Annotated in this window: 50 protein-coding genes (1 of these 50 cut by a window edge); 20 read left to right on the forward strand and 30 right to left on the reverse strand. The window is 63.5% G+C overall.

Translation table 11 applies throughout. The features are described from left to right. The 3 genes from glmU to O9X62_RS05365 all read left to right on the forward strand — a co-directional run. A protein-coding gene (gene glmU, locus O9X62_RS05355; protein WP_269531732.1) for a bifunctional UDP-N-acetylglucosamine diphosphorylase/glucosamine-1-phosphate N-acetyltransferase GlmU crosses the window boundary here: on the forward strand, positions 1-944 show its 3' portion. The gene continues 430 nt to the left of window position 1, outside the view; the window shows 944 of its 1,374 coding nt (coding positions 431-1,374); its start codon lies beyond the left edge, outside the window; its stop codon occupies positions 942-944. A gap of 108 nt (positions 945-1,052) precedes the next feature. Then, positions 1,053-2,876 (forward strand): glutamine--fructose-6-phosphate transaminase (isomerizing), encoded by a 1,824-nt coding sequence (gene glmS, locus O9X62_RS05360; RefSeq protein WP_269531733.1) that lies wholly within the window; start codon positions 1,053-1,055, stop codon positions 2,874-2,876. An 87-nt stretch (positions 2,877-2,963) separates the two neighbouring features. Beyond that, positions 2,964-3,146, forward strand: coding sequence for a hypothetical protein (locus tag O9X62_RS05365; RefSeq protein ID WP_269531734.1), 183 nt, complete (start codon positions 2,964-2,966; stop codon positions 3,144-3,146). A 60-nt stretch (positions 3,147-3,206) separates the two neighbouring features. On the opposite strand, the gene O9X62_RS05370 is transcribed toward O9X62_RS05365, so the two are convergent. Continuing rightward, complete coding sequence (locus O9X62_RS05370; RefSeq protein ID WP_269531735.1) at positions 3,207-6,059, reverse strand: TonB-dependent siderophore receptor; 2,853 nt, start codon at positions 6,057-6,059, stop codon at positions 3,207-3,209. A 534-nt stretch (positions 6,060-6,593) separates the two neighbouring features. On the opposite strand from O9X62_RS05370, the gene O9X62_RS05375 reads away from it, so the two are divergent. Genes O9X62_RS05375 through O9X62_RS05385 form a run of 3 tightly spaced genes read left to right on the forward strand, consistent with a single transcriptional unit; the run spans position 6,594 to position 9,000 of the window. Next, a complete protein-coding gene (locus O9X62_RS05375) occupies positions 6,594-7,526 on the forward strand; it encodes an N-acetylmuramoyl-L-alanine amidase (protein ID WP_269531736.1) in 933 nt (310 codons plus the stop codon). A gap of 17 nt (positions 7,527-7,543) precedes the next feature. After that, complete coding sequence (locus tag O9X62_RS05380) at positions 7,544-8,482, forward strand: N-acetylglucosamine kinase (RefSeq protein WP_269531737.1); 939 nt, start codon at positions 7,544-7,546, stop codon at positions 8,480-8,482. 41 nt (positions 8,483-8,523) lie between these two features. Next, the gene (locus O9X62_RS05385; protein ID WP_269531738.1) at positions 8,524-9,000 is read left to right on the forward strand and encodes an MOSC domain-containing protein; all 477 of its coding nucleotides are present in this window, start codon (positions 8,524-8,526) and stop codon (positions 8,998-9,000) included. 52 nt (positions 9,001-9,052) lie between these two features. On the opposite strand, the gene O9X62_RS05390 is transcribed toward O9X62_RS05385, so the two are convergent. From O9X62_RS05390 to metE, 4 genes are all read right to left on the reverse strand, one after another. Next, the gene (locus O9X62_RS05390; RefSeq protein WP_269531739.1) at positions 9,053-9,466 is read right to left on the reverse strand and encodes a CoA-binding protein; all 414 of its coding nucleotides are present in this window, start codon (positions 9,464-9,466) and stop codon (positions 9,053-9,055) included. A gap of 42 nt (positions 9,467-9,508) precedes the next feature. After that, positions 9,509-10,039, reverse strand: coding sequence for a phosphatase PAP2 family protein (locus tag O9X62_RS05395; RefSeq protein ID WP_269531740.1), 531 nt, complete (start codon positions 10,037-10,039; stop codon positions 9,509-9,511). A 2-nt stretch (positions 10,040-10,041) separates the two neighbouring features. Further along, the gene (locus O9X62_RS05400) at positions 10,042-11,214 is read right to left on the reverse strand and encodes a glycosyltransferase family 1 protein (RefSeq protein WP_269531741.1); all 1,173 of its coding nucleotides are present in this window, start codon (positions 11,212-11,214) and stop codon (positions 10,042-10,044) included. Between the two features lie 132 nt (positions 11,215-11,346). Next, complete coding sequence (gene metE, locus O9X62_RS05405; protein ID WP_269531742.1) at positions 11,347-13,674, reverse strand: 5-methyltetrahydropteroyltriglutamate--homocysteine S-methyltransferase; 2,328 nt, start codon at positions 13,672-13,674, stop codon at positions 11,347-11,349. A 107-nt stretch (positions 13,675-13,781) separates the two neighbouring features. Between metE and O9X62_RS05410 the strand changes: the two genes are divergently transcribed. The 4 genes from O9X62_RS05410 (at position 13,782) to O9X62_RS05425 (ending at position 16,898) form a co-directional block, all read left to right on the forward strand. Beyond that, the gene (locus tag O9X62_RS05410) at positions 13,782-14,702 is read left to right on the forward strand and encodes a LysR family transcriptional regulator (RefSeq protein ID WP_269531743.1); all 921 of its coding nucleotides are present in this window, start codon (positions 13,782-13,784) and stop codon (positions 14,700-14,702) included. Between the two features lie 132 nt (positions 14,703-14,834). After that, complete coding sequence (locus O9X62_RS05415; protein ID WP_269531744.1) at positions 14,835-15,332, forward strand: DUF4442 domain-containing protein; 498 nt, start codon at positions 14,835-14,837, stop codon at positions 15,330-15,332. 1 nt (position 15,333) lies between these two features. Continuing rightward, entirely contained in the window at positions 15,334-16,083 is a 750-nt protein-coding gene (locus O9X62_RS05420; RefSeq protein ID WP_269531745.1) for an ABC transporter substrate-binding protein, read from the forward strand. Next, complete coding sequence (locus O9X62_RS05425) at positions 16,080-16,898, forward strand: crotonase/enoyl-CoA hydratase family protein (protein WP_269531746.1); 819 nt, start codon at positions 16,080-16,082, stop codon at positions 16,896-16,898. The genes O9X62_RS05420 and O9X62_RS05425 overlap by 4 nt, the downstream gene beginning before the upstream one ends. 19 nt (positions 16,899-16,917) lie before the next feature. Here O9X62_RS05425 and O9X62_RS05430 read toward each other — a convergent pair whose 3' ends face one another. The 7 genes from O9X62_RS05430 to rsmA all read right to left on the reverse strand — a co-directional run bounded on the left by O9X62_RS05430 (position 16,918) and on the right by rsmA (position 22,343). Beyond that, positions 16,918-17,808 carry an alpha/beta hydrolase gene (locus O9X62_RS05430; RefSeq protein ID WP_269531747.1) on the reverse strand — a complete coding sequence of 297 codons (891 nt, stop codon included), beginning with the start codon at positions 17,806-17,808 and terminating at the stop codon, positions 16,918-16,920. 73 nt (positions 17,809-17,881) lie between these two features. Next, positions 17,882-18,610 (reverse strand): amino acid ABC transporter ATP-binding protein, encoded by a 729-nt coding sequence (locus O9X62_RS05435; RefSeq protein WP_269531748.1) that lies wholly within the window; start codon positions 18,608-18,610, stop codon positions 17,882-17,884. A gap of 86 nt (positions 18,611-18,696) precedes the next feature. Beyond that, on the reverse strand, positions 18,697-18,870 hold the full coding sequence (locus O9X62_RS05440) for a hypothetical protein (RefSeq protein WP_269531749.1): 174 nt from the start codon (positions 18,868-18,870) through the stop codon (positions 18,697-18,699). A gap of 26 nt (positions 18,871-18,896) precedes the next feature. Further along, on the reverse strand, positions 18,897-19,562 hold the full coding sequence (locus O9X62_RS05445) for an amino acid ABC transporter permease (protein WP_269531750.1): 666 nt from the start codon (positions 19,560-19,562) through the stop codon (positions 18,897-18,899). Further along, positions 19,559-20,308 carry an amino acid ABC transporter permease gene (locus tag O9X62_RS05450; RefSeq protein WP_269531751.1) on the reverse strand — a complete coding sequence of 250 codons (750 nt, stop codon included), beginning with the start codon at positions 20,306-20,308 and terminating at the stop codon, positions 19,559-19,561. Before O9X62_RS05450 ends, O9X62_RS05445 begins: the two co-directional genes overlap by 4 nt. A 56-nt stretch (positions 20,309-20,364) precedes the next feature. After that, positions 20,365-21,255, reverse strand: coding sequence for a transporter substrate-binding domain-containing protein (locus O9X62_RS05455; protein WP_269531752.1), 891 nt, complete (start codon positions 21,253-21,255; stop codon positions 20,365-20,367). Positions 21,256-21,560: 305 nt separating this feature from the next. Then, complete coding sequence (rsmA, locus tag O9X62_RS05460; protein ID WP_269531753.1) at positions 21,561-22,343, reverse strand: 16S rRNA (adenine(1518)-N(6)/adenine(1519)-N(6))-dimethyltransferase RsmA; 783 nt, start codon at positions 22,341-22,343, stop codon at positions 21,561-21,563. A gap of 126 nt (positions 22,344-22,469) precedes the next feature. Here rsmA and O9X62_RS05465 point away from each other — a divergent pair, with 126 nt between their 5' ends. Next, the gene (locus O9X62_RS05465) at positions 22,470-23,936 is read left to right on the forward strand and encodes a diguanylate cyclase (RefSeq protein ID WP_269531754.1); all 1,467 of its coding nucleotides are present in this window, start codon (positions 22,470-22,472) and stop codon (positions 23,934-23,936) included. Here the strand turns inward: O9X62_RS05465 and pdxA are convergent. Genes pdxA through O9X62_RS05485 form a run of 4 tightly spaced genes read right to left on the reverse strand, consistent with a single transcriptional unit; the run spans position 23,915 to position 28,691 of the window. After that, on the reverse strand, positions 23,915-24,937 hold the full coding sequence (gene pdxA / locus O9X62_RS05470; protein ID WP_269531755.1) for a 4-hydroxythreonine-4-phosphate dehydrogenase PdxA: 1,023 nt from the start codon (positions 24,935-24,937) through the stop codon (positions 23,915-23,917). The genes O9X62_RS05465 and pdxA overlap by 22 nt on opposite strands. Beyond that, positions 24,934-25,278: an antibiotic biosynthesis monooxygenase gene (locus tag O9X62_RS05475; RefSeq protein WP_269531756.1), complete on the reverse strand. Its 345-nt coding sequence runs from the start codon at positions 25,276-25,278 to the stop codon at positions 24,934-24,936. Before O9X62_RS05475 ends, pdxA begins: the two co-directional genes overlap by 4 nt. Positions 25,279-25,281: 3 nt before the next feature. Continuing rightward, a complete protein-coding gene (locus tag O9X62_RS05480; protein WP_269531757.1) occupies positions 25,282-26,574 on the reverse strand; it encodes a peptidylprolyl isomerase in 1,293 nt (430 codons plus the stop codon). Further along, complete coding sequence (locus tag O9X62_RS05485; RefSeq protein ID WP_269531758.1) at positions 26,571-28,691, reverse strand: LPS-assembly protein LptD; 2,121 nt, start codon at positions 28,689-28,691, stop codon at positions 26,571-26,573. Before O9X62_RS05485 ends, O9X62_RS05480 begins: the two co-directional genes overlap by 4 nt. A 67-nt stretch (positions 28,692-28,758) precedes the next feature. On the opposite strand from O9X62_RS05485, the gene O9X62_RS05490 reads away from it, so the two are divergent. The 4 genes from O9X62_RS05490 (at position 28,759) to murU (ending at position 32,662) form a co-directional block, all read left to right on the forward strand. Then, entirely contained in the window at positions 28,759-29,769 is a 1,011-nt protein-coding gene (locus O9X62_RS05490) for an aminoglycoside phosphotransferase family protein (protein ID WP_269531759.1), read from the forward strand. A 228-nt stretch (positions 29,770-29,997) separates the two neighbouring features. Next, positions 29,998-30,858 (forward strand): DMT family transporter, encoded by an 861-nt coding sequence (locus O9X62_RS05495; protein WP_269531760.1) that lies wholly within the window; start codon positions 29,998-30,000, stop codon positions 30,856-30,858. Positions 30,859-30,947: 89 nt separating this feature from the next. Further along, on the forward strand, positions 30,948-31,994 hold the full coding sequence (gene ltaE / locus O9X62_RS05500; RefSeq protein WP_269531761.1) for a low-specificity L-threonine aldolase: 1,047 nt from the start codon (positions 30,948-30,950) through the stop codon (positions 31,992-31,994). Continuing rightward, on the forward strand, positions 31,991-32,662 hold the full coding sequence (murU, locus tag O9X62_RS05505) for an N-acetylmuramate alpha-1-phosphate uridylyltransferase MurU (RefSeq protein ID WP_269531762.1): 672 nt from the start codon (positions 31,991-31,993) through the stop codon (positions 32,660-32,662). The genes ltaE and murU overlap by 4 nt, the downstream gene beginning before the upstream one ends. Here murU and O9X62_RS05510 read toward each other — a convergent pair. The 7 genes from O9X62_RS05510 to O9X62_RS05540 form a co-directional block, all read right to left on the reverse strand. Continuing rightward, the gene (locus O9X62_RS05510) at positions 32,659-33,885 is read right to left on the reverse strand and encodes a nitrate/nitrite transporter (RefSeq protein WP_269531763.1); all 1,227 of its coding nucleotides are present in this window, start codon (positions 33,883-33,885) and stop codon (positions 32,659-32,661) included. The two genes, murU and O9X62_RS05510, sit on opposite strands and share 4 nt — an antisense overlap. A gap of 127 nt (positions 33,886-34,012) precedes the next feature. Beyond that, complete coding sequence (locus O9X62_RS05515) at positions 34,013-36,874, reverse strand: EAL domain-containing protein (protein ID WP_269531764.1); 2,862 nt, start codon at positions 36,872-36,874, stop codon at positions 34,013-34,015. Between the two features lie 10 nt (positions 36,875-36,884). Then, a complete protein-coding gene (locus O9X62_RS05520) occupies positions 36,885-37,700 on the reverse strand; it encodes a phosphate/phosphite/phosphonate ABC transporter substrate-binding protein (RefSeq protein WP_269531765.1) in 816 nt (271 codons plus the stop codon). 64 nt (positions 37,701-37,764) lie between these two features. Next, positions 37,765-39,084, reverse strand: a complete 1,320-nt coding sequence (argA, locus tag O9X62_RS05525; RefSeq protein WP_269531766.1) for an amino-acid N-acetyltransferase — start codon at positions 39,082-39,084, stop codon at positions 37,765-37,767. Positions 39,085-39,172: 88 nt separating this feature from the next. Continuing rightward, positions 39,173-41,515, reverse strand: coding sequence for an EAL domain-containing protein (locus tag O9X62_RS05530; protein WP_269531767.1), 2,343 nt, complete (start codon positions 41,513-41,515; stop codon positions 39,173-39,175). Between the two features lie 2 nt (positions 41,516-41,517). Beyond that, positions 41,518-42,132: a methylamine utilization protein gene (locus O9X62_RS05535; RefSeq protein ID WP_269531768.1), complete on the reverse strand. Its 615-nt coding sequence runs from the start codon at positions 42,130-42,132 to the stop codon at positions 41,518-41,520. Beyond that, on the reverse strand, positions 42,129-42,557 hold the full coding sequence (locus tag O9X62_RS05540; RefSeq protein WP_269531769.1) for a group 1 truncated hemoglobin: 429 nt from the start codon (positions 42,555-42,557) through the stop codon (positions 42,129-42,131). The genes O9X62_RS05535 and O9X62_RS05540 overlap by 4 nt, the downstream gene beginning before the upstream one ends. A gap of 81 nt (positions 42,558-42,638) precedes the next feature. Between O9X62_RS05540 and O9X62_RS05545 the strand changes: the two genes are divergently transcribed. Continuing rightward, a complete protein-coding gene (locus O9X62_RS05545; protein ID WP_269531770.1) occupies positions 42,639-43,484 on the forward strand; it encodes a DUF3034 family protein in 846 nt (281 codons plus the stop codon). A gap of 19 nt (positions 43,485-43,503) precedes the next feature. Here the strand turns inward: O9X62_RS05545 and O9X62_RS05550 are convergent, their stop codons facing one another. Continuing rightward, positions 43,504-43,659 carry a hypothetical protein gene (locus O9X62_RS05550; RefSeq protein ID WP_269531771.1) on the reverse strand — a complete coding sequence of 52 codons (156 nt, stop codon included), beginning with the start codon at positions 43,657-43,659 and terminating at the stop codon, positions 43,504-43,506. Positions 43,660-43,808: 149 nt separating this feature from the next. Between O9X62_RS05550 and creB the strand changes: the two genes are divergently transcribed. The 4 genes from creB (at position 43,809) to O9X62_RS05570 (ending at position 47,763) form a co-directional block, all read left to right on the forward strand. After that, on the forward strand, positions 43,809-44,498 hold the full coding sequence (gene creB, locus O9X62_RS05555; protein WP_269531772.1) for a two-component system response regulator CreB: 690 nt from the start codon (positions 43,809-43,811) through the stop codon (positions 44,496-44,498). Further along, on the forward strand, positions 44,495-45,922 hold the full coding sequence (creC, locus tag O9X62_RS05560; protein ID WP_269531773.1) for a two-component system sensor histidine kinase CreC: 1,428 nt from the start codon (positions 44,495-44,497) through the stop codon (positions 45,920-45,922). Before creB ends, creC begins: the two co-directional genes overlap by 4 nt. 63 nt (positions 45,923-45,985) lie before the next feature. Beyond that, entirely contained in the window at positions 45,986-47,308 is a 1,323-nt protein-coding gene (gene creD, locus O9X62_RS05565) for a cell envelope integrity protein CreD (protein WP_269531774.1), read from the forward strand. 2 nt (positions 47,309-47,310) lie between these two features. After that, positions 47,311-47,763 (forward strand): hypothetical protein, encoded by a 453-nt coding sequence (locus O9X62_RS05570; protein ID WP_269531775.1) that lies wholly within the window; start codon positions 47,311-47,313, stop codon positions 47,761-47,763. Between the two features lie 18 nt (positions 47,764-47,781). Here the strand turns inward: O9X62_RS05570 and O9X62_RS05575 are convergent, their stop codons facing one another. From O9X62_RS05575 to O9X62_RS05600, 6 genes are all read right to left on the reverse strand, one after another. Then, entirely contained in the window at positions 47,782-47,970 is a 189-nt protein-coding gene (locus O9X62_RS05575) for a hypothetical protein (protein WP_269531776.1), read from the reverse strand. A 193-nt stretch (positions 47,971-48,163) separates the two neighbouring features. Then, a complete protein-coding gene (locus O9X62_RS05580; RefSeq protein ID WP_269531777.1) occupies positions 48,164-49,435 on the reverse strand; it encodes an STAS domain-containing protein in 1,272 nt (423 codons plus the stop codon). A gap of 114 nt (positions 49,436-49,549) precedes the next feature. Beyond that, positions 49,550-51,634 (reverse strand): penicillin-binding protein 1C, encoded by a 2,085-nt coding sequence (pbpC, locus tag O9X62_RS05585; protein ID WP_269531778.1) that lies wholly within the window; start codon positions 51,632-51,634, stop codon positions 49,550-49,552. 5 nt (positions 51,635-51,639) lie between these two features. Next, on the reverse strand, positions 51,640-51,963 hold the full coding sequence (locus O9X62_RS05590; protein ID WP_269531779.1) for a rhodanese-like domain-containing protein: 324 nt from the start codon (positions 51,961-51,963) through the stop codon (positions 51,640-51,642). Positions 51,964-51,988: 25 nt separating this feature from the next. Then, positions 51,989-54,586: a diguanylate cyclase gene (locus O9X62_RS05595; protein ID WP_269531780.1), complete on the reverse strand. Its 2,598-nt coding sequence runs from the start codon at positions 54,584-54,586 to the stop codon at positions 51,989-51,991. Between the two features lie 162 nt (positions 54,587-54,748). Next, the gene (locus O9X62_RS05600; RefSeq protein ID WP_269531781.1) at positions 54,749-56,716 is read right to left on the reverse strand and encodes a U32 family peptidase; all 1,968 of its coding nucleotides are present in this window, start codon (positions 56,714-56,716) and stop codon (positions 54,749-54,751) included. Between the last annotated feature and the right edge of the window lie 35 nt (positions 56,717-56,751).

The raw sequence follows: 56,751 nt of genomic DNA on the forward strand, positions 1-56,751 counted from the left end.
CAGGGCGGATTGTCCGCATCGTCGAGCAGAAGGATGCCAGCGATGCCGAGCGGCAGATTCAGGAAATCAATACCGGCTTCATTGCCGCGCCGATGGCACGTCTGCGGGACTGGTTGCCAAGGCTCAAGAACGCCAATGCCCAAGGCGAGTACTACCTGACCGATGTCATCGCGATGGCTGTGGCCGATGGCGTGAGTGTGGCGGGCGTTCTCGCTGCCGATCCCTGGGAGCCGGCGGGGGTAAATGACAAGCGGCAACTGGCCGAGCTGGAGCGTGTATACCAGCGCCAGCAAGCCGACCGACTGTTGGCGGCCGGGGTCACACTGATAGATCCGGCACGCTTTGATCTGCGTGGCACCGTTCAGCATGGCCAGGATCTGGAAATCGATGTCAACGTGATTCTCGAAGGCGACAACCACTTTGGCCATGGTGTCCGGATCGGCCCCAACTGTTATCTGCGTAATGTGCGACTGGGTGATGGTGTCGTCATCAAGGCGAATACCGTGATTGAAGACAGCGTGATTGGTGCCGGTTCGGATCTGGGCCCCTTTGCCCGCGTGCGGCCGGATTCCGTGCTCGGTGAGCGCGTGCATATCGGCAATTTTGTTGAACTCAAGAAGGCGCGCCTGGGCAATGGCGCCAAGGCGGGTCATCTGGCCTATTTGGGCGATGCGGTGATCGGCGAGCGCGTGAATGTGTCGGCGGGGGTGATCACCTGTAACTATGACGGCGCCAACAAATTCGTGACGACCATCGGGGACGATGCCTTCATCGGCTCGGATAGCCAGCTCGTGGCACCGGTTACGATTGCCCCGCGCGCTTATGTGGCCGCCGGTTCAACGATTACCAAGGATGCACCAGCGGATGCGTTGACGATTTGCCGGGCGCGCGATCAGCGCAGTGTCACAGGCTGGAAGCGACCAACCAAGCCCAAGGCGGACTAGTTTATGCAAATAACATTTTTTGTCGGTAAAAAATAATGACGTAAACATACACCCATCATGCGCACTCCTGATTAGACTTGAGCAATACCAGTATTAACGGAGCAGATCATGTGCGGCATTGTGGGTGCGATTGCAAGACGGGATGTTGTCGGTCATCTGATTGATGGCCTCAAGCGGCTGGAATATCGGGGGTACGACTCCTCCGGGATTGCCGTGGTCAACGAGGATATCCGCCGGGTACGGCGCGTGGGCCGGGTGGCGGAAATGGAAGCCGCGGCGCAGCAAGACGGTATCAGCGGCGTGCTGGGCATTGGCCACACGCGCTGGGCAACCCATGGCGGCGTGACCGAGCCCAATGCCCATCCCCATGTGTCGGGCGGTGTCGCCGTGGTCCACAACGGCATCATCGAGAACCATGAACCCCAGCGTCAGCGGCTGCAAGCGCTAGGGTATGTGTTCGAGTCGCAGACCGATACCGAGGTGATCGCCCATCTGGTCGAACATTATCTGCAGGAGACCGGCGAGCTGTTTGCCGCGGTACGCCGTGCCGTTGCCGATCTGCACGGAGCCTACGCGATCGGCGTGGTGTCTCTGGCGCAGCCTGATCTGCTGGTGTGCGCCCGCATGGGTTGCCCCTTGTTGATTGGCTTGGGGGAGGGAGAGCATTTCATTGCCTCCGACGTCTCGGCCGTCTTGTCCGCAACGCGCCGGGTAATGTTCCTCGAAGAGGGCGATGTGGCCGCCCTTCGTTGCGATTCACTCACGGTGCTTGATGCGCAGGGTCAACCGGCTGCGCGCGCGATCCATATATCCGATGTCTCGCTCGCGTCGCTGGAACTGGGCCCCTACAGCCACTTCATGCAGAAGGAAATTCACGAGCAGCCCAAAGCACTCGCCGACACGATCGAGCAGGTGCTTGAGCAGGGTTTCAGCCCCGCGCTGTTTGGTGATGTCGACGGGACACAACTGGCCGGGGTGACCGGTGTGCAGATCATCGCCTGCGGTACCAGCTTCTATGCCGGTTCGGTCGCCAAGTACTGGATCGAAAGCATTGCCAAGCTGCCCTGCGCGGTGGAGATTGCCAGCGAGTACCGCTACCGCGATGTGGCGGCGGACCCGAATCACTTGATCGTGACGATCTCGCAATCGGGCGAGACGCTGGATACGATGGAGGCGCTCAAATACGCCAAGTCACTGGGTCATCAACACACGCTCGCCATCTGCAATGTGCGCGAATCGGCCATCCCACGCGCCAGCAGCATGGTGTTCTACACGCGTGCAGGCGCAGAGATCGGCGTGGCGTCGACCAAGGCCTTCACGACCCAACTCGCTGCGCTATTCACCCTGGCTGCCACGCTGGCCAAGCTCAAGCACAGGCTCGATGCAAATCACGAGGCTGCGTGCCTGGATGCGCTGCGGCAGCTGCCGGGCAGCGTGCAGCATGCGCTCAATCTGGAGCCGCAGATCCGGCCGTGGGCGGAGCGCTTTGCCAGCAAGCAGCACGCTTTGTACCTCGGCCGCGGCGTGCATTATCCGATTGCGATGGAAGGCGCGCTCAAGCTCAAGGAGATCACCTACATCCACGCAGAAGCCTATGCAGCTGGCGAGCTCAAGCATGGCCCCTTGGCCTTGGTTGATGAGGATATGCCGGTTGTTGTCATCGCACCCAACGACACCTTGCTGGAAAAAGTGAAGTCGAACATGCAGGAAGTGCGTGCGCGCGGCGGCGAGCTGTTCGTGTTTGCCGATCTCGACAGCCACTTCGGCGAATCCGATGGCATCCATGTGATCCGCACCCCACGCCATGTGGGCATGCTGAGCCCGGTGGTCCATGCCATTCCGGTGCAGATGCTGGCCTACCATGCAGCGCTGGCACGCGGGACCGATGTGGACAAGCCACGTAACCTGGCCAAGAGCGTCACGGTCGAATAGCTTAGGGCTACGCCTGTCGTTGGTCGGCATAGGCCAAAGGGATACGGAAAGCCGTGGCAGAATGGCGCCTCCATTGAGGAGCTACCCATGAAGATCCGTATCCCATTACCCAAACCACGCAACTCGGTCGCACCGGCAGCCAGCGCCCGCGTAGGTGGTGCGCATGGAAAACCGGCCAAGGCCAAGCGGCGGGATGCCAAGCAGGCGCTACAAGTCGCCATCAAGCAAGGGCGGGAAGTTTTTCCCGCCCTTGCTGTTTGTGGGGTCTGAACGGACTGGGTGCAATGAAAAAGGCCCCACCGGGGTGGGGCCTCAAGAAGGGCTACAGGCTTACTTGAAGTCGTAGCGAAGCGAGACCGAGTAGGTGCGGCCGCGTGGGTCGGCTACACGTGGGTCCCAGCCGGCACCGATGACGCCGTCCACATTGTGCCAGGTGAACTCGGGTTGACGATCGAACACATTGAGCACGGTTCCCGTAATCGTCATGCCCTTGATGCCTGTGTACGAAGTGACCAGGTTTGCCGTGGTGTGGGACGAAATGTCGCGCTTGGTTGGCGATACGAGCGTATAGCTGCTGCGATCTTCATCCTCGTAACCATCACGGTAGTTGACCGACACCGTGCTGTTCCAGGGACCCGAGCGGTAGCCGGTGCTGGCGGTCAGGCGCAAGGGCAGATACAGGTTGGTATTGGTCCACTTGCCTACGTACTCCACCATGGGCGCGGTTTTCAGCAGTTGCTCCTTATGGCTGAGCATCTTGGTGCCCGACACCGACGTGCTGACGCGCCCGCCAAAGGCATTCATCGCGTGCTGAACGCCAAAGTCGATACCCTTCGTCTCGCTGGACGCTGCGTTGATCCAGCCGGCTTGAACGTACTGCACCACGCCGCTGGCATCACGCACGAAGTTGCCGCGGAACAGATCGTAGTTCTGGATCATGTTGGTGACACTGAGCTGGCGGATACGGTCTTCGAGCTTGACTTGCCAGTAATCGGCGAAGATTTGCAGATCACGCGCCGGCGACAGCACGAAACCGGCCGTGGCTTGCTTGGACAGCTCCGGTGTCAGTGTGGGGTTACCGCCCTGGCGATAGGGAAGACCGGCGCGGTTACACTGGGTGGCATCCTTGGGATTGTTGATATCGGCGCACAGCTCAGGGTCACGATAGGCACCCGTCAAGTTCAGCTCAGTGGAGCCCAGTTTGACTTGCTGCGGTGTGGGCGCGCGGAAGCCCGTGTTCGCCGATGCGCGGATGAGCACTTCCGGTGTGGGGGTGAACTTGAAGCCGATCTTGGGATTGGTGGTGCCGCCGATGGACTGGTACTCGTCATGGCGTGCCTGCAAGGTCACTTCGAGCGTCTGGCTCGGGCGCACTACCAATTCACCGTAAACGGCGCCGATGTCGCGGCTCAGCTTGGGCGAAGAGGCGTTACCGGCACAACCCATGACCGAGTTCGACAGTGCCGCGTTGGCGGTGCTGAACGAGGACACGCAGTTGTAGGCAGTGACACCGGAGAACTCATAGGTCTCCTGGCGCAGGTTGAGGCCGACGGCAAAGTCAAACTCGGCGCCAAAGAACGTGCCCAGATTGCCGGACAGGGTGGCATCGGCTTGCTTGACGCTGGTCTTGCCGCCAGACAGGCGACCCCTGACCTGCATGTCCTCGATCGCTGCTTGCACGGCAGCACTTTGCGTTTCGCCCGGATTCAGGAACGGGTTGTACTGGCCCGAGGAGAGCAGGGTGATCAGCTTCTTGGTGTCGGCATAACCTTGCTTGAGTTGGGTCGACGCCTCCGCCGAGCCTGCACCCACGCCGATCGAGTAATCATAGGCGCCGATCGTGCCGTCCAGCGTGGCTTGTACCCGCAGGTTCTCGGAGATGTTGGTATTCCGGCGGAACCCCCAGTCCATCATGTTCAGGCGATAGGCTATGGGCTTGGTCGGGTCGAACTGGGTGGCACCGACGAGCGCGCGCATATCGAGATAATGCGGGCTGCTCGGTTGGAGATGCGTGACAGCGTTGCTGGTGGTGGAGAACTGGAACGGTGCGTACTCGCCATCCACCTCAGTGCGCGAGCCAACGACTTCGATCGAGGCGGTATGGTCACCCAACTGCATCGTGCCCTTGATCAGGCCGTTGGCGGCCTGTTTCGGTGCGGCCAGCATGTAGGTACGGCCATAATCGCGCGTGCAGCGATATTGTGAGTTGGCCTTGGTGTAGCCGAAGTTGTCCCAGATGGTTGTGTTGGGTGCCAGGGGAACCTGGTACGGCAGTTCTTCGCAACGACCCTGAATGGCCAGCAGATTCAGGTTGGTATAACGCGTCGGATCGGTGGCGCCTACGACTGTGCCATCATCCGCGGTACCCGCTCCGTTCGGGTTGAGCGCCGTTCCCGCCGACATGATGATGTTCGCATGATAGGAACTCGTCGAATCCGGGGTCAGGTAGCGATGGGGTTGGTAGCCTGTTGCCCATTCGCGATCGATGCCACGCAGGATCTTGTTGTCGTCCAGTGTCAGGCTGCCCATCAGGTTGAAGCCATCATTGGCCAGGTTGCCCACGCCACCCGTGACCGATACGCGGCTCTGTTGTCCGCCACCCGATGCTTCCGGGGAGCTGTAGCTACCTCTCAGGGCAAGACCTTCATAACTCTTGCGTGTGATGAAGTTGATCACGCCACCTATGGCATCGGTACCGTAAATGGCCGATGCGCCATCCTTGAGCGTTTCAACGCGCTCAATGGCGTCCATGGGGATGGCGTTGAGATCGACAGAGCCGCCGCTGGTGCCATGCGTGGAGACACGTCGACCATTGAGCAGTACCAAGGTACCGGTCGGGCCGAGGCCGCGCAGGTTGGCGTTGGCTGCACCGCCGGTGAGGCGATCCTGATCTGCACCGAACACGGTATTGGTCGACACCGGGTTGTTGGCCCCGGCCACGTTGGCGGCGAGCTGGTTGACCAGCTGATCTGCGCTGGTGATACCCAGCTGTTCGATCTGAACGCGGGTCAGTGTCTCAACCGGCAGCGCCTTGTCGTTGGCAGCACGCTTGATGCTGGAGCCTGTGATCTGGATTTTCTCGGTTTTGGCAGGCTTGTCGGTGCCGACCTCCTCGGCCGCGGCCCAAGCTGGGCTCAGCAGACCAACAGCGGTCAGGCACTGCACTACAGTCTTCAACTTCATGGTATCTCCCTGTTTGGCACTGAATCAGAACTACGAATTGTTTGACGGCAATCTCACTGCTGACCGGTCGACGTACAGCACATGCTTGTGGGCGGCTGCGTGTCCATTTGTCCTGCCCGGAAAGGATGGTTTGATCCCTTGGCAAGCACAGACTAGTGAGCAATATTTTCCTCTGCCCAATGCCGGCTTGGGTCTGATCCATAGCTTTGTGTTATGTGCTGCCACTGCCGAGCCGCTGCATGCAGGCCGACTCGGCCAGATCGCCTTGATGGCAGGGCTTGGCGCCATGCCGGGCGGGTTCGGGAGGCATTGTCGGCATGTTGGCTACAATCGGCATTCAGCCACGCGACATGTTGGCGAGGCGCAACACTTATCGTGGTATCCAGCTGACGCGCACAGACGGATAGACTGCGGTTATGGCGTGTCACGTTCGCTTATTTGGGCCGTTCGCACGCTCTCTCTTAGTCTTCGTCACATCAGCGCGACACAAAAGCCGTCTGCCCAAGCCGCTACAGAGTCAGGATTGTTAGCTCCATGAACCCGCCCCTCCGACTGTCTTGCCTGCTCCTTGCTGTACTTCTCGCAGGTTGTGCGCAAATCGCCCCCCCGCCAGGCGGCATCCTGCCGGCCAACGCCATGGTGGACCAGCCCTCGGCCAATGCGAACGAGCGCGTCCGCTTTCTGGTCATGCATTTCACCGTCAGCGATTTCGCGCTCTCGCTCAAGGTGCTCACACAGCCCGTCGTTGGCCACGAGGTCAGCTCGCATTACCTGATCCCCGAGGATAAGGATGCGAGCTATGGCGAGCAGGACCTCAAGGTGTATCGCCTGGTCTCGGAAGCCCGGCGTGCCTGGCATGCCGGGCCCTCGCGCTGGGAGGACCGGGTCAATCTCAATGACCACTCGATCGGCATCGAAAACGTCAATCGCGCCCGCTGTGCCGAGCCGGAGACGCCGGCAGACGGCCTGCTGCCCGAGGACCCGCAGCTATGCTTCTTCCCGGACTTTTCGCCCAGGCAGATCGAACTGCTGATCAAGCTCAGCAAGGACATCCTTGCCCGTAACCCCGATATCACGCCGACACGGGTGGTTGGCCATGCGGATATCGCTCCGCAGTACAAAAGTGACCCCGGCCCCCGCTTTCCTTGGGAGTTGCTGGCCCGCAACGGCATCGGTGCCTGGTATGACGACGCCACGGTGATCAAGCACTGGAAGGCACTCAAGGGTGTACAACCCGATGTCGCCATGCTGCAGCGGGCGCTCAAGGCCTATGGCTACGGGATTGAAGTGACCGGACTCTATGATCTGCAGACCCGTCAGCACCTGATGGCCTTCCAGGCCCACTTCAATCAGAGCGAGGTTACCGGCAAGCCCACACGGCATACGCTGGCCAAGGCACTGGCCTTGGTCGAAAAGTACTTCCCGGCCAAGCTTGATGCCGTGCTCAGTGGTAAAAGCGCGCCTTGAGCGTGCCCGGATAGCCGATGCTCGCCCCCGCTGATCATCCCGCGACATCGTCCCGGCTAGGTTTGGGGCTCGATGTGGGGGGAACCGAGACCCGCTGGGCACTGGCTGACCCGGACGGCTCGCTGATTGCCGAAGGCGCCATGCCGGGTTTCAGCGGACTGGACCTGCAGCGTCCGGAGGGTGAGGTGCAGGTTGCCGATTTGCTGACCGCGCTGGCCGCCAGCCTGCCTCATGGGGCAAGGCCCGTTCGCTTGGTGGCCGGGGTAACCGGCATGGGCGAACCCGAGGGGCCGGTGGCCGTGCGCTTGCGTGGCCTGCTCGCCCGTGCGCTGCAACTCGATGCCGACGTGATCCGGCTCTTCAGTGATATCGAGCTTGCCTACCGTAGCGTTTTCGGACCCGGTGAGGGCTATCTGGTTTACGCAGGAACAGGCTCGATTGCGGCCTTTGTCGATGAGGCCGGCATCTTCCATCGTGCAGGTGGTTATGGCGGCCTGCTGGATGACGCCGGCAGCGGTTACTGGATTGCCCGAGAAGCGCTCAGGCAAATATGGCGCACCGAGGACGAAGAACCTGGTGCCTGGCAGCGATCCATGCTGGCGCAAGCACTGTTTGCACGCATCGGCGGCAGTGACTGGTCCAGTTCGCGCGCATTTGTGTATGGCGCCAATCGGGGTGAGATCGGCAAGCTGGCCCTGGCGGTTGCCGAGGCCGGTGATGCGGACCCGCTGGCGCACGACATACTCTGGTCTGCCGGCGCGGAGCTTGCCCGCTTGGCGGGCGCACTGATCCATCGTTTCGGGCCCCGGCCCGTGGTGCTGTCTGGCCGGGCCGCCGGACTGCACCCCGTCATCGAGACCGCCATGCGGGAATGTCTGCCTGCCAATGTGGCACTGCAGCGGAGCACGCTGGCCGCGCACCATGCAGCCGCTCGCCTGGCAGTACAAGCCCGCTAGCCAAGCAGCTACACTTCGGGCTCGTTTTGTGGAGCCCGATCATGTCGCAGACAACCCCCCATCTGATGGCTGCCTTCATCGCGCCCGAATCCGGCGCGCCCATGCAAGCTTGCCAAACGCTGACCCTGATCGCCGGTGAGGGCATCGTTGGTGACCGCTATCGCGGTCGCGAGCAGGATTATCCAGGCCAGAACCTGACGCTTATCGAGGCGGAGGTCATTGAGGCCTTCAATGCCGAGCACGGCACGTCCATCAGTCTGGATGCCAGCCGCCGTAATCTCGTAACCCGCGGTATCCGCCTCAACGAACTGGAAGGTCGTACATTCCGTATCGGCAATGTACGGCTCCATGGCGTGGAGTTATGCGACCCCTGCCTGACCCTGGGCGAGAATCTGGCCCACACCGGGCTCACCCCGCCGCAAGTGGTCAAGGCCTTCGTCAAGCGCGGTGGTTTGCGTGTGGATGTACTGGATAACGGAGCGGTATCCGTAGGCGATACCATCGTTGTGAACGATTGACCCGGTAGTGCAGCCGGGCTGCGGGCCGCTTGCCTGAGGGGGATGCCTTGGCTCAGACAAAGAGCCGGGCGTATTCCACCATGATGCAGCGATCCATCACCACCAGCATGCCGGCTGCAGCCGCGCGTTCGGCGGCCGCTTCGTGGATGATGCCCTGTTGCAGCCAGATCGCCGGGGCGCCGATGGCAATGGCGTCGGTGACGATGGCGTCGACCTCCTCGGCACGGCGGAACACATTGACCAAGTCGACCTTGCCGGGCACGGCCAACAGATTGGCATAGGCTGGCTGGCCCAGCACTTCGGTTATCGCCGGCCGCACCGGCACAATGTCGAAGCCCCAGCGCTGCATCTGCAGGGAGACGCGGTAACTGGGGCGGCTTATGTTGGGCGAGAGGCCGACGACGGCGATGCGGCGGGTCGTCTGCAGCAGGGTGCGCAGTTGTGCGTCGGAAGGCGGTGTGTACATGACCGCATGATGCCACGGGTCTGCCGCAGCAGCGGCATCAGCCTAGATCAGTGCGAACGATAGCCCTGCCAGCAGTGCGCCCAGCGTGGCACCGGCCAGCACATCGCTGGGGTAGTGCAGGCCCAGCACTGGCCGCGACAAGGCCACCAGGGCGGTGAATGGCAGCAGCAAACCAGCCAGACCGGGGTAGTAGGCCAGCGCGATCAGCGTAAAGCTGACGGCGTGCAGCGTGTGGCCCGAGGGAAAGCTGTATTCGTCGAGCACATCGCAGGCGCGGTGGATGGCGTCCGAGCGCATGAAGGGGCGCGGTCGCGAGGTCTTGTGCTTGAGCCATTTGTACAGCGCTAGCCCGACCAAGCCCACGACCACCATCTGCAGCACCGGGACCAAGGCGGCGCGGCCCTGCACCAGCAGCAGACAGGCCATCAGCCCGTACCAGAACACGCCATTGCCGAGCCGGCTGATCACGGCAAAGAAGCCGCGCCAGAAGGCGATGCGGCTGGCTCGATTGCAGCGCGCGGTCATGCGCTGGTCCAAGTCCAGCCAGTCGGCGCGCGTGTGGGGCAGGCGCATGATCAACCCTCCATCTGCGCGACGCGGGTGGTCGGGTCGTTGGGCCGGCGGTGGCTGGCCAGTGCGGCTTGTGCCACGGTTTCGAACTGGCTTACCACGCTGTCCCAGCTGATCGCCTCGGCCGTCTGCCGCGCGGCTTTGCCCAGTTCGCGCATCACTTGCGGGTGGCTGGCGGCGTAGCTGGCCTGTTCGATGAAGCCGGCGTCGTCGTCGAACTCGGCCACCAAGCCGTTGACGTTGTGGCGCAGGTGCGCGCGCGCCGAGGCATAGTCGTACGCCACCACGCCAAGACCGCTGGCCATCGCCTCGATGGTGACGTTGCCGTAGGTCTCCGTGGTGCTGGGAAACAGGAATACATCGGCTGACGCATAGTGCTGCGCCAGCGCCTCGCCATGCTGCATGCCGGTAAAGCACTGCTCCGGATGAGCGGCTTGCAGAGCGGTGCGCTCGGGGCCGTCGCCTGTCCAGACCAGCTGGCTGTCGGGGCGGATGGCTTTCATGGCGCGGAAGGCAGCGAGTACCAGCGGCAGATTCTTTTCGGGTGCCATGCGGCCCACATAGCAGGCCACCAGCGTATCCGGGCCGGCGCCCCAGCTGGCGCGCAGCGAGGGCGAGCGGCGAGCGGGATCAAACAGCTGCGTGTCCACGCCACGCGCCACAATCTGCAAGCCGGTAAAGCCCTGTGCGGCGAGCTGGTCGCGCACATCGCTGCTGGGTACCAGCGTGGCTAGATTGCGGTTATGGAACTGGCGCAGATAGCCCCGCAGCGGCCGTTCCAGCCAAGCCATGCCGTAGTGTTCGCTGTAGGTGTGGAAGTTGGTATGGAATTCCGAAATCGCCGCGATGCCGAGTTGGCGGGCTGCGCGCAAGGCGCTCCAGCCTAACGGCCCTTCGGTGACCGCCACAACCAAGTCGGGCCGCTGCGCGCGCCATAGCGCCGCGAGACGCCGCGTGGCCGGCAAGCCGAAGCGCAGTTCGGGGTAGTTGGGGATGCGCAGGCCGCGCACCAGCGTGTCGTCGCTTGCGCCGCCATCGTGCGCCTGACGCGGACGGATCACACTGATCTGGTGGCCGCGTGCACGCAGGCCGGCAACCATGCGCCCGAGTGTCATGGCAACGCCGTTGACCTCGGGCGGGTAGGTTTCGGTGACGAAAGTGATGGCAAGTCGCTTCATGCCGCTGCAGCGTGCGCGGGCTGCGTGTCGCATCGGTGACGGCTGCATGAAGCTTTGATGACGCGGGACGGGCGGTGTGGCACCGGGTAGCTTGGGCTAAGCGCCAGCAAAGCCAAAGCTACCCGTCCGGGTTTACGCCGTGTGGCAATCGCAGGCACCGTGGCCGTGGCCCGCCGGCAGGGCGCTGCGGTACGGCGTTTCGCCCTGGGCCAAGCGCGTGCGTAGCTGGCGGGTTGCCACCAGCATGTTGGCCAGCGCCGCTTCCGTCTCGGCCCAGCCGCGCGTCTTCAGGCCGCAGTCGGGATTCACCCACAGGCGCTGAGCCGGGATCACCGTCAGCGCACGCTCGAGCAGGGCGGTCATTTCCTCCACCGGCGGTACGCGTGGCGAATGGATGTCGTAGACGCCGGGGCCGATTTCGTTGGGATAGGCAAACTCGCCAAACGCATCGAGCAGCGCCATGGCCGAGCGCGAGGTTTCGATGGTGATCACGTCGGCATCCATGGCCGCAATCGCCGCCAGCGTGTCCTCGAAATCCGAGTAGCACATATGCGTGTGGATCTGCGTCTCGGGCCGGCATCCTGCGGCACTGAGCTTGAAGGCCAGCACAGCGGTATCGAGATAGCTTTGCCAGTCTACCTGCTTGAGCGGCAAGCCTTCGCGGAAGGCAGGTTCGTCGATCTGGATGGCGGCAATGCCGGCCGCATCGAGTTCGGCCACTTCATCGCGCAGGGCCAAGGCCAGTTGCAGCATCACTTCGCTGCGCGGCTTGTCGTTGCGCACAAACGCCCATTGGGTCAGCGTCACCGGACCGGTCAGCATGCCCTTCATCGGCTTTGGGGTCAGGCTTTGGGCGTAAGTCGTCCAGGCCACGGTCATGGACTTGGGGCGGCTCACATCGCCCCAGATCAACGGTGGCTTCACGCAGCGCGAACCATAGCTCTGCACCCAGCCATGCTGGCATACGGCCACGCCGGCCAGTTGCTCGGCAAAGTAATCGACCATATCGGAGCGCTCGGCCTCGCCATGCACCAGCATGTCGATACCCAGCGCTTCCTGGCGCTGCACGGCCAGCGCAATTTCGCTGCGCATCGCGGCTTCGTAGTCGGCCGTGCCCAGCTCGCCCCGCTTGTGGGCCGCACGCTGCTTGCGGATTGCGTCGGTTTGCGGGAACGAACCGATGGTGGTGGTGGGTAGCAGCGGCAATTGCAGGCGCGCGTGGTGCAGCTTGGCGCGCTCGGTATACGGTAAACCACGTTCGACTTCGGGCAGATTGGCGAGGCGTGCAGCGACCTGCGCATCATCGCGGCCTGCCAGTGCGCGGAAGTTCGTCAGCGCATTGCGCTGGGCTTCCAGCGTGCTGAAGCAGACGCTGCGGCCCAGGCTCAGTGCGCGCGCCAGCGTGGTCACTTCGGTCAGCTTCTGGCGGGCAAAACTCAGGCCATCGCGCAGGCCCGGTGCCAGTGCGGTTTCCTGTGCCAGATCAATCGGCACATGCAGCAGCGAACAGCTGGTGCCGATCCAAAGCGCATCGCCAAGCCGTGCCTGCAAGGGTGCGATCAGGTCGAGCACGGCGTCGAGGTTGGTTTTCCAGACATTGCGGCCATCAATCGCACCCAGCGAAAGCACCTTGCCCTGGGGCCAATCGGCCAGTGCCGGCAGCACATCGCCACCGCGCACGATATCGACATGCACGCCGGCCACCGGCAGGGCCTTGAGCAGGTCCAGATGCGGGCGCACGCTGCCGAAGTAGCTCGCCAGCAGGATATGCGGATGCGCGTCGGCCAGCTCGCGGTACACCGGCGCAAAGGCGGCCAGCCATGCCGGCGGCAAATCCAGCGCTAGAATCGGCTCATCGATCTGCACCCAGTCCGCGCCTTCCGATTGCAGCGTGAGCAGCAAGCGCACATAGGCCGGCACCAAGCGCGGCAGCAGCGCCAGCGCCTCCACGCCATTGACGCGGGCGAGCTTGAGCAGCGTCAGCGGGCCGACCAGTTGCACCTTGGGGGTAAAGCCCGCCAGCCGTGCCTCGCGCAGCTCGTCGAGCAGCCAGCTCTGGCCGCCATCAAAACGCGTGTGGGCATCGAACTCGGGTTTCAGATAGTGGTAGTTGGTATCGAACCACTTGGTCATCTCGCAGGCCGGCTGCTGCGCATTGCCGCGCGCCAGTTCAAAGTACTGGCTGCGCGTGAGCGTTTTGGCATCAAAACCGAAGCGTGCTGGCAGCGCGCCAAGCAAGACGGCGGTATCGAGCACCGTGTCGTAGTAGGAAAAGTCGCCCACCGAAACAAAGCGCAGCCCCGCGCTGTTCTGCCACTGCCAGTGGCGCAAACGCAGCTCCCGGCCCACGGCCAGCAAGCCGGCCTCGTCGAGTTCGCCGCGCCAGAAGCGTTCTTCGGCAAATTTCAGCTCGCGCAAACTGCCGATGCGCGGAAACCCCAGAATATGCGTGGTCAACATGAGCATTCCTTTCGATATATACAGATTCGGATGAACGATTTGCATGATGCGCGCGGGGTGTCTATGATCACAGCGCAAGATTTTCCGGTTCTGGATCGATTCTGCTCATGTCCTCACTGCTCGAACTCCGCCATCTGCGCACGCTGACCGCCCTGGTTGAAACCGGTGGTGTGGCGCGTGCGGCCGAGCGGCTCAATCTCACGCAATCGGCCTTGTCGCATCAGCTCAAGCTGCTGGAAGACCACTTTGGCTTGAGCCTGTTCGAGCGCAAATCGCAGCCGCTCAAGCTCACGCCGGCCGGGCAGCGGCTGCATACGCTGGCGCTGAGCGTATTGCCGCAGGTGGGCGATGCCTGCCGCGATGTGGCGCGTATCCGCGATGGGGCGGTGGGCAGTTTGCGCGTGGCGGTGGAGTGCCATACCTGCTTCGACTGGCTGATGCCGGCCATGGATGAATACCGGCCACGCTGGCCCGAGGTGGAGCTCGATATCGTGTCGGGTTTTCATGCTGATCCGATCGGGCTGATCCATCAGGACGAGGCCGATATCGCCATCGTGTCCGAGCGAGATACGGATGAGCCCATGCATTACTTCCCGCTGTTCCGCTACGAGATTGTCGGCCTGGTGGCCAACGATCACGCGCTGGCGGGCAAGGCGCGGCTCGAAGCCAGCGACTTTGCCAGCGAAACGCTGATCACTTATCCCGTGCCCGAAACCATGCTGGACATCATGCGCCAGGTGCTCACGCCGGCCGGCATTGCGCCCAAGCGGCGTAGCAGCGAGCTGACGGTGGCGATACTGCAGCTGGTCGCCAGCCGCCGTGGCATTGCCGCCCTGCCGGCTTGGGCGGTGGCGCCGTATCTAGAGCGCCGCTATGTGACCGCGCTACCGATCACGTCGAAGCGTCTGTATGGCGAGTTGTATGCGGCCGTGCCCAAGGGCCGTGCCCCGCTGGCCTATGTGGAAGACTTCGTGGAGACGGTGCGCGCGACCTGCGCGGCCAGCCTGCCGGCGATCACCTTGCTGTAGCGCGGCACGGATTCCCGGCAAATTGCCTGCATATCAACCACAATCGTGATGATGTGACAGCACGCTCGTTGCATATCAAGCACTTGCTTGGTTAAAGTGAGCGCCTTGCCATCGGACCAAGGGAGTCCTGCCGTGGATCAGTTCAGCAATGCCTTCAGCCGTATCAACGACAAGTTCAATCGCGTACCCGCCTTCCTGCGTCGCTGGGCGCGTTCGAAAGCGTTTGGCGGCTATGTGAAGTTTGCCGGTACGGCCGGGATCGACTTCGAGGAAGTCAGCCGCGAGCGCGTGGTTTGCCATATCTACAACGTGGGCAAGAACCAGAACCACATCAAAGGCGTGCATGCTGCGGCGATGGCGCTGCTGGCCGAAACCGCCACCGGTTTTGCCGTGGGCATGAACCTGCCCGACGACAAGCTGCCGCTGCTCAAGAGCATGAAGGTGGAATACAAGAAGCGCGCCCAGGGCAATCTCAAGGCCGTGGCCGCGCTGACCGCCGAGCAGATCACCCAGGTACGTACGCTGGAAAAGGGCGATGTGACGGTGCCGGTAACGGTGACCGACGAATCCGGCAATGAGCCGATCCAGTGCGAAATGATCTGGGCCTGGATACCCAAAAAGCGCAACTGAGATGTGCCGCCCGGCCCTGATCCTGCTGCTGGCCATGCTGCTCCCCGCCGGGGCGGCACCCTTGCAGGTCGTGCTGGGCATGGGCCGGCCGCCCTATGTGTTCGAGCGCGATGGCCGCGGCCAGGGGATTGAGACCGATGCGGTGCTGGCTGCCTTGCAGGATGAGCGCCGTGTCATCGTTACCCGCCATCTGCCCAATGCGCGCTTTGCGCTGGCGTTGGCGGATACTTCGGTGGATGTGGTGGTGGCCGTCTTGCCGGGCAAGAACGGCATCGTCTGCCTCTCGCGCGAGTCGATCAGTCAGTACCACGACGTCGCGGTCAGCAAGACCAAGCATGGTATCCGCCTGTCGAGGGTGGCTGATCTGACCGGCCATACTGTGGTGGCTTGGCAAGATGCCTACCGCAGTCTCGGCCCGGAGGTGCTTGGCCTTTACGCGCCGAGCGTGCGCGATAGCCGGCGCTACGCCGAAGTGGGTGACCAAGCCCAACAGAATCGGCTGTTCTGGCTGGATCGCTACGAAGTCATGCTGCTCGATCAGCGCATCTTTACCTGGTATCGCCGCGAACTGGCGCAAGAGTTCGACACCCGCGAGCCGGTGACCGTGCACGACCTGTTCCCCAAAGTTACCCCCTACTACGTGGCGTTCCGAGATTGCGCCCTGCGTGATCGCTTCGATGCCCGGCTGCGGCGCATGAAGGCTGACGGCCGTTACCAACAGATTCTTGACCGCTATCTGGGTGAACCATGATTCCTGAATTCACGACCCTGTCCATCACGCTCGATCAGCATGTTGCCGAGATCGCGCTGAACCGCCCCAAGCGCGCCAATGCCATGAACGAAGCCATGTGGCGCGAGCTGCGCGAGGCTATGCAATGGCTGGACGCTGAGCCCACGGCGCGCGTGGCGATCATTCGCGGCGAGGGGGCGAACTTCTGCTCGGGGATTGATCTGGAAATGCTGATGGGTGTGCAGGCGCGCATCCAGGATGACTGCCAGGGCCGGCAGGCCGAGAAGCTGCGGCGACTGATCCTGGATTTGCAGGACAGCCTCACCGCCATCGAGCGTTGCAGCAAGCCGGTGATGGCCGCTGTGCATGGCCGTTGTATCGGCGGCGGCCTCGATCTGATCGCTGCGTGCGATCTGCGCTATGCGAGCAGCGAGGCGCTGTTCTGCCTGAAGGAAGTGGATCTGGGCATTGTGGCTGACGTGGGCGTGCTGCAACGGTTGCCCAAGATCATCGGCGATGGCCATACGCGCGAACTGGCGTACACGGCGCGTGAATTCAGTGCCGACGATGCGGCGCGCATGGGCCTGGTGAGCCGTAGCTTGGCCGATGCCGCGAGCCTGCTGAGCACGGTGCGCGAGATCGCCGCGCAGATTGCCGCCAAGCCGCCTCTCACCGTGCGTGGCGTGAAGGAAAACCTTAACTACGCGCGCGACCACAGCGTGGAGGAGGGGTTGCGCTATGTGGCCACCTGGAACGCGGCGATGTTGCTGTCTAATGATCTGCAGACCGCGGCGATGGCCATGGTTACAGGCACCGCGCCCAAGTTCCGCGATTAAGGCTGGTTGCCTGGCCCGCTCAGGGTTTGGACAGTGCCCACATCAGGCCGCGACTCAGCATGGCCGGGAACAGGGTGGCGTGGTCTTCGTCCTGCAAGACCGTGGCCTGCAAATCCAGCCCTTGGTAGCGATGCGACTGGATCTGGCGGACGAAGTCGCGCTGGTCGCCGACCATGTCGGTGTCTTTGTTGTAGCGCGGCCCTTTGCCCGGTGTTTCATAGCTGCCGATATACATCCGCACCTTGGCGGGTAGACGCTTGTGTGCGTTTGCGTACTGCTGTTCGGCAGCAAAGAAATAGCGGTTATCGAACCACAAGGACGCGCTGCCCAGGATGTAGTGGCTGAACAGCGTGGGCTCGGTGAACAGCGCCTGCAAGCCCAGCAATCCCCCGTAAGAGTGGCCGATGAAAAGACGTCGCGCCGGGTCGGCGGCGTAGCGCTTTTCAATCAGCGGGAATACCTCGGTCTTGAGGTACTGGAGATAGGCGGCCGATTCGCCAGCCTGGCCCGGTACGGGCTGGCTGCCACGCTGGCCCTTGGTGGGCGTGTAATCGCGGCGGCGGCTATCGGCGGGGTTGTCGCCCTTGGCGTAAGACAGACCGACGAGGATGAAGTCTTCGAGGCCCACGCCGTGGCGGTTGATTCGGTCGGCAATCGCGCGCACCACCGGGAAGCCGTAGTTCGCATCGGGCACATACAACACGGCGTAGCGTTTGCCTTGTGGCTTGTAGGCGGCAGGTAGCGAGACATAGACCTCGTAATCGCGGCCCAGCTTGCTGGCGGGGATGGCGATGACCTCGGTGTTGCTGAGAATATAGGGATCGGCTTGGGCGGCGAGCGTGGCAGGAGCGCCAAGCAGCAGGGCGAGCGACAGCGCCAAACGACGCAGGGATGCGGAAAACGGGATCATCGGCAGGAAAGGGGCTGGCAAACGGCCCCGGAGCCTAACCGAAGCCCTTGCCTGCTGCCAGTCAGCGCGTTGATCAGTGCGAGAGGATTTTCGACAGGAACTGCTGCGCGCGCTCGCCACGCGGCTGGCCGAAGAAGTCGTCCTTGCTGCAGTCTTCCTCGATCTTGCCCTGATCCATGAAGATGACGCGGCTGGCGACCTTGCGCGCAAAGCCCATCTCGTGGGTCACGCACATCATCGTCATGCCTTCATGGGCCAGCTGCACCATCACGTCGAGCACCTCGTTGACCATTTCGGGGTCGAGTGCCGAGGTGGGCTCGTCGAACAGCATCACGATCGGGTCCATGGCCAGCGCCCGCGCAATGGCCACGCGCTGCTGCTGCCCGCCCGAAAGCTGGCCGGGAAACTTGGCGGCCTGGGCCTTGAGGCCTACGCGGTCGAGCAGTTTGAGGCCCTTGTCCATGGCCTCCTCGTGGCTGCGGCCCAAGACCTTTTTCTGCGCAATCGTCAGGTTCTCGGTAATCGTCAGGTGCGGGAACAGCTCGAAATGCTGGAACACCATGCCGACGCGCGAACGCAGTTTGGGCAGGTTGGTATCGGGGGCGGACAGCGAAATGCCATCGACCACCACATCGCCCTTCTGGAACGGTTCGAGCGCGTTCACGCACTTGATCAGCGTGGACTTGCCCGAACCCGACGGCCCGCACACCACGACCACTTCGCCCTTGCTGACCTCGGTGCTGCAATCGGTCAGCACCTGGAAGTTGCCGTACCACTTGGAGATGTTCTGGATGGAAATCATCGGGAATCCTTGATGCGGATGCTGGGCATGTTGACGCAGTGATCAAGCTGCGCCCGGAAAAGTGTCTGCCTGGATTGCAGGCTGTTTCAGTCTTGGCCGTTTCGCCGGCCGGCATTGCTGATCCACATGATCAAGCTGATGAAACCCAGCATGCCACCGGCAAGCTGGAAACCACCGTTATTGGTGTAGGTGCCAACCACCAGCATCAACAGTCCGGCAACAAACAGTGCAAAAGTGGATGACTTGATCAAGGTTGACATCAGCGTATCCCCGTTCGTCCAAAACACTAACGAATGATGGCTATGCGCGTATGCAGCGCTTTGACAGCGCGCGACAGCGAGAAACTGACAACCAGATACACCACGGCAATACCGGCATACATGACTACCGGCGCGTTATCGCGGTTGGCGACCTTGCTGGCGGCGCCGAACAGATCGGTGGCGCCAACCACGTAGACCAGCGAGGTGTCCTGGAACAGGATGATCACCTGCGTGAGCAGCAGCGGCACCACATTGCGGAAGGCCTGCGGCAAGATCACGAAGCGCATGTTCTGCCAGTAGTTGAAACCCATGGCCTGCCCGGCTGCGACCTGCCCCTTGGGTATCGACTGGATACCGGCGCGGATGATCTCGCAGAAGTACGCGGCCTCGAAAATGGCGAAGGTGATGTAGGCCGATTTGTCGGCGCCCACCGGCACCCCAGCCAGCAGCGGCACGAGGATGTAGAACCAGAAGATCACCAGCAGCAGCGGCACTGAGCGGAACAGGTTCACATAGGCGGCGGCGATCGTGGCCAGTGGCTGAATGCCGGACAGGCGCGCCATGGCCAGCAGTGTGCCGAGCACGATGCCGACTGCAGTGGCAAAGGCGGTGAGCGACAGGGAATACATGAAGCCCTGCAGCAGGAAATCCCGCGCGTTGAAAAAGACCGACCAGTCGAGTGGCTGCATCATTTGCCCCCTGCGCTGATGAAGCCGGGTACCCGCGCCTTGCGCTCTACCCACGCCATCAACCGGTTCACGCTGAAGGCGAGAATCAGGTAGATGACGCTGACGATGCTCATGACTTCAATCGGGTTAGCGGGTGCGTATTCGCCGGTGATCTGGCGCATCTGGAACGTGAGTTCGGTGAGGCCGATAGCCAGCGCCACGGCGGAGTTCTTGAACACATTCATGAACTCGGACGTGAGCGGCGGGATGATGACGCGGAACGCCATGGGCAAGAGCACGTAGCGGTAGGTCTGCGCCAACGTGAAGCCCAGCGCCAGCCCGGCATAACGCTGGCCGCGCGGGAGGGTCAGGATGCCGGTGCGCACCTGCTCGGCCACGCGGGCGGCGGTAAACAGGCCCAGGCCGACCATGGCGGTGAAAAATTCGGGCAGCGGCATCTGCTGCTTCATCCACATGCCGGCCGCTTCGGGTAACAGTTCGGGCAGCACGAAGAACCAGAGGAACAGCTGCACGATCAGCGGAATATTGCGAAACAGCTCCACATACGCCGTGGCCAGACCGGCAATCCACTTGTTGGGGAGCGTACGCAGCGTGCCGATCAGCGAACCCACGAGCAGGGCGATGACCCAGGCGCTCAGCGCCACGGCCACCGTCCAGCCCAGGCCGTTGAGCACCCACTGGTAGTAGAACTCACCGGTGCCGTAGACCTCCTCGAAGAGGATGCCCCAGTTCCATTGGTAATTACCCATTGCCGTTCTCCGGCAGCAAGCGCGGCATGCGCCTGCTGCCCATCACCAGTTGGCTATCAAACGCCCACGTCGCTCGGGTTTTTGATGGCTTCCTTGAGCTTTTCGCTCATCGGCAGGTTGATGGTGATGTTTTTGGGCGGAATCGGTTTGAGGAACCACTTGTCGTAGATCGCATTGATCTGGCCTGACTTGTAGATGCCGGCCAGCGTGCCGTCGACCAGCGCCTTGAACTGCGGATCATCCTTGCGCAGCATGATGCCGTAAGGCTCGACCGACAGCGCAGGGCCCACAATCGCAAACGCTTTGGGGTTGCTGTAGTTGGCGATCAGGCCGGCCAGCAGGATGTCATCCATCACGAAAGCCGCGGCGCGGCCGGTTTCCACCATCAGGAAGCTCTCGGAGTGATCCTTGCCGTAGACATTTTTCACGTCGATGGCCTTGCCCTGCTCGTTCTGCTTGATGTAACGATCCGAGGTGGTGCCGGTGGTGGTGACCACGGGCTTGCCGTTCAGGTCGTCCAGCGATTTGATGCCGGCATCGGCCTTGGTCAGCATGCGCACGGCCGTCACGAAATAGTGGCTGCTGAAGGCGACCTGCTTCTGGCGTTCCTTGCTGTTGGTGGTGGAGCCACATTCCATATCGATGGTGCCGTTGACCATCAGGGGGATGCGCGTCTGCGAGGTCACGGGCACCAGCTTGGTCACCAGCGAGGGCTTGTTGAGCTTTTTCTTCACGGCGGCCACGACCTGGTTGCACAGGTCCATCGCGTAGCCGACCGGCTTCTGGTTTGCATCCAGATACGAAAACGGAATCGACGATTCGCGATGGCCGACGGTGATGATGCCGGTATCGTTGATTTTCTTGAGCGTACCGGTCAGGGCCTCGGCTTGCGCCATGCCGGTCATCGAAACGGCGGCCAGCGCCGACAGCAACAACGTTTTTTGCATCGCGGTATCTCCTGGTGTGGGTGGGCGGCTGTGTCAGCACTATAGTCGCTGGCTTGGCAACAGGCTCGGTCGCTACACCCGGTTCGCGAGTGCGTTTACGACATGGCCAGCCGTCATGGCGAGGACGCAGAGTGCAATCGCAAGCCCCTGATCCACAAGGGGGGAAACCCTAATGTTGTGTTTCGCGCGCAAAGCCGGGCAGGGGAATCCAGGCGTAAGTTGCAATAAGGCCTGGCCGCATAGCAGCGATGGCGTACCTATCCACCTATATCCCAGCGCAATGCGGCCTTGGGCCTTATTGCTCCCTATGCCAGGGCGTTGGCGAGGCGGACATAATCGCGCACGGTAATGTTTTCGGCGCGTTGGGTCGGGTCGATCTCGAGTTCGGCGAAAAGAGCGTCGCTGACCAGCCCCTTGAGGTTATTGCGCAGGGTCTTGCGACGCTGCGCAAAGGCCTGTGCCACCAGCTTTTCCAGCCCGGCCAGGTCCGTCACGGCTAGCTCGAACGGGCGCGGGATCATGCGCACGATGGCCGAATCCACCTTGGGGGGCGGGTTGAAGGCTTCGGGCGGGACATCCAGCAGCTTTTCCATATGGAAGTGGTACTGCAGCATCACGCTCAGGCGACCGTAGTCGGCACAGCCGGGTTCCGCCACCATGCGCAGCACGACTTCGTTCTGCAACATGAAATGGCAATCGGCAATCTGCGGCGCAAAGCTGGCCAGATGGAACAGCAGCGGCGTGGAGATGTTGTAGGGCAGGTTGCCGACGAGGCGAATCTGCCCGCCCGGCGCGAGTTGTGTAGCCAGCGCGCCGAAATCGAACTTGAGCGCATCGAAGTTGTGGATGACCAGCTTGCCCGGCGCAAAGCGGCCTTGTAGCCGCGCCACGATATCGCGGTCGATTTCCACCGCGTGCAGCACATCTAGCTTGGCCAGCAGCGGCGCGGTCAGCGCGGCGAGTCCGGGGCCGATTTCGACCATGGCATCGCTTGCCTGCGGGCCGATGCAGCTGATGATGTCGTTGATGACAGCCTGGTCTTCCAGGAAGTTCTGGCCGAAGCGCTTGCGGGGGATATGGGTGCTCATGTCGCTATTCTACGGCCTGATTGCACCGTATCCCAATTTCCGGTGTGGGCGCCGTACGGCAGGGCAGGGTGTGCGTTTCCGGCCTAAAGTGAGGATTCCACCACCAATATGCTGGAGCCGTGTGGCATGACAACCCTCAGCGGCGGGCCGCCTGTGCTGGATCGGCCCGTACCCTTGACTGGCGTGCGCCGTTACCTGTCCATCGTGTGGCTGGGGCAGCCACTCTGGGTGCACCTGCTGCTGGCCTTTGGCTATGTGTTGGCCGGGCGCACGGCCAGCTTCTTTTCCGGTCTGGAGGGCGTGCTGGCCGGTAATTTCTTCCTGCAGCAGGGGTATGCGCTGATGCTGGCGGCGCAGTTCGGCATTGGCGCCCTGCCGGCCACGCTGGTTGGCCACGGCATTTATGCTGCTCTGGAGGGAGTGTCGCCCAGCAGTCTGGTGTTGAGCACGTTGTCGAACGGGCTGGTGGTGTATGCCTGCACCGTGGCCTTCCGGCGAACGCGCTTCAGTCTGCCGGTGCGCAGCCCGCAAGGGCTGGTGGCACTGGTGCTGGTGGCACTCGTTGCCTATCAGCTCTTGAGCCGTACGCTGGGCACCCTGCTGCTGTTTCGCTCATCCGATCAGCTCCAGCTTTCGTGGGGGCTGTATCAGGCCATCCTCGCCGATTCACTGGTCCATGAGCTGACCTTGCAGGTACTGGTCTGCCTGACCCTGCTGTGTACCCATGATGAATGGCAACGCGGCCGCCGATCCCGCTACTGGCTGGGCGGACTGGCATCGGCCCTGGCCATGTCCGTGGTGCTGGTGACCTTGCTGCAAGGCTGGTGGCCGCAGATTCCGCCGCTGCAGGTGTTCTCCATGCTCTATGTGGCCACCATGCTGCTGACGTTCGCCTACGGCCTGCATGGCGCGGCCTTTGGCAATCTCACCATGCTGGCCGTGCTGCAGTGGGCAGGCAATGCCAATCTGCCCGTGTTTGAGGCCGTGATGCGTGCGTTTGGCCGGCCGGACAATGTGAGTACCGTGGTGGTGGGCACGATTATCAGCACCTGTCTTGTCGGCGCCCTGCTGCGCGAAAAGTCCGAACGCGCTCGGCACCTGTTCCAGCTCGCCACCCGCGATGTGTTGACGGGGCTGGTCAACCGCCGCCATTTCTTTGAATCCGCCAACCGCGAAGTCGCCCGGCTGCACAGGCAGGGCGGTGCACTGGCCTTGCTGTATTTCGATCTGGATCACTTCAAGCGCATCAACGACCAGCATGGTCATGCTGCCGGGGATCGGGTATTGCGGTTCATGGGCGACTTGCTGCAGCGGATTGCCCGTGGCAGCGATATTCCCGCGCGCATCGGCGGCGAGGAGTTTGTCTGGCTGGCACCCGATAGCCACGACGCCATGGCGATTGCCCGCAAGCTGCAGCAGGCAATCTACGAGCACCTGCCCGATGACCTGAGCGTGGTGCCGTTTACTGTCAGCGTGGGGGTCACCATGGTGCATCCGGATGAGACCAGCATCGATGCAGCGCTGACCCGCGCCGACGGGGCGCTCTATCAGGCCAAGCACGCGGGCCGCGATCAGGCTGTATTCGTACCCTGAGCCGTGCGAGCCAGCGATACAGCCAGCGCGATGGCCGCCTGCAGGCTACCGCCATCGGCGCGGCCCGAGCCGGCCAGATCCAGTGCCGTACCGTGATCTACCGAAGTGCGGATCAGCGGTAGCCCCAGCGTCAGGTTGATGCCCTGGCCGAAGGTGGCGTGCTTGAGCACTGGCAGACCTTGGTCGTGATACATGGCGAGCACCGCATCACCTTGCGCCAGCACGGGCGGGTTGAACAGGGTGTCGGCCGGCAGTGGGCCGATCAACTGCAGGCCCTCGGCGCGCAAGGCGTCGAGTACCGGAATGATGATGTCGAGTTCCTCGCGCCCCAGATGCCCGCCTTCACCCGCATGCGGATTCAGGCCCGCGACGAGGATGCGTGGTCGGGCGATGCCGAACTTGTGGCGCAGATCGGCATCGAGGATGCGCAGGGTTTGTGTCAGCGAGATCGGCGTGATGGCGTCGGCCACCTCGCGCAGGGGTAGGTGGGTGGTGGCGAGGGCGACGCGGAGTGAAAAACCGGGGCTGACGGCATCGCATCTGCCCGCGAGCATCATCACCACCTGCGGCGTATCCGTTTGTTCGGCGAGGTATTCGGTATGCCCGGTAAACCCCGCATGGCCACCTTCGATGATCACACCCTTATGCAGCGGCGCCGTGACCATGGCGGCAAACTCGCCCGACTGGCAGCCGGCAATCGCCCTATCCAGCAGGGCAATCACATGGCCGGCATTGCGGGTGTCGAGCTCGCCGGCCTGGCAGGGCCTGGCTAGGGGGAGGTGCAGCACTTCCAGCGTACCCGGCGCGGGGGGCTGATCGGGTGCGTAGTCAACGAGCTGGGACTTGCCGCCGGCCAGCCTGGCCCGCGCGTGCAGCAGTGTGCGATCGCCGATCAGGACGAGGCGCGCATCGAATAGGCTGGGGTCCAGCGCCGCACAAAGTTCCGGGCCGATGCCGGCGGGTTCACCGGTGGTGATGGCGATCAGGGGGAGCTGATTCATGCGGTCTGGTCCGTGATGCTCGGGCAGATCAGGTAGTCGGCCACGGGTGCGAGCCGTACTTCGGGAAAGTACTCAGCGACGGCTGCGTGCATCTGGTCCGCGTGATGCTGGGCTTCGTGGTCCGGTGATTCGTTAGCGAAGGCGATGGTCCGGGCGTCAGGGCTGGGCCATTGGGCGTAGGCATACCAGGTACCGTCTTCCGCACGATGAAGGCGGGAACCCATTGCGCCGTGCTGGTCCCGATAGCGGCAAGTCAGAAATGACCAAGCCGCAATGAACTGTGATTCCTGGCCGGGCTTGAGCCGCCACCGATACAGCACGGCAAAGCCCGGCAAGGTCATCGTTTACTTCTCGTCGAGCCGCAGTTCAACGAAAGCCTGATCGCGCTGCTGGCGCACCCACTCTTCGTAGTGCTCATCGGCCTTGCGATCGCGCAGTTCGGAGCGCACGCGCAGACGCTGGCGGTCCTTGGTGACATCCTGCTCGCGGCGTTCGACGACCTGGATCAGGTGCCAGCCGAAGGGGCTACGAACGGGCTCGGAAATCTCGCTGGCTTTGAGCTGGTTCATGGCTTGCTCGAACTCCGGCACGGTATCGCCGGGGTTGATCCAGTCCAGATCGCCGCCCTTCTGGGCCGAGCCGTCTTCGGAATGCAGCTTGGCGATTTCCTCGAAGCTGGCGCCCCCCACGATGCGGTTGCGCAGTTCCTGGACACGCACCTTGGCATCGGCATCCGAGGTCAGCTCGTTGACCTTGATCAGCACATGGCGGGCACGGGTCTGTTTGACGATTTCCTTGCCATCGCGCTGGCGCTTTTCAAACAGCTTGATCAGGTGAAAGCCCGAGGCGCTGCGCATGATCTGGGTGACGCCGTTGTCGGGCAAGGTGTCAATCACCTGCAGGAAGGCCGGCGGCAGACGGCCGGCCGCGCGCCAGCCCAGCTCGCCGCCCTGCAGGGCATCGCCGGCATCGGAGAACGTGGCCGCGACTTCGCCAAACGACTTGCCCGCGGCAATCTGGCGGGCAGCTTCTTCGGCGCGTTTCTGGCGGGTGGCAATCACGTCAGGACCGGCGCCTTCGGGGATGGCCACGAGGATGTGGGCCAGCCGGTACTCCAGTTCGGCACGGGTCTGGTCCTGATTGCCGGCCAGATACTGATCCACCTCGGCATCGGTCACATAGACCCGGTTATCGACTTCACGCTCACGCAGCCGCTGGATCACCATTTCCTGGCGGATCTGCTCGCGGAAGGCCGGGTAGCTCGTGCCTTCCTTGTCGAGTGCGGTGCGGAATTGCGCCAGCGTGAGCTTGTTCTGTTCGGCAATGCGCTCGATGGTCTGGTCGAGCTGGCGCTCGTCGATGCGCAGGCCGGTATCGTTGGCGTAATCGATCAGGACCTTCTCGCTGATCATGCGATCGAGCACCTGCTGCCGCAGGGTGGCCAGCGGCGGGGCGGCCACATTCTGGCGGGCGAGGTTGGCGGTCACCGCGCGGATACGGGCGTTCAGCTCGATCTCGGTGATGGCCGACTTGTTGACCACGGCGACCACGCGGTCGAGGGGCTTGGGGTCGGCGGCCTGTACGGGCGCAAGGCCGGCAAGGACGAGGAGGCTGAGGAGCAGGGAGCGAAGGATCATGGTGTTTTCAGCTTGCTGTAACCGGGAATGCTCTCTTTGAGCGTTTGCAGGGGATTGGAGCCAAGCCGGCCGACATCGTTCAGCTCAAGCTGGAGGAAGAAGGGGCTGCTGGTCTGGTTGTTCGAAGTCACGAAGCGTTGGCTGACGACGCGGAAAATCCAGCAGCCGCCATTGTATTCGACCCCGGCCAGCCGCTCCAAAGAACGTCGATCCTTGAGCGACCAGTTCTGCCGCGCCACCACATACCAGTTGCGTCCCACCGGCCACTGGGTGGAGACGTCCACCTGCTCGATCTTGGTCAGCTTGTCGAGCCGGTAGCGCAGGTTCAGCAGTTTGCCGGCTTCGGGCTGGTAGCGCAGGTTCAGTGCGGCTTTGCGGGTGCCGGTGCGCTGGTCGTCGGTTTGCACGGAGGTGTCGATCCACCAGTTTTCGGCGGGTTGCCCACCCACGCTGGCGATCAGGTCGGACGCGGTGACCTTGTCGCCCCGCGCTGTTTCGTTCAGCGTGACGCGCTGCTTGTCAAAGTAAAAGCGCTGGCCGATGGCGAAACGGGCGCGTTCGATACCGGTACCGGATTCGAACAGGCGCGAGGTCAGGGCCAGGGTCAGCTGGTTGGCATCATTGATGCGGTCGCTGCCCGAGTACTGGTTCTCGCTGAACATGGTGGCGAAATTGAAGTCGGCCACCCCTGAATCGAACACCGGGATGGCACTCTGGTCGCGGTAGGGGACATTCACATAGTAGGCGCGGGGCTCCAGCGACTGCACCATGTCTTCACCGAGGAACTTGCCTTCCCGTTCGAAGAACAGGCCGCTGTCGACGCTGAAGATCGGCAGGTTGCGACTGAGCTTGCGGCCATCGTTCAGGTTATAGCGGCTCAGGTGAGCGCCGAGCTTGGGCGTGATGAAGCCCCAGCTGCGCTCCCAAGGGAGGCTCAGGCTGGGATAGGCCACGGCACGCTTGCCGTCGATCTGGGTCGGGTGGCTGAAGGAAGTGGCTTCGGCAGCAACACCCAGTGTCCACGGCGCGGGCAGAGGTGCCTGGTAATTGACCGTGAGTTGCGGCAGTCGCGCGTAGGGCACAGCGACCGGATTGGAAGGATCCTGCAGGGTCTGGAAACGCTGCATGCGCAGGCTGGCATGCAGCCCATTGCCCTGATAGTTCAGGCTGCCTTCGCGCGGCAGGAAGGTTTGCGATGCCACGGCGATACGATCGCCAAAGTCGGCAAAGTAGCGGTCGTCGCTGGTTTTCTGCAGATTCAGTTCACCCGACCAGCGCGGCGCCAGCGTGTGGCGATGCTGGTAGCTGAAGGCACTGCGGCCATCATTGAACAGACGATCCTTGGCAATGATGTCGGCGGTCAGCTGGCCGTTGAAATCCTGCCCCAGATAGCGGAATTCGTTATTGAGCAGCACACCGCGGCGGCTGATGAAGCGCGGTGCGATGGTGGCGTCCATATTGGGCGCGATATTCCAGTACCAAGGCACCGTGACCTCAAAGCCGCCGGTGCCCTTGCCCACGGACGGTGCCAGGAAACCCGATTTGCGCGAGCCGTCGAGGGTGAAATCCAGATAGGGCGTGTACAGGAAGGGCACCCCCTTGAACTCGATGGTGCCGTGACGGGCAATGCCGATATTGCGGGTGTAGTCGAGTTCCAGCTTGCCGGCGGTGATGAACCAGTCGTCCTGTCCCACCTGGCAGGTGGTGAAGCGTGCCTGATCCATGCTGTAGTGCTTTGGCCCTTCGAACAGCAGCTTGACGGCGTCGCCGCGGCCCTGACGGCTGCCCAGCCGGTAGACCGGCGCATCCAGCTCACCGATGCGGGTGGTGTTGTTCAGCTGCAGCACACCCCCTTCGACGATGTCCGGGCCTTCGGAAACGCGGGTCCGGTCGCCGGCGCGGATATCGTTGGTCTGGCTGAACAGCTCCAGCCAGTCGGCCTCGATACGGCGCTCGCCGGTATCGATCTGCACATTGCCTTCAGCACGGGTGCGCGTATTGCCTTCGCCCTCCACCTTGTCTGCCAGCAGCACGGCGGGTTGGCCGGTGTCATCGGCCTGTGCCTGCCAGGCGCACAGCAGGGCAAGAGAGAGTTGCAGCAAACGGAAACGCGACATGGAGACAGGGACAGGGCGGCAAACGAAGTGCGCTAAAATCGCACACTTTCGAGCTGCCTACAAACACATGGACCGCTACGCCTCCCTGCAAACCTGGCTCCACCACACCGTGGGTGATGGCCTGAGCCTGTCCGAGCCGATTGGCGATGCCAGCGGCCGCCGCTATTTTCGCGTCACCCTGCCCGACGGCCGGCGCCATATGCTGATGGATGCGCCGCCCGAACGGGTTGATTGCGGCCCGTTTCTGGGCATGGCCGAGCGCCTGCGCCCGCAGGTGCGGGTGCCCGCGGTGGTGGCGTTTGATGCCGCGGCCGGTTTCCTCCTGCTGGACGATCTGGGCCTGGCCGATATGCAGACCGCACTGGCGGGCATGGACGAGGCCGCCGCGGGCCGCCTCTACCTGGCGGCGCTCGATACCTTGATCGCCCTGCAGCAGACCCCGCTGGACGGCGTACCGGATTACGGCGCCGAACAAATGGTCGACGACCTCAACCGCTTTGCCGAATGGTACGCCGACAAGCATCTCGGCAAGCCGCTGCAGGGCGACGATCTGGCCGTGTGGGAGCGCAGCCGCAGCTTGCTGGTGGCACGGGCACAGGCACAGCCCAAGGTGCTGATCCACTTCGATTACCACAGCCGCAATCTGATGGTGGCCGATGGGGGCAGCGAGGATGCTCGTATCGGCGTGCTCGATTTCCAGGATGCGCGTGTCGGGCCGCTGGGCTATGACCTCGCGTCGCTGCTCAAGGACATGTACGTGCAGTGGCCCGAGGATTTCCGTCTCGATCTGGCCATCCGTTACTGGGAAAAGGCGCGCAAGACGGGCTTGCCGGTCGCGGCTTCCTTTGACCAGTTCTATCTCGATTTCGAAGTCATGGGTGTGTTCCGCCAGGTACGCACGCTGGGCACCTTTGCCCGCTTGGCCCACCGCGACGGCAAGCCGCGCTATATCGACGACATGCCGGTGGCGCTGGCCTACCTGCGCGAGACCTGCATGCGCTATGCCGAGCTGCATCCGCTGTACAAGCTGCTGAACAAGCTCACGGGCTTTCAGGTGACCACCGGCTACACCTTTTGAGAGCCTGAAGCGCTTGTTGGCATCCATGAAATCAGCAGCGGTTGCACAGGCGCCCGGGGAGCCCGTGCGCAAGTCGGCATCGACGTTCACGGAGCGGCTCTCCCTGTTTGATTCCACGCCCCCCCCGCCAGCGGTGCATGAACCACGTTCTAGGCGCAAAGCGCCAAGAACTCTGGGTATCGCCGCCGCGAGGGAGCCTCAGGGTTTGCCAATGACCGAGCAGCAGCCATGCCCTTGAGCGCGCTGGCGCTGGTCATCATCGCCGCCTTCACCCATGCCTCGTGGAACCTGATGGCCAAGAAGGCGGCCGATAGCCGGCATTTTGTCTGGCTGTATTCGGCCGGCACCGTGGTGTTGTGGTTCCCGGTGATCCTGGCGGTTTTCCTCATCGCCCGTCCTGTCATCGGCTGGCCCGAGGCCGTGGCGCTGGCCGGCAGCGCCGTGTTGCACACGCTGTATTCGATGAGTCTGCAGCGCGGCTACAAGGTGGGCGATCTGTCGGTGGTCTACCCGGTGGCACGCGGCACCGGGCCGCTGGTGTCGTTCTTTGGCGCGATGCTGGTGCTGGGTGAGCGACCCGGCTGGGTGGCGGCGTGCGGCGCTTTTCTGGTGGTGGCCGGCGTCTTCCTGCTCGCAGGCGGCCCCGCCCTGTTCAAGCCCGGTGCCGAGCGGCGCGGCCTGCATTGGGGCGTGATCACCGGTGCGCTGATTGCGTGTTACACCGTGTGGGACGGCTATGCGGTGAAGGTGCTGCTGCTGTCGCCCATTCTGATCGACTACTTCGGCAACCTGCTGCGCCTGCTGATCCTCACCCCGCGCGCGCTAGCCGATCACCCCGCGCTGCTGCCCGAGTGGCGGCGCTACTGGCGGCTCGCGCTCACGGTGAGCGTGCTCGGGCCGCTGGGTTACACGCTGGTACTGTTTGCCATGCAGCAGGCCCCGGTCAGCCATGTGGCACCGGCGCGCGAGTTGTCGATGATGATCGGCGCCTGGTACGGCGCGCGCCTGCTCGATGAAGGCGATCTGGGCCGGCGCGTGCTGGCTGCCGCTATCATTGTGGCCGGGGTTGTCTGCCTCGCGCTCGGTTGAGACCGCGGGGTGCAATAACGCCCAAGGCCGCATTGCACCAAACTGCTGAAGCACTTCGCCCCATCTCCCGTTTTTCCCGGATACCCGCCATGAGCTACGCCAACCCCCTCGCCGCCACCGGCCAGTACGACTTCCGCTCCGACACCGTTACCCGCCCCGGCGAGGCCATGCGTGCTGCGATGGCGCATGCCGAAGTCGGCGACGATGTCTGGGGCGACGACCCGAGCGTACAGCGGCTGGAGGCCTACACCGCAGCCTTGCTGGGTTACGAGGCCGCGCTGTTCGTGCCCAGCGGCACCCAATCGAACCTGATCGCGCTGATGACGCACTGCCAGCGCGGCGATGAGTATCTGGTCGGGCAGGATGCCCATACCTACAAGTACGAAGGCGGCGGTGCGGCGGTGTTGGGGTCGATCCAGCCCCAGCCGATCGAGAACGCAGCCGATGGCACGCTGCCGCTGGCCAAGCTGCAAAAGGCGGTCAAACCCGATAACGAACACTACGCGCGCACCCGCTTGCTGACGCTGGAAAACACCATCAGCGGCCAGGTATTGCCGGCAGACTATGTGCGCACGGTGACCGACTGGGCGCACGGCCTGGGCCTCGCCACCCATCTGGATGGTGCGCGCTTGTGGAACGCGGCGGTGGCCGCGAATGTGGCGCCGGCCGATATTGCCAAGGGTTTCGACAGCGTCTCGGTATGCCTGAGCAAGGGGCTGGGCGCGCCGGTTGGTTCGGTGCTGGCCGGCAACCGCGACTTCATCAAGCAGGGCCGGCGCTGGCGCAAGATGCTCGGCGGCGGCATGCGTCAGGCGGGTTTGCTGGCGGCAGCCGGCTTGTATGCGCTGGAGCATCAATACACGCGGCTGGCGGACGACCACGCCAACGCCGCCCGCCTTGCCGCAGGCCTGCGGCAGCTGCCTGGCCTGAGCGTCAGCCAGCAGACCAATATGGTGTTCGTGGAAGTGGATGCGGCCGTGGCTGATGGCTTTGGCGCGCATCTGCAGGCCAACGGGATCATGGTCAGCAGCATCGGCACCGCGCAGCGCTGGGTGCTGCATCTCGATGTGGATGCCGCGGCGGTAGATGCCGCCATTGCGGTCGCCCAGCGCTTCTTCGACGGAGACCGCGCATGAAAGCCATGATCCTGGCCGCCGGTCGCGGCGAGCGCATGCGGCCACTGACCGATACCACGCCCAAGCCGCTGCTGACAGTGGGGGAGGAATCACTGATCGGCTGGCATCTGCGCAAGCTGGCGGCCGCGGGGGTGGACGAGGTCATCATCAACCACGCCTGGCTGGGTAGCCAGATCGAGTCCACGCTGGGTGATGGTCGCCGCTACGGCCTGCGCATTCTTTATTCGCCCGAGGCCACCGCGCTGGAAACGGCAGGCGGGCTGGCCAAGGCGCGGCATCTGCTGGGGGAGGCGCCGTATATCGTGATCTCGGCCGATATCTACACCCGCTTCGACTACGCCCGTCTTGTTGCCAGTGCGCAGGCGCTGGATCGCGATCCCTCCCGCAGCGCGCATATCGTGCTGGCGCCTACCGACAAGTACCAGCTCGATTTTGATCTGGATCCGCGTGGCCGGGTGCATGAATCTGCCGCGCCGCGCTACACCTATGCCAATCTGGCCGTGATCAAACCCGAACTCGTGGCGGCGGTGGTGCCGGGTGAATCGGCGCGACTGGGTACTTATCTGCGTGAATTTGCGGCGCGCGATCGCATCAGCGGCGAAGTTTGCACGGATCTGTGGATCAATGTCGGCAGCCCGGCTGATCTGGACGAGGCCCGTGCGGCCTAGCTGGCTGATGCCGGCCCCGGATGGGGCTTGTCGAACAGCGCCCAGGCCAGAGTTGTCGCGATGATGGCCGCCAGGCCCAGCAGCAGCGCCGTATACGCTTGCGGCGTGCTGAGGCCGAACTGGCTGCCCAGCAGCGCCAGCAGATAGCCTGCGCCGGCCTGCAGGCCGAAGGCCACGGCAAAGATCAGCAGATTGACCGAGGTGTTGACGCGGCCAGCCAGCGCCACCGGGAAGCGCGCGGTGAGCACGGCGTAACAGAGGCTGCCGCCCATGCCGGTGAGGGCGTAGGCCGCAGTCATCACCGGTGCGGGTACGGCAGGGTTGGCGGCCAGTGCAATCAGCACCAGCACATGCAGCCCGCAGGCCGTGCCATACACGGTGAGCGGCGCCACGCCATGAGCGCTGAGCCGGGTGGCTAGCTGGCCCCAGCCGAGTGCGCCGACGGCACCCGCCAGCATCATCCATAGCAGTGCCTGCCCGACCGCCGCCTCGCCGAGCCCGCCGACTTGCCGCAACCACTGGCCTACCCAGAGTCCCTGCATCGCCATATGCGAACCGAGCGCCAGTCCGGCCACGGTGGCCAGTGACCAGAACGCCCGTGAGCGGAAGATCGACACGGTGCCGGCAAGGTTCTCGCGCAGCGACTCATGCTCGCCCTCATGCGGCTTTTCCGGCGCGACGAACCACAGCAGCAGGCTGGCAGCCAGCCCTACCGAAGCCGCAGCCATGAAGGCACCGACGATCCCTGTGGTGCCGACCAGCCAGGCGACCGGCACGGTGGAGACAACGGCGCCGACGAGCCCCCATACATGCACCCAGCCATTCATGGCCGGCAGCTCGCGCAGGCTGAACCATTGCGCGTTGTGCTTGATCGAGGTCATCAAGGCGCCCGACACCCCCAGTCCGATCAGCGCGCGCGCGAGCAAGAGCACCGATTCTCGCTGGCCTACGGCAAACAGCAGACAGCCGGCCACGGCGATCAGCAGCAAGGTGGCATTGACGCGGCGCGGCCCGAAGCGGTCGATGGCGAGGCCGATGGGCAGTTGGGCGGCGGCAAAGGTGAGGAAGTAGACCGAGGTCAGCAGGCCCAGCCCCGCCTCGCTGATGCCCAGGTCGGCAATCAGCCGTGGCGCAATGGCAGCATTGATGGTGCGCAAGCCATACGAGAAGAAATAGCCGAGCGCAAACGGGGCCAGCAGGGGGATGACATGGGGGCGGTTCATGGCGCTATTGTGCCTTAGTACCGCAAGGTGCAAGGCAACGCGCATTGCACCATCCCCCCCCGTGTTCCGGCGTTACGGTGGTGCAGTGCGGCCTCTGGCCTTGTTGCACCCTACGGAATCCGGGGGCTTAGTGCGTTGTGGTGGCGCGCTGTCGCTGGCACAGGGCCAGGTAATCCGGCGAGGGCTTGTCGAGGTAGTACCCCTGCACCATGTCCACGCCCATCTCCACCAGCATGTCGAGCGTTTCCTGATTCTCGACAAACTCGGCCACCGTGCGCTTGCCCATGTCGCGGGCGATGGAGGCCATGCCCTTCACGAACACCTGGCTGTCGTGATCACGCGGGAGGTCGCGGATGAACAGGCCGTCAATCTTGAGCACATGGGCTTTGAGGTGCTTGAGATAGGCAAACGAAGAGAAGCCCGCGCCGAAGTCATCGAGGCAGACTGTGCAGCCGGTATCGCGCAGGGCCTCGATAAAGCGCTGGGCATCGCGCATATCGCTGACAGCGGCGGTTTCGGTCAGCTCCACCATCAGCCGGTCTGGCGGAACGGCGTATTCGATCAGCAGGCCGCTGATGAATTCGGGCAGGCTGGTTTCATCGAAGCTGCGGCCGGAAATATTGACGGCGACCGAGGGCATTTCCGGGTGCGCCGCCAGTAGGCGGATGCTCTCGCGGATGACCCAGCGGTCGATATCCAGAATCTTGCCGCTGCGCTCGGCATGCGGAATGAAGTGGCCCGGCGGGATGATCTTGTTCGGATCGCTCGGGTCCTTCATCCGCACCAGTGCCTCAAGGTGGGCCACGCTCAGGGTGGTGGCCTCGTAGATGCCCTGGAAGTAGAGCACCAGTCCATCGTTCTCCAGCGCCTGCTGGATGCGTTCGTTCCAGGTCAGGCGGTTGACCATTTCGCGGCTGGCGTCACGCTCGGCCTGATACATGCGCCAGGTTGCCTTGCCGGCGCTCTTGGCTTGATACATCGCGGTGTCGGCGTGGGCCACCAGGTCTTCCGCCGTTTCTGCATGCTGCGGATACATGGCCACGCCCAGGCTGGAAGACAGGCGCAGTTGCTGGTTGTCGACCGTGAACTGGATATTGGCCACGGTACTGATCACCCGGCCGGCGAGATGGCCGACTTCGGATTCCTTGCAGTTGGGGACCAGGATGGCGAACTCGTCACCGCCGAGGCGAGCAAAGAACTCGTTGCGGCGTACCTGGTGAGAGATGTCCTGGGCCACGCGCTTGAGCAGATCGTCGCCTGCACCGTGACCGAAGGTATCGTTCACGTACTTGAATTCGTCGAGGTCGAAATACAGCACGGCAATGGCATCGTTGGCGCGTTCGGCGTCAATCAGCATGCGTTCGAGCTGTTCCTGGAAGGCATGACGGTTATGCAGGCCGGTCAGCGCATCGCGCTCGGCCAGGAAGACCATGCGTTCATTGAGGAAGTGAGCCTGGGTGACATCCTCATAGACCCACAGCTTGCCGGTGAAGATGCCCATATCGTCACAGACCGTGTAGCACTGTTGGGTCAGGATGCGCCCATCATTCATGCTCAGGTCACTGGGGAAGGCGCCTGTGGTGGCGGGGTTGTTGTCGGCGACCAGATGGCTGGCAAAGTCGTAGTTCTGCGGCCGGTTCAGCGCGTTCTGGAGAATCTGCCCCATGGGCTTGCCGACCACGGTCGTGCTCTCGTCAATCAGCCACAGGGTTTTGAAGGCGGGGTTGTGGAACACCACCACATTGTCGTTATCGACAAACAGCACCCCCAGACGCATGGCCGAGAGCAGTGCGGTCAGGCGGGCGCGCTCGGATTCGGCGCGGCTCAGATAGGTTTCGTTGAGTGCCTGTGATTGCTGCAGCTCGTAGACGGCGCGCTTGAGCGCCAGCCTGTCTTCCTTGAGCTGGCTGTTGTCGCGGATGGAGGCCCGGATACCCAGATATTGCGCCTGGGCATCGTAAATGGGCTGCCAGCTCATGGCGGCCCAGAAGGTCTTGCCATCGCGCTTCATGGCGCGGAACTCGAAATCCTGTCCGGCCGTGCCGGTCAATGCTTCGCGCAGGGTATCGGCCAGACGCGCGCGCTCCTCAAGGGCGGCGAGCGGGGCCGGAAAGTGGGCCATTTCCACGCATTCGCTAACGGAATAGCCGGTCAGCCGCGTAACCGAAGCATTCACCCAGACCAACTTGCCCTCGGGGTTGAGCCACAGTTCCACGCCGTAGGTGTAGTCGGCAATGGCGAGGAATTTCTCCTCACTTTGCTTGAGGGCGTCCAGTCGTTCCTGGATGCCTGCCGACATCTGGTTGAAGCGTTCCGCCAGCTTGCTGATCTCGTCATTGCCTTCGACTTCGATCACGCTCGGTACATGGCTGCTGGTCTGCTGTTCGGCCGCCTCGATAAGCTTGTACAGGCGGCGGGTCAGCCAGAAACCGATCAGCGCCAGCAGCAGGGCGGAGAACACGGCACCGACGACAACCACGCTGGCGATCTGCCAGACGATACGGTCGGCGGATTCGCTAAGCAGTTCGGTGGAAATGCCGAAACGCAGGGTGCCGTATTGCTGGCCGGCCAGTTCGATGGGTGTGCTGATATGCAGCACGGTCGGAATACGCTGGCCCGAGGCCAGCCGGCTGATGGTATCGACCGGCGGCAGGGGGGTGCCATTGCCACTGCTGTCGATATCCCAGCCCTGCTTGGCCACGACCTTGTTCTGACGGTCGAACAGCACCAGGTAGTCGATGCCCTCGGCTGAGCGCACGCCATTGAGCAACTCGGCGGCCGGCGCGTAATCGAGCGCCGCCATGTGCGGGGCGATCGAGGCATTGAGCAGCCGCGATAGCTCCTGCACCCGCACATCGGTGGCCTTGAGCACCATCTCCGACCAGACCTTGTTGGCACTGCTCAATAGCACCAGCAACACGGCGAACTGCACCACGAGGATGGAGAGGACGAGGCGTGCGCGCAGGGTGCGGAAGAAGGGGACCTGCATGGTCAGCAGACTATTCCGTGTCGAGACGGCGTTGAAGTTCGGTTACAAAGGGTTCCATGATGGCCAGCTCGCCGGGTTTCACCGGGTCCAGCCCGCTGAAACCCAGACGGGCGGCAAAACTGTCGCCGTTTTCGCGTGAGTTCACAAAGCCTGCCAAGCTATCGATATAGCGTTTGCGTTCGGCTGGCGCCAGCTTGGCATCGGCCAGTACCACCATATGGGGCAGAGACTGGGTCTCTCCCACCACACGCAACGCCGAGCGGATGTCGACCGGCAGGTTGGCAAAAGCGGTTTTATTGATGATGGCGGCGCGGGCATCCCCCTGCAGCAGGGCAATGGCGGCGGCATTGTGGAAAGCGTAGTAGCGCGTATGGACCTGCAGGCCCTGCTTCTTGAGCCAGGCCTCGCCCAGCATGGCGGTTACGGTCAGGGCATCGGGCAAGGCTATGGTCTGTTTGTTGAGGTCGCTGATCTGCAGCGCCTCGCCCCCGCGGGGCACCACCACCAGACCGGATAGCCGGGTGCGGCCGATCAGGGCTGGCAGGTAGCCGGCATGGAGTTCGGCATAGCGCGCGGTATGCGGGCCGATGATGACAAGGTCGAACTCATGTTGCTCGATGCGGCGTACGAACTGGCGGTAGTCGGGCGCTGTCAGCAGTACCACGGGGCGACCCAGCTGCTTTTCCATGGCGTCGCGCATGGGCTGGAAGCTGGACACCAGCAGGCGCGGCGTAAAGAACGGTTCAATACCGATATGGATCTCCTTGCCGGCCGCTTGCACAAGCAGGCTGCAGCAGCAGGCCAGCAGAAGCAGGAATCTCGGCAAGGTGGGTCTCCTCGGTATGCCCGTCCGTCCATGTCGGGCGGGTCGTGGGCGCAGCAGCGTGAAGCTATAAGGTCTTGATAAACACCTTTGAGCGCCGTTGCCAGTTATAGAGGGTTTTTTTCTTCATGGGCAGGGCTTCCACATCGGCGGGCTTGAAGCCACGTTCGATAAACCAGTGCGCCGTGCGGGTGGTCAGTACGAACAGTTGGCGGATACGCAAACGCCGCGCTTCGCGCTCCATATGCCGCAGCAGCTGTTCGCCACGGCCGCCATCGCGGTAGTCGGGGTGCACGGCCAGGCCTGCCAGTTCGGCGATATCGGATTCTTCAAAGGTATACAGCGCCACCGAGCCGATGATCTTGCGATCATGCTCCAGCACGGCAAAGCGTTCGATCTCGCGTTCCAGCAGCTCGCGCGAGCGTTTGACCAGGACGCCCTGGTCTTCCAGCGGCTCGATCAGCGCAAGGATGCCGCCCACGTCGTCGATGGTGGCGCGCCGCAGGGTCTCCAGCGGTTCGCGCGAGATCATGGTGCCGATGCCTTCGTGGGTGAACAGCTCGGTCAGCAGTGCGCCGTCCAGATGGCGCGAGATCAGGTGGGCGCGCTTCACGCCGTGGCGCACGGCGCGGATGCAGCAAGGCAGGTAGAAATCGATATCGTCGGCGATATGCTGGTCACTGCGCAGGTACTGCTCGGCCTCGGCCGCGGTCAGCTCGTTGAGCAGGGTGCCTTCCTCGTCCACCACGCCGGGCTGGTCCAGCAGGAAGATCAGCTTGTCGGCCTGCAGGGCCACGGCGGCGCTGGTGGCGACGTCTTCCACCGTGAGGTTGAAGGCCTCACCCGTGGGCGAGTAGCCCACCGGGGAGAGGAGGATGGTCTCGCCGAATTCCAACCGGTCTTTCATGGCGGCGACGTCGATCTTGCGGACCTCGCCGCTGTACTGCATGTCGAGCCCGTCACGCACACCGAAGGGCTGCGCGGTGAGGAAGTTGCCCCCTGCGACGCGGATATCGGCATTGGCCATGGGCGAGTTGGGCAAACCCATGGACAGCGAGGCTTCGATCTCGAAACGGACCTGACCAATGGCTTGGAGCACGGCGGGTACGCTGTCGCGGTCGGTAATCCGTACGCCACGGTCAAAGCGGCAGGGTAGGCCCGCTTCCGTCAGGCGCTCGTTGATCTGGGGGCGCGCACCATGAACCAGCACCAGATTCACGCCCAGGCTGACCAGGGTGTTGAGGTCGTGCGCCAGCGAGAAGAAATCACCATCCCGGACCAGATCGCCGCCAAACGCGACCACAAAGGTACGGTTACGGAAGGCGTGGATATAGGGCGCGGCCTGGCGGAACCAGAAGACGAATTCGGGAGAACCAATATCGGGCATGCGGGCGCTGTCACTCGGGCTGGGCGGGGTAGCCGCAAGGGTATCAGAAACTCGCTGTCACCCTTGTGACAGCAGGCCAAAATGCGGTTCAGGGTGCGGTTTTCTGCTGGTGTGCTGTGTGCCAGGCCACAAAGTCATCGGCCAGCATGGGTTTGGCAAACACATAGCCCTGAATGCGATCACAACCCAGCCGCCGCAAGACCTCGACCGTGGCATGGTCCTCCACGCCCTCGGCTACGACCTTGAGGCCGAGCCGGTGGCCCAGATCGATGGTGGACTGCACGATCTGTGCATCACTCTCGTTGTGGGCGAGTTCGATCACGAAGGCGCGGTCGATCTTGAGTTCGGTGACGGGCAGGCGGCGGATATACGCGAGCGAGGAGTAGCCGGTGCCGTAATCATCGATCGCCAGCGCCAGCCCCATATTGCGGAGCCGGTTCAGGGTGTCGAGGGCCAGCGTCGGATCTTCCATCAGCCCGCTTTCGGTGATCTCCAGGCACAGCAGCGCCGGGGGCACGCCAGCCTGTTCGAGCAGGGAGGCGACGGCAGTCGGCAGCGCCGGGTCCAGCAGATCCAGCGTGGAAAGATTGACCGACACCTTGATTGCGCGGCCTGTCTGCAGCCACACGCCGATCTGGTGGATGGCGGCGCGCAGTACCCACTGGGTGACTTCCTTGATGTAGCCCGTCTGTTCGGCAAAGGGGATGAATTCGCCGGGTGAGACAAAGCCCCGCTCCGGGTGTATCCAGCGGACCAGGGCTTCGGCTTCATCGGCACTGCTATCGGCCAGCGCTACCTTGGGTTGATAGCAAAGCTTGAGCTCATTCTGCTGCACGGCGGTCTGCAGCTCACCCAGCAGCGACAGATGCGTCTCGCGGGCATGTTGCATGCCGCTGTTGTAGATCAGGTGCCGCTGACGCGCGGCTTTGGCGCGGTACAGGGCCAGATCGGCACAGCGCAGCAGGTCGATGGAGACGCGCGCATGTTCGGGGTAGCCGGCGGCACCCATGCCGGCACGGATATCGAGCGGCCGGCCATCGAGCTGCAGCGGATGATCGAACATGCCGTGGATGCGTTCCAGCACGGGCAAGGCAGCATCGACCGCCATGGCCGGCAGCAGCACGGCGAATTCGTCGCCGGAGAGTCTGGCTACGGTGTCTTCATCCCGCACTGCGTCGACCAGACGGCGCCCGACCTCGATCAGCACCCGGTCGCCCATGGGGTGGCCGAGGGTATCGTTGATTTGCTGGAAGCGATCCAGATTGAGGATCAGCACGGTCAGAGATTCGCCGCTGGTTTGCGCCGCGGTGATCGCATCGTCCAGCAGCTGATTGAAACGCAGCCGGTTTGGCAAGCCGGTCAACCTATCCTGAAATGCCAGGGTGCGGATCTCGGCCTCGCGTTCGGCAATGGCGGTCTGCATATGCGCCAGGCTGCCCGCCAGTTGCCCGATCTCGCTCTGATCCTGCCGGTTGATGGCTTGCTGGTAGTCGCCCTGCTGGATGCGATCGGCAATGGCAGCGAGCTGTCGCAGCGGCTGGGTGATGCGGCCGGCCAGACGCATCCCGGCCAGCAGGCAGACAGCCAGTGCGGCGAAGGCCAGCATGGCCAGGGTGATCTGCAAGCGGTAAACCGGCGCCATGATTTCGGCCAGCGAACGCGCCAGCAATACCTCGACCGGGCCTTCCAGACTGTCGCCCAGCAGGACCAGCCGGGTTTCGTAGTCTTCGTCACCCAGGGTAGCCCGCCCTACGGCGCGCAGCTCGGTCATCTTGCCACCCAGGGCATCGCGCTGTGCGGCAGGGAGGGTGGAGGCGAGCACGCGGCGGCCATCGCCGGGGGCATCACCCAGAAAGGTCACCTGCAAACCGGATACCGCCCGCAAATCCGCTACCGTGCGGTCGTTGATCTCAAAGCCCATGGTGACCCAGCCGATCACGATGGGTGCCCGTACCGGCACCACCACGAGCTGATACAGGCGCCCATCCACCCGCTCGATCCCGGTGCTGCCGCCGCGCTTGCCGGCCGCGGCAATCAGGCTGCCGAAAGGATAGGGCTGACCTGCGCGGGCCGGGTTCACGGTATCGGCCTGGATGATGTTGTCGAGCCCGGAGAAGATGACCAGATCGGCATGGATGCGCGAGCCGTGGTTATCGAGGGCCGACAACAGGGTCTCGTTATCGCGCGTGGCAATGGCATCGCGCAGGCCGAAATCGCGGGCCAGCACCTGGGCACCGACGGTAAGCTGCTCACCACGCTGATCCAGCAAGCGACGGAAGACGCGCTCACCGGTTTCCAGCGCCTGCGCGGCGGTCTGCCGGGAAATGCGCAGGTTGACCACGCTCACCAGCACAAAGCTGGCCAGCAGCACTACGGCCAGCAGGCCGGAGAAGACGACAACGATACGAAAGGCAAGGCTATGTCGGCGCACGTTCAGTAACTGGCGTTGCGGTTGCTTGCGGGCGGCTCGACCTTTAGCCGGAAAGCAAATCGTTGATTGGCACCTGCGCCGACCTTGACCCTCTGGTCAGCCGCGGCAGCCACCTGATAGGGATGCCAGACCTTGAGGACAAAGTCACCCGCAGGCAGCTCGCTGAGGACAACCTTGCCATCCTTACCGGTCTTGCCGAACCAGGGGCTCTCCACCACCAGCAGGTAGGCCGTCATCCAGTCGTGGATATTGCAGCCCAGCACCACCTGGCCGGGCTTGTCGAACACCACCGGTGCAGCAGGCGTGCCGCTGTACAGCTTGAGTTCGAAGGTCTTGGCCGGCGAAAACGAATAAATGCTGTGGCGTACGTTGTCCTTGTTGGGAAACAGGATGGCGGTGCCGGTTTGCACCACGCTGACCAGCGGGACGAATTCCTTGTCGATCTGATCGATCACGCCGCTGAGCTTGCCCTTGGGCGCCTTGCCGCTCACTGGCTCCAGGTAGACCGCGGCCTCGCTCACTGCCTGGCCTTGGGTATTGGTGACCTGTACTTCGATACGCTCTGCATGGGCAGCGCACACACACAGACTGGCTAGCAGGGCAAACAGGCGGCTCATGGCTGGCGCTCCACCACATCGCGGTGCATGGGGGCGAGCAGGGCCAGCAAGGCGTTCTTGTCCGGTTGGGCAATGCCGCGTGCGTCGAGCACCGCGCGCAACTGCGCCACCAGTGCATAGAACTCGGCATCGGTGATGCGCAAGCCGCCGTGCACCTGTTTCATGGTATCGCCGCTGTATTTGCAGGGGCCACCGCTGATCTCGCACAGTTGCTCGGCCAGCTTGAACTTGACCCGCTTGAGGTCCACCTTGTGGAAGCTGCGCCGGGTAGCCGGGTCTTGGCTCGACCGGTCCATCAACTCACTTGCGATGGCGGTGACGCCGGCCTGGCCGCCAAGCCGCTCGAACAGCGTATCGGCCCCGGCGGCCCCGGCGGGCAGGGCGCAAAGGCAGGCGGCAAGCGCGATGGCGGCGTAATGGAACATGCATGTCTCTCGTGCAGGCGTGTCGTCGAAGTATAGACTGGGGATCGGGTATCGACCCCATCTTGGTCTGAGGAGTTCACGATGGCTTACAGCATTTGGCTGGGATGCGTGCTGCTGGCGACGCCGGTACTGGCTGGCGGACGCTTGCCCGCAACAGGCGGGGTTACCCAGATAGAGGGCGCAGGTGGCGGGGGGCTGGTGCCTTGGGCGCTGATTACCGGTTACGGCACCCGTGACGAGGTGGGCGCCAATGCGTTCTATACCCGCGTCGGCACGCAGGGGTTCCGGCTGGAGGCCGCCGGGGTGGCGGTGGGCCTGTACGACAGGCTGGAGTGGTCGTTTGCCCGGCAGCGCTTCGATCTGGGCAGCACTGTGCCCGGCGAGCAGATCCAGCAGGACGTGATGGGGATCAAATGGCGGGTGGCAGGCGATGCCATCATTGATCAGGATCGCGCGATGCCGCAGATCGCGCTGGGCTTGATGGCGAAAAAGAACCGGGACTTTGCGCGGGTGCCACGTCTGCTGGGTGCGCGTCACGACAGCGATGTGGAGCCCTATGTGGCGCTGACCAAGGTCTGGCTCGACGGTGTGGCCGGGCGCACCACTCTGCTCAATGCCACGGTGCGGCATACCCGCGCCAACCAGATCGGCTTGCTGGGCTTTGGCGGAGATCGCTCCGATACGCGCCGCCTGCGCGCCGAGGCCAGTGCCGGCGTATTCCTGACCGATGCCGTGATGGTGGGGGTCGAATACCGGCAGAAGAACAACAATCTCTCGGCATTCCGCGAGCAACGCTTTGCCGATGCCTTTGTGGCCTGGGTGCCCAACCGGCATGTTGCACTGACGCTGGCCCATGCCGAGCTGGGCAATATCGCCGACAAGCCCGGCCAGCGCGGGGCTTACCTGAGCCTCAAGCTGGATCTATGAGGCTGCTTGGGCCGCGGGCTCAGGCCATGGGGCGGATGGCCGCCTGCATATAGTTGGCCTGCTCGCCCAGTGGGCCGCCCATTTCCGTCAGCGTGTGCACGCTGGCATAGGCGCTGAGGGCCAGTACGGCGATGAAGCCAAGGCGGGCAATCAGGTCTCTGGTGCAAGTGTTCATGATGGCTTCCTCTTCCAATGTCTTGATTTGATAGGCGTATCTTCGCAAACGCTGCATGTCTATGCCCGGCCGTTGCGATGAATGCCGGCTTTGGTGGTGCAGGATGACATCCGCGTGGATGAACGACGCCGCGCCCTATAATGGCCGCCATGACTACCCGCATCCTGCTGATCGAGGACGAGGCGGCAATTGCCGATGCCATCGTCTATGCGCTGCAACGCGAAGGCTATGCCATGCACTGGCACAGCCTGGGCCGCGATGGCCTGGCCGCGCTCGATGCCGATGGCGCCGAGCTGCTGATCCTCGATGTGGGCCTGCCCGATATGAGCGGGTTCGATGTATGCCGAACGCTGCGCCAGCGCCATGCGCTGCCGGTGATCTTCCTGACCGCACGTGGTGACGAGATCGACCGGGTGGTGGGGCTGGAGCTGGGTGCGGACGACTATGTGGTCAAACCCTTCAGCCCGCGCGAGCTGGTGGCACGCGTGAAAGCCATCCTGCGCCGCGGTGCGCCGGTAGCTATGGTTGTGCCAGCGCATGGCCTGACTCACGATGTGGCACGGGCACGCATCAGCCTCAACGGTGTGGTGCTGGACCTGACGCGCTACGAATACCGGCTGCTGGCCCTGCTGCTGGCCCAGCCCGAGCGCGTGTTCAGCCGCACCCAATTGATGGACGCGGTGTGGGAAGACCCGGCCGCCAGCTTCGAGCGCAGCGTCGATACCCATATCAAAAGCCTGCGTGCCAAGCTGCGCGAACACGATGCAGCCTGCGACCCTATCCGCACCCATCGTGGCCTCGGCTACAGCCTGAGCTGGCAGGCAGATCGCGCGCCATGAGGATCGGCATCCGCATCTTCGCAGGCTATTTCGTGATGATCGGCCTGGTCGCCTGGTTCCTGCTCGACACCTCGCGCCAGCGCCTGCAACCCGCGCTGCGCCAGTCGATGGAAGACACGCTCGTCGATACCGCCAACCTGCTGGCCGAGTTCGCGCGCCGCGATGTGCTGGCCGGCACGGTGGCCAGCGGCGAGTTCGGCCGCAATCTCGAAGCGTTTGCCGAGCGCCGGCTCAATGCCGAAATCTGGGGCGTACGCAAAGACAAACCCAGCCACCGCATCTACCTGACCGACGCGCGCGGCACGGTGCTCTACGACTCCGATCATCTCGCCGTGGGCCAGGATTATTCGCGCTGGAACGATGTGTACCTGACGCTGCAGGGCCGTTACGGCGTGCGCACCAGTCCCGATGAAGCCGGCTCGGTCATGCATGTGGCCGCGCCCGTCATCCACGAGGGCAAGGTGATCGGTGTGGTGACGGTGGCCAAGGCCTCGGGCAGCGTCCAGCCCTTCTTCGAGCAGGCGCTGACCGGGCTGACGCGTGCCGGCATCGTGGTGCTGATCGCCGGCTTGCTGGCGGGCTGGTTGCTGTCGTGGTGGATCACCCGTTCGCTGACGCGGCTGGAAGGCTATGCCCACGCGGTGGCGCGCGGCGAGCGCGTCAGCCTGCCCGATCTGTCGGGCCGCGAAGTGCGCGTGCTGGGCCGCGCATTGGAGGCCATGCGTGCCAAGCTGGAGGGCAAGCAGTATGTAGAGCACTACATCCACAGCCTGACCCACGAACTCAAATCTCCGCTGGCCGGCATCCGCGCCGCCGCCGAGCTGGTCGAACCTGGCATGCCCGTGCAGGATCAGACGCGCTTTCTGGACACCATCCGTGCGCAAGCCGAACGGCTCAGCAGCATCATCGACCGTCTGCTGGAACTGGCTCGGCTGGAAAGCCGGCAAGCGCTCAGCGATGTGGAGCCGGTGCCGCTGCGGGTGTTGTGCGAGCAGCTGCTGCAACGCAAATCCGCCCAGCTGGCCGCCCATGCGCTGGATGTAGATATCGACATAGCCCCGGCGCTCACCGTAAACGGCGAACGCTTCCTGCTCGAGCAGGCGTTATCGAACTTGCTCGACAACGCCATCGATTTCTCCCCGGCCGGCGGCCGCATCGAACTCAGCGCCGAGAACACGCCATCGCATATCGACATCCGTGTCCGCGACCACGGCCCCGGCGTGCCCGATTACGCGCAGGACCGCGTCTTCGAGCGCTTCTACTCCTTGCCGCGCCCAGATGGCCGGCCCAAATCGACCGGGCTGGGCTTGCCGCTGGTGCATGAGGTGGCGGCTTTGCATGGCGGGGAGGTGGTGCTGGGCAACCATCCCGATGGCGGGGCGGTGGCGATGCTGCGTTTGCCACTTCACACAACTTCACAATAAGGCCACAAGCAGCGCACACACGGCTTGCAGACTGGCTCCCGTAACCACAACAGGGAGTCAACAATGTCTGCAAAATGGAAGCTCGTTACCCTGGCCGTGCTGGCCTTACTGCTGCTGATCCCGCTGGGCATGGTGCGCGGCCTGATTGAAGAGCGGCAGGCCTATCGGCAGGAAGCGCTCGGCAGCATTGCCACGGGCAGCGCCAGCAGCCAGACACTGGCCGGGCCGGTATGGGTGCTGCCCTACCGGCAGCAGTTCACGGAGGTCGTCGATGAGAAAGCCGGCACCAAGCGCACCGTGTGGCGCGATGGCCAGATCCGCATCCTGCCCGACAAACTGGCGATTGCCGGCCGCATGCGTACCGAAACGCTGCAACGCGGCATCTACCACACCCAGCGCTATGTGAACGAGCTGAACCTGACCGGTCAGTTCATCTTGCCCGAGCGCGCCGGCCTGGCGGCCGATGGGGTGTATGCCTGGGGCCAGCCGTATCTGAGCGTGGGGATTGAAGATGTGCGCGGCATCCGCACCAGCCCCATGTTGCAATGGGGCGGCGCAACCGCAGCATTTGCGCCGGGCGCGCAACTGGCTGCGCTCGGCAAAGGCGTGCATGCACGCTTGCCGGCCTACGAGGGGGCGGCGCGGACAGTGCCCTTCAGCTTCCGGCTGACGCTCGATGGCATGGATGGTTTCCACGTGCTGCCACTGGGCCGTGATACCGAAGTCAGTCTGCAATCGCCTTGGCCACATCCGGGCTTTGTGGGCAATTTCCTCCCCGAGAGCCGGCAGATCAGCGAACAGGGTTTCCAGGCGCGCTGGCGTACAAGCTGGTTTGCCAGCAACCTCAATGAGCTGTTCGAGCAATGTGCCGGCACGCGCGAATGTACGGCCATGCGTGCTGCCAGTCTGGGCGTGCGGCTGGTCGAGCCAGTGGATGTGTACCTGCAATCGGATCGTGCGGTGAAGTACGGCTTCCTGTTCGTGCTGCTGACCTTCGCCACCTTTTTGCTGACCGAGGTCCTCAAGCGCGTCAGCATCCACCCTGTGCAGTACGGCTTGGTGGGCGTGTCGCTGGCGGTGTTCTTCCTATTGCTGCTGTCGTTTGCCGAGCAGTGGCAGTTTGCACCGGCCTATGTGCTGGCCGCCGCGGCCTGTGTATTGCAGAACGGGTTCTATGCGACCCATGCGCTGGGTAGCCGCGCGCGGGGCATCGGCTTTGCGGCCCTGCTCAGCGGCCTGTTCGCTTTGCTCTATGTGCTGCTGCGCGCCGAGGATATTGCGCTGCTGCTGGGCGCGGTGCTGCTGTTCGCCCTGCTGACGCTGGTGATGGTGCTGACACGGCGTATCGACTGGTACGCGCTGGGTGGCCAGGATAACGAGGCCTGATCATGACCGCGCTGCTGCTCTTGCTGTTTTGTCTGCTGATCTGGCCACTGACGCCGGCCTTGCTGGGCTTGCTACTGGGCTTCAGCTTCAATCAGCGTGCCCTGGGCATCCAGCCATCGTGGCAGGCGCGTCTGCGCTGGCGACTCCGGCGGGCGGCCTGGCTGGCCGGCATGCCCATGGGTCTGCTGGCGGCCGTTTACGCCATCTGGTGGTTCAGTCTCGACGAACCTGCCTTGCTGGGGCTAAGCCTGCTGGTCTGGGCTGCCCCAGTGCCGCTGGCGGCAGCGCTGTCTTTGCTGTGGCGCGCGCGCCGCGCTGTGTGGCGGCATCCGCCGGCCCGACCTTGGGGCATCCTCATTGCTGCGCTGATCGTATTGCAGCCCCCGCTAGGGCTGGGTGCACTGTTTGCGATGGAGCAGCACTTCGAGGCGCATGCCTATCCGCAGGCGGATTGAGCCAGGATCGTCGGCAGATCAGGCGTTGTGTTGCTGGCTCTGCTGGGCGGCGGTCTGCACGGTTGCGTGCTGATGCTGCTGTGCCAGGCTGCGTTCGATATTGTTGTGCGACAGGGTGGCAAGACCGTGGATGCTGGCCAGCACGGTGAAGACAACGCCTACAGCGGTAGCGGCGCGGAAGTACAGTTCGTTGGTTTGGGTTTGCATGGTGTGGCTCCTGGATGTGTGTGCGGTTTCGATGACTGCATCTTGATCCAGTGCAGGTAAAGCTGCGCGTACCAAGCGACAACGTGTAGCAAATGCGGCGTGAACTACGGCGTGGCGCGATGAAATACAAAAGGGGTGGCAAGTTGCCACCCCTTTCTGTACTGAAAACAATCACTTGGCTTGAGGTGCCGTACTACTTCCGGCGCACGATACTGGCAACTTCATTGATACCCATGATGCGGAACAGCGCCACGATGAGTTCGTTGGCGCCCACCAGCGTGACCTGTTTGGACTGCGCCGTCAGGGCAACCACGGTATTCATCAGCATCCCGGCACTGACAAAATCGACGCGGGGCACATGGGAGAAGTCGACGCGCACCTCGTTGTGCTTGTCGGCATAGGCGAACAGGGGCGCGAAGGTCGCCTCGGTGGCCGAAACAATCACACCCTCAAAGCGATAGGCATCCTGCACCAGCTCGGCCGGCGGCGCCTCTGCGCGCAGCTTGGCTTCCTCGGCAGCGACCTCGGCCACCGTTTTGGTCTTGGCATTGGCATCCCAGGAGGGTGGCGAGACCTCGTAGGTCACGGCGTAATCCACCGCCGTGTTCTCGAAATCATCGTGCAGACCCAGCAGTTGGTAGATTTCCAGCAACAACAGCCAGAACGGCGCTTCGTCATCGACGCGGCGCATCACTTCGATGCGTGCCTTGAGTTTCTCGGCCAGCGCGGGGCCGCCGCTGGGCTGGAACTTGGCTTTTTTCTTCTTGAACTTGGCCCAGCGCGCCACGATGGCCTGGGCAGAGCCCGAATCCAGCTCCTCGATACGGCCAAAATCCACACGAACGGCTACGCCGGCGGCCAGATGCTTTTCCAGCTGATCGAGCGACGCTTCGATATCGCTGGCGGCGAGCTTGCTTGGAAACAGGAAATAAGGGCCGCCAGCCTTGGCTGCCGGCGCGGGAGCGGGTTTCTTGTCGGCGTCGACATCGCGCCATACCGGCGCGCTGCGCTCGAACGCAACCACGAATTGCAGTGCCAGCTCATCGAACTCGGCATGGCGGTTACGCATCTGGTACAGGTCGAACAGCATCAACCAGGTATCCAGCGCATGGCGACCATGTGCGTCCTGAATATCGGCGGCGAGGATGGCAATTGCATCGTCGATCTGATCGTTGGCAAACGCGATCGCGGCCTGCTCCATGGCAGGGGAGAGCACATCCGAGGATTCGGCGACTTCGATCTGGGGGGCCGACAGCGTGCTCGGGCCGATGGTGGTGAAGTCGAGTGCGGGCAGGTCTTCGCGCTTGACCGGTTCGTCATCAGTTGCAGCAACGGCGGCCGGCGGTGCCGTTTCGGGACCTTCACCGGTGGCCGGCGCAATAGGCTTGGGCTTGACCAGCCGCGGCGTCGGCGGCATGGGCAGATCTGCCTCTGCATCCTTTTTCTTGAAGAAAGAAAACACCACGATCCAAACCTCGGTATACGTACATTCCCGATCCGGTCGGGCTGATTTTAGTCGGCTTGCCACAGGGACGGTGGTGGCCGACATGTATACGATGAACGGCCCCGGATAAGCCTGTCACCGCCGGCCAGTCTGGCCGCGAACCTCGAAACGCACAGTGTCCCGTACCGCGCCGCGGGCATCCAGCAATGCCAGCGTATGTCGCCCGCTACGTAACGGCCATGCGGTACTGGCGCGAGCTTGCCCCAGTTTCTCACCGTTCATCTGCCAGATTAGACCGTCTGCGTCGCTTGCACGCAACCATAATTGCTGTCGTCCTGCAGATATATCCGGGTCCAGGGCCAAAATCATGCCGTCGGACGGGTACAGGATGCTCGGACCAGCCCATCCTTTGCCGAGTTCTATCCGGTTGCGCTGGGTGCCGGCCACGAAATACTCGGTGCGTGGTGCCTCGATGGCCGGCATGAAGTGGATGGCCTGCCGGACTACATCGGCGGGCATCGCCGGTGCGTCCGTACCGGGTAGCAGATCCATGATGGCGCGCCAGGCGGGCGCGGCTCCGCTGACCCCGGAAACATCCCACATCGCCTCGCCATCCGCATTGCCTACCCATACGCCAACCGTATAGCGGCCGTTGAAGCCGATCGCCCAGTTGTCACGCATATCCTTGCTGGTACCGGTCTTCACCGCAGCCCAACGCGCGGTTGCCAGCGGGCTATCCAGACCGAAGCCGCTGGCGCGGGCCAGCGGATCGGCGAGGATATCGGCAATGATCCAGCTGGCCGCAGGCGAGATAAGGGTCTGACCCGGCGCCGAGGGGGTAGTGGGTGTCAGGCGCCATGGTCTCAATCGACCCGCGTTGGCGAGCGCCCGGTAAGCATTGGCGAGATCGATCAGGCGGACTTCGGCGCTGCCCAGTGCCAGCCCGTGTCCATAGTGGGCGGCCGGCAGTGGCAGGCTCAGGCCCAGATCGTTCAGGCGCTGGTGGAAGGGTTCCAGCCCGACCAGCATCTGCGCTCGCACAGCCGGGATATTGAGCGAGGCGGCCAGCGCAGTGCGCACGCTCACCGGGCCGCGGAAACGGCGATCATAGTTCTGCGGCACGTACTGGCCAGCACTGGTGGTCAGTGCCACGGGAGTATCGGCCAGCGGAGAGGCCGCAGTGAGCAGGCCTTGCTCGATGGCCAGTGCGTACAAAAGGGGTTTGAGCGTGGAGCCAGCCTGCCGGGGGGCGATCACGCCATCCACAAAAGCCGCACCACTCCCCGCGCCGGGATTCCCGACCCAGGCGAGGATATCGCCGCTGGCGTTGTCGATGATCACCGCCGCACCATCGCGCACATTGCGGCCTGCCAGCTGCGCAAGCTGCAGGGTCAGCTGCTGACGCACGGCCGCCTGTAGCCGGCCATCCAGCGTGGTGAGCACGCGCGCACCGGCAGCAGGCGCGAGCTGGGCGATCAGCTCGGGCGCGAGTCTGGGAGCATCAACAGTCTGTCCCGGCCCGTGCAAGCGGGCCAAGGCCAGGGCACGCACGGTGACGCAATCACGGAGCCAGCCCAGTTGGCGACCCAAGGCACAGGCGCGCCCGGCCACGCGTTCGGCGCTGGCATTGGGGGCGCGCAGCAAGCTGGCCAGCAGCAGGCTTTCGTTGCGATCAAGCCGCGCCGGTGACTTGCCGAACAGAATCCGGCTCGCGGCGTCTATGCCCACCAGCTCACCGCGCCAAGGCGCAAGATTCAGATAGGCCTCGATGATCTCGTGCTTGCGCCAGCGCCGTTCGAGCCCAAGTGCCGTCACCATCTGCGCCAGCTTCTGCCAAGGGGAGCGCATGCCCGATGGCCGGTCGCCGGGCTCAAGCAGGCTGCCGAGCTGCATGCTCAGCGTGCTGCCGCCACGCGGATCGCCACCCAGGGTGTCGCGCAGGGCCGTCGCCAGCGCAGTCCAGTCCACGCCGTGATGGGTATAGAAACGCCGGTCTTCGGCCGCAATGACGGCAGCGCGCAGTTCCGGGCTGATGGCATCGAGCGGCGTCCAGGCGAGCCGCCGCTGGTTTGTATCGATACGGCTTTGCTGGATCACGGTGCCATGGCGGTCCAGCAGTTGCGCCTCGGAGCTGCGCCAGCCCGCGCGGACTTCCGCCGGCGCCGGGGCGGCCGAACACGCCGCCAGCAGGAGAACGAGCGCAAGCAGCGCGTAGCGCATGCGGATCAGTAGCGCGCCATCTGCGGATCCACCTCATCCGCCCAAGCCGCCACGCCGCCAGTGAGGTTGAACACCTCATCAAAACCTGCGCGCTCCAGGAATACACCTGCTTGATAGCTGCGCATGCCATGGTGGCAGATCAGCACGGTAGGCCGCTCGGGGTCGAGTTCGCCTACGTTGGCGGGAATACCCTGCATGGGCCGGTTCTCGGCACCGTCGATATGGCAGAGCGCGAACTCCCAAGGCTCGCGTACATCAAGCAGCAGGGGTGGGGTGCGGGTCGGGTCGGCGAGCCAATTGGCCAGTTCGCGGGCTTGGAGATGCTGCATGGTGGGGTGTCCGGCAATGTCGGGGCTAAGGGGCGGTGACGGTGTCGCCGCTGCGGGGTGCCTGGGTAAACAGGCTGCACCGGCCATGATCCAGCATCGCGACCAGATTGCGCCCGGCGCGTTTGGCTTCGTACAGCGCTTCGTCAGCGGCTTGCAGCACCGCTTCAATGCTGGCGGCTTCGCTCAGGCTGCCATCACTGAGTTCGCTGGGGAGTTCGGCGCAGCCAAAACTCATGGTGACCTTGAGCGGCTTCTCTTCCCAGACCATCGTTTCCTGTTCAATGCGCTGACGCATCCGGTCGGCCACTTCGGCGGCTTGATGGGTATCGGTCTCCGGCAGGAGCAGGGCAAACTCCTCCCCACCCAGCCGCCCGACGATATCGCTGCCACGCCGGTTGAGATCCAGCACGCGGGCAATCTGCACCAGCACCATGTCACCGGCGGGGTGGCCGTGGCGATCATTGATGCGTTTGAAGTGATCGATATCTGCCATCACCACCGCGAGCGGTCTGCCATTGCGGCGACTGCGCTGGACCTCGGCTGTCAGTGCGGCCAGAAAGTGGCGACGGTTGGGAATGCCGGTCAGCGCATCGGTGGTCGCGAGCTTGCGCATCTCGGCTTCCACGTCCTGCAGGCGTGCATGCTGCTCGCGCAGGCGGGTGTAGGAGCGGGCATTGACCACGGCTACCGCCACATAGGCCGTCAGAGTACGGAAAATCAGCTGTTCGCGCGCGCCGTAGGCATTTTCCTGTGTGGACTGGATCGACAACACGCCCACCAGCTCATTGTTGACCACCATGGGGCCGAACCAGGCGGTGCGCATTTCCCGCGTGCCGGGGATATGGGAGGCGGAGGTCTTGCCCGGCGTGCTCGTGATCACGATTTCACGCCGCTCCCGCGCGCAGCGCGCGGCATTGGAGTTGGGGTCGCTCACTGCCACGCGGCGCTCTGGCAAGGGGCGGCCCTCTTCCACGGCGCGGCGGATGAGCATTTCGCCACTTTCGTCGAGTACCAGCAGCCCCACATAGTTGGCCGGCGTGAGCTTGCCCAGATGCGCCACCAGCGTGTGCAGCACGCTGCCGAGATCAAGACTGGCGGTGATCTCGCGGCCGATGCGGCCGAGATTTTCCAGCACCTGCATCGAGGTCTGGAGCTCCTTGGCACGCAAGGCTTCCATCTCGACCAGCTGCTGTTGATGGGCGGCGGCCTGTTGCTGCAGCTCGGTGCGGTAATGCATTTCGAGTGCGGCGATCCGGTTTTTCTGACGTTGCTGTTCCGATGCCACGGTGACCTGGCCCACGGCCCTTGCCAGGCTCAGGGCACGGGGCAGGTCGCCGGCCTTTTCCGCGGCCTGCGACATGGCGCTCAACAGCCCCAGCTCTGCCCGGTAATCATGGGTAGCCCGTGCCGCATCCAGTGCGTGCTGCAGGGCATCGAGAGAGGCCTGCGGGTCGCCGCTGACATCAGCAATGGCTCGCCAGGCCTCGGGAATCCAGGCGTTCAGGTTGCGCTGACTGGCCGTGTCCAGTGCGGCTTTGGCCATGGCTCGGGCCTCTGGGTGCCGCCCCTGTTTGGCCAGCACGCGCGCTTGCGCAATCTGACCGTCAAACACGGCACTCCAGGCAGAAACCGCCTCGCCCAACGCAATCGCTTTGGCCGCCGAGCGTTCTGCGCGTTCGATATGGCCGCAGGCCAGCTCCGCATTCGCCAGATAGCCCTGAGCGACAGCGTTGCCGCGGAATTGCGGCGCCACCGCCAGCCAGCGTGTTGCTTCTTCCAGCAGGCTCAGCGCCCGTTCTGCATCGCCGAACTCGCGGGCAATGCCGCCCAGGAGGGCCAGCGCATCACCAATGGCCAGGGGCCAGCCTGAGCGCCGCGCGAAGGCCAGTGCCTGCTCGCCCCAGGCGCTGGCGCCGTCATAGTCCTCAACATTGGCTGATGCGGCCGCCAGCGAGATACTGATGCGCAGACGGAAGTAGGCCATGCCATGGCGCTCGGCCGTTTCTATGAGCGCCATCAGCAGGTTGGCCGCCTGTAGTTCGCGGCCTGCCACGAACAATAACTGGGCCTCGGTCAGATCGATGATCAGTGTGGCGGCAACGCCGTTTTCGGGGTTCACCTCACGCGCTTCGCCAAGCCGCTGGTTGGCTTGCTCCGGTGCAGCATGCACGCTGATATAGGCCGTCCAGGCCACTGCCAGCGCCAGGCGGATCGGGTCCTCGGCAAGCCGGTACGCCTTGGCGGCGAGATTGACGCTGCTGAAGCTGGCGGCAACATCACCCTGCAAGGTGTGCAGCAGGGTCGCCAGCAGGTAGGCGTCTCCCAGCCCTGTCGCATCACCCAGTTGTTCGTAAACGCGACGGGCTTCGGCGAGATGATGGGCGGCACTGTCAAATTCGGCGGCCAATGCGGCCACCTCGGCCAGCACCAGATCCAGTCGTGCGGATTCCAGGCTCGCTACCGCCACCTCGGCACTGAGCTCATCGGCCAGTTGGCGTGCCCTTTGCCCATCGCGCTGGCGTAAAGCCCACGCGAGTTCGACGCGTTGGGCAATGGCGAGATTGCCACTACCCGAGCGCGATTCGAGCTCGTTCAGGCGTTGGTCTTCGGTAAAGAAATCCATGGACGATGAGCAAATCGCGCCTTGGCCGGCCGGCCTTGCGCGCGTGGTGGTGGCTGATGGTTTAGATTGTAGTCGCGAGTCGCGACAAACGGCGTACAGCCTGCGGCCGCAGGCGTCGACGGTATGGCCGGCCTGCCCTTAAGAAAGGCGGCGCCAGGCTACCTATATGCCTGGGCGCTGCTTGAAGAAAGTGATCGGGGACACTGGCACGGTCGAGGGTGGTGGTGCGTTGAAGATGTGCTTCTTCATCGCCCCCACCACATGCATCTCGCAGGGTTTGCAATCAAAGCGCAGCGTGTAGGTTTCGTTGCCGGTCTTCAGCGTCATTGGCTCGGCGCGCACCTGGCCCTGCACGCCCTTCACACCCTTGGCCTGCTTGGGGCACAGGTTGTAGCTGAAGCGCAGGCAGTGCTTGGTGATCATCAGGCTGACTTCGCCCGGCTCTTCGTGCGCCTCGTAAGCCGCTTCAATCAATTGCACGCCGTGGCGGGTGTAAAACTGCCGCGCGGCATCGTTGTACACATTGGCCAGATAGCTCAGCGAGGTCTCCGGGTAAGCCACGGGCGGCACGGTTTCGGCCTTGCGCTCAGGGCGCTGCCAGGCCGCAATGCGTGCCTGTTCGAGTCTCTCCACCGCGCTGCGACGCAAACCGTTGATAGCCGATGCGGGGACGAACCACGGTTGCGACGTCGCAATCAACACCTCGTTCGCATGGAACATGGTGTTGCCCAGCTTGCCGAGGTTATCGCGCAGGCCGGCTAGTGCCTTATCCACGTTTTGCGCCGGTTCGAGCGTGAGTTCGAGCGCTTCGGTAACGCTGATGCCGTCTTCATCGGTCAGCGTCAGCGCCAAACCTTGCGGTGCATCCGTCAGCTTGAGCCACAGCCCCACGCGGCGCTCGGCGGAGGCGCGGTTCAGCGCCTGCTCCCAGCTGTGATCGCGGTTGCGGTTCACGCCCACACCCACTTTGAGTCCGGCCAGCTCGCCAATGCGCTCATTGGGGAATACCTGCCAGCGGCCCTCGCCCAGCGCCTTCACCGTGTTGGCTTGCAGGCCAACCACCTCGCGCTTGTGCATGTAGTTGAGGCCGTCGCCGTTGGCCATGCTCTCGGTCGTTTCCACCTCGAACCAGTCCGGCCCGATGCGCGTCACCGTGCCCAGCGGCACACCCACAAACTTGGGAGAGTCAAACGCGCCGATATCGCCGTCTTCGCGGCCGTTCACAAAGTAATCGGTGTGGCCGCGGTGGAAGGTCTTGTCCACATCGGGCTGGAAGAAAATTTCCGTCCGCCCGCTGGCAGCGCGCGCCAGATCGGGGCGCTGCTCCAGAATCTCGTCGAGCAGCAGGCGGTAATGGGCCGTGATGTTCTTCACATAACCCATTTCCTTGTAGCGGCCTTCAATCTTGAAACTGCGCACGCCGGCTTCGACCAGCGCCAGCATGTTTGCGCTCTGGTCGTTGTCCTTCATCGACAGCAGGTGCTTGTCGAAGGCCACCACGCCGCCCTTGTTGTCGGTGAGCGTGTAAGGCAAACGGCAGGCTTGCGAGCAATCGCCACGGTTGGCGCTGCGGCCGGTATCGGCATGGCTGATGAAGCACTGGCCCGAATACGCCACGCACAGCGCACCGTGGACAAAGAATTCCAGCGTGGTGTCGGCCGGCAAGGCTTGATGCACGGCGCGGATCTTGTCGAGCGTGAGTTCGCGCGCCAGCACCACCTGCGAAAAGCCCGATTCCGCCAGAAAACGCGCCTTCTCCGGCGTACGGATATCGCACTGCGTACTCGCATGCAGCTGGATGGGCGGAATATCAAGCTCCATGATGCCCATGTCCTGCACGATCAGCGCATCCACGCCGGCATCGTAAAACTCATGGATCAGCTTGCGCGCCGGTTCCAGCTCGGCATCGTGGAGGATGGTGTTGAGCGTCACAAAGATGCGCGCATGGTAGCGATGCGCAAACTTCACCAGCTCGGCAATTTCGCTGACCGTATTGCTCGCATTGTGCCGCGCCCCGAACGACGGCCCACCGATATACACCGCATCCGCCCCATGCAGAATCGCCTCGCGACCAATCTCGATGTTCTTGGCGGGGCTAAGCAGTTCAAGCTGATGGGGCAACAGGCTCATGGATGCGCGATGTATAGGTTCGGAAGGGGCGCAAT

It is taken from the genome of Chitinimonas sp. BJYL2 (assembly GCF_027257935.1).
Taxonomy (GTDB): domain Bacteria; phylum Pseudomonadota; class Gammaproteobacteria; order Burkholderiales; family Chitinimonadaceae; genus Chitinimonas.

Excerpts from the sequence above, each read along its gene's own strand:
- pbpC (WP_269531778.1), bottom strand. The coding sequence starts at position 51,634 with ATGCGCTACGCGCTGCTTGCGCTCGTTCTCCTGCTGGCGGCGTGTTCG.
- creD (WP_269531774.1), top strand. The coding sequence starts at position 45,986 with ATGTCTGCAAAATGGAAGCTCGTTACCCTGGCCGTGCTGGCCTTACTG.
- murU (WP_269531762.1), top strand. The coding sequence starts at position 31,991 with ATGAAAGCCATGATCCTGGCCGCCGGTCGCGGCGAGCGCATGCGGCCA.
- O9X62_RS05480 (WP_269531757.1), bottom strand. The coding sequence starts at position 26,574 with ATGATCCTTCGCTCCCTGCTCCTCAGCCTCCTCGTCCTTGCCGGCCTT.
- O9X62_RS05420 (WP_269531745.1), top strand. The coding sequence starts at position 15,334 with ATGTGCCGCCCGGCCCTGATCCTGCTGCTGGCCATGCTGCTCCCCGCC.
- O9X62_RS05515 (WP_269531764.1), bottom strand. The coding sequence starts at position 36,874 with ATGCAGGTCCCCTTCTTCCGCACCCTGCGCGCACGCCTCGTCCTCTCC.
- O9X62_RS05400 (WP_269531741.1), bottom strand. The coding sequence starts at position 11,214 with ATGAAGCGACTTGCCATCACTTTCGTCACCGAAACCTACCCGCCCGAG.
- O9X62_RS05385 (WP_269531738.1), top strand. The coding sequence starts at position 8,524 with ATGTCGCAGACAACCCCCCATCTGATGGCTGCCTTCATCGCGCCCGAA.
- O9X62_RS05440 (WP_269531749.1), bottom strand. The coding sequence starts at position 18,870 with ATGTCAACCTTGATCAAGTCATCCACTTTTGCACTGTTTGTTGCCGGA.
- O9X62_RS05600 (WP_269531781.1), bottom strand. The coding sequence starts at position 56,716 with ATGAGCCTGTTGCCCCATCAGCTTGAACTGCTTAGCCCCGCCAAGAAC.
- O9X62_RS05510 (WP_269531763.1), bottom strand. The coding sequence starts at position 33,885 with ATGAACCGCCCCCATGTCATCCCCCTGCTGGCCCCGTTTGCGCTCGGC.
- O9X62_RS05475 (WP_269531756.1), bottom strand. The coding sequence starts at position 25,278 with ATGACCTTGCCGGGCTTTGCCGTGCTGTATCGGTGGCGGCTCAAGCCC.
- pdxA (WP_269531755.1), bottom strand. The coding sequence starts at position 24,937 with ATGAATCAGCTCCCCCTGATCGCCATCACCACCGGTGAACCCGCCGGC.
- O9X62_RS05545 (WP_269531770.1), top strand. The coding sequence starts at position 42,639 with ATGGCTTACAGCATTTGGCTGGGATGCGTGCTGCTGGCGACGCCGGTA.
- O9X62_RS05430 (WP_269531747.1), bottom strand. The coding sequence starts at position 17,808 with ATGATCCCGTTTTCCGCATCCCTGCGTCGTTTGGCGCTGTCGCTCGCC.
- O9X62_RS05395 (WP_269531740.1), bottom strand. The coding sequence starts at position 10,039 with ATGCGCCTGCCCCACACGCGCGCCGACTGGCTGGACTTGGACCAGCGC.
- O9X62_RS05595 (WP_269531780.1), bottom strand. The coding sequence starts at position 54,586 with ATGGATTTCTTTACCGAAGACCAACGCCTGAACGAGCTCGAATCGCGC.
- O9X62_RS05410 (WP_269531743.1), top strand. The coding sequence starts at position 13,782 with ATGTCCTCACTGCTCGAACTCCGCCATCTGCGCACGCTGACCGCCCTG.
- O9X62_RS05485 (WP_269531758.1), bottom strand. The coding sequence starts at position 28,691 with ATGTCGCGTTTCCGTTTGCTGCAACTCTCTCTTGCCCTGCTGTGCGCC.
- creC (WP_269531773.1), top strand. The coding sequence starts at position 44,495 with ATGAGGATCGGCATCCGCATCTTCGCAGGCTATTTCGTGATGATCGGC.
- rsmA (WP_269531753.1), bottom strand. The coding sequence starts at position 22,343 with ATGAGCACCCATATCCCCCGCAAGCGCTTCGGCCAGAACTTCCTGGAA.
- O9X62_RS05365 (WP_269531734.1), top strand. The coding sequence starts at position 2,964 with ATGAAGATCCGTATCCCATTACCCAAACCACGCAACTCGGTCGCACCG.
- glmS (WP_269531733.1), top strand. The coding sequence starts at position 1,053 with ATGTGCGGCATTGTGGGTGCGATTGCAAGACGGGATGTTGTCGGTCAT.
- O9X62_RS05370 (WP_269531735.1), bottom strand. The coding sequence starts at position 6,059 with ATGAAGTTGAAGACTGTAGTGCAGTGCCTGACCGCTGTTGGTCTGCTG.
- O9X62_RS05465 (WP_269531754.1), top strand. The coding sequence starts at position 22,470 with ATGACAACCCTCAGCGGCGGGCCGCCTGTGCTGGATCGGCCCGTACCC.
- argA (WP_269531766.1), bottom strand. The coding sequence starts at position 39,084 with ATGCCCGATATTGGTTCTCCCGAATTCGTCTTCTGGTTCCGCCAGGCC.
- O9X62_RS05375 (WP_269531736.1), top strand. The coding sequence starts at position 6,594 with ATGAACCCGCCCCTCCGACTGTCTTGCCTGCTCCTTGCTGTACTTCTC.
- O9X62_RS05380 (WP_269531737.1), top strand. The coding sequence starts at position 7,544 with ATGCTCGCCCCCGCTGATCATCCCGCGACATCGTCCCGGCTAGGTTTG.
- O9X62_RS05590 (WP_269531779.1), bottom strand. The coding sequence starts at position 51,963 with ATGCAGCATCTCCAAGCCCGCGAACTGGCCAATTGGCTCGCCGACCCG.
- O9X62_RS05540 (WP_269531769.1), bottom strand. The coding sequence starts at position 42,557 with ATGTTCCATTACGCCGCCATCGCGCTTGCCGCCTGCCTTTGCGCCCTG.
- metE (WP_269531742.1), bottom strand. The coding sequence starts at position 13,674 with ATGTTGACCACGCATATTCTGGGGTTTCCGCGCATCGGCAGTTTGCGC.
- O9X62_RS05575 (WP_269531776.1), bottom strand. The coding sequence starts at position 47,970 with ATGCAAACCCAAACCAACGAACTGTACTTCCGCGCCGCTACCGCTGTA.
- O9X62_RS05495 (WP_269531760.1), top strand. The coding sequence starts at position 29,998 with ATGCCCTTGAGCGCGCTGGCGCTGGTCATCATCGCCGCCTTCACCCAT.
- O9X62_RS05550 (WP_269531771.1), bottom strand. The coding sequence starts at position 43,659 with ATGAACACTTGCACCAGAGACCTGATTGCCCGCCTTGGCTTCATCGCC.
- O9X62_RS05435 (WP_269531748.1), bottom strand. The coding sequence starts at position 18,610 with ATGATTTCCATCCAGAACATCTCCAAGTGGTACGGCAACTTCCAGGTG.
- O9X62_RS05455 (WP_269531752.1), bottom strand. The coding sequence starts at position 21,255 with ATGCAAAAAACGTTGTTGCTGTCGGCGCTGGCCGCCGTTTCGATGACC.
- O9X62_RS05390 (WP_269531739.1), bottom strand. The coding sequence starts at position 9,466 with ATGTACACACCGCCTTCCGACGCACAACTGCGCACCCTGCTGCAGACG.
- O9X62_RS05490 (WP_269531759.1), top strand. The coding sequence starts at position 28,759 with ATGGACCGCTACGCCTCCCTGCAAACCTGGCTCCACCACACCGTGGGT.
- creB (WP_269531772.1), top strand. The coding sequence starts at position 43,809 with ATGACTACCCGCATCCTGCTGATCGAGGACGAGGCGGCAATTGCCGAT.
- O9X62_RS05425 (WP_269531746.1), top strand. The coding sequence starts at position 16,080 with ATGATTCCTGAATTCACGACCCTGTCCATCACGCTCGATCAGCATGTT.
- O9X62_RS05535 (WP_269531768.1), bottom strand. The coding sequence starts at position 42,132 with ATGAGCCGCCTGTTTGCCCTGCTAGCCAGTCTGTGTGTGTGCGCTGCC.
- O9X62_RS05450 (WP_269531751.1), bottom strand. The coding sequence starts at position 20,308 with ATGGGTAATTACCAATGGAACTGGGGCATCCTCTTCGAGGAGGTCTAC.
- O9X62_RS05570 (WP_269531775.1), top strand. The coding sequence starts at position 47,311 with ATGACCGCGCTGCTGCTCTTGCTGTTTTGTCTGCTGATCTGGCCACTG.
- O9X62_RS05445 (WP_269531750.1), bottom strand. The coding sequence starts at position 19,562 with ATGATGCAGCCACTCGACTGGTCGGTCTTTTTCAACGCGCGGGATTTC.
- ltaE (WP_269531761.1), top strand. The coding sequence starts at position 30,948 with ATGAGCTACGCCAACCCCCTCGCCGCCACCGGCCAGTACGACTTCCGC.